Genomic DNA, 57,275 nt, shown 5'->3' with positions numbered 1-57,275 from the left:
CTCACTGCAATATCTGGCGGCCGCCGCGCTGGCGCTCGCTTCCGTCGCTCCAGCGAGCGCCGACCGTTCGGATCCAGCGGTTACGCAAACTGACAAGGCCACGGTCCGCTATCACACCCAACAGATCGACGGCGTCGAGCTGTTCTATCGAGAAGCGGGCCCTAGCAACGCGCCGACGGTGGTGCTCCTCCATGGTTTCCCTACCTCGTCGAACATGTACCGCAACCTCATTCCGGCGCTCGCCACGAAGTATCGAGTCATTGCGCCGGACTACCCCGGCTTCGGTCATAGCGCCGTTCCGCCGCGAAACCAGTTCGAATACAGCTTCGCGCACTACGCGGATTTGATGGACAAACTGCTCACCGAGCTGCGGGCGGACCGATATGCGCTCTATGTGATGGACTACGGTGCGCCGGTCGGATTCCGGCTCGCACTCAAACATCCGGAGCGTGTCACAGCGCTGGTCGTTCAGAACGGCAATGCCTACGCCGAAGGGTTGAAAGAGTTCTGGACCCCGATCAAAGCGTACTGGGCCAGCGGCTCGAAGGCGGATCGTGAAGCATTGCGTGCGGCCACGACACACGCCGCGATTCGGGAGCAATATCTGGATGGCGTAAAGGATCCGACGCGCGTCGATCCCACCACGTGGCTCCTCGATCAGTCACTGCTCGATCGGCCCGGCAATGTGGAGATCCAGCTCGATCTGTTTTACGACTACCGGACCAACGTGGCCCTGTATCCGCAGATCCAGCAGTTCTTTCGTGAGCGTCAGCCGCCGACTCTGATCGTCTGGGGTCGTAACGACAAGATCTTCCCTGCCGAAGGCGCGCGAGCCTATCTGCGTGACTTGCCGCAGGCGGAATTGCATCTGCTCGACTCCGGACATTTCGCGCTGGAGGATCAGGGCGATCGCATCACCGGGCTCATGCTGGATTTCCTGAGCCGCCGGTTACCGAAGTGATGATGGAATAAATTGCCGATGGCATGAATTGCCCGGGCGCTCACGGAAGAGCGCCCGCAGCCGTGACTCCTTTCCGCCACTGGAACTGTCAGGGTTCCGTGCGATTGTAGAGGGACACCGCATCATAGGAGTGACAAATGGCAGATTTTACCGATCGGGTCGCCGTCATCACGGGCGCCGCCACGGGCATCGGCGAAGGCATTGCGCGTCGTTTGTTTGCTGGTGGCGCGAGCATCGTCGTTTCGGGACACAACCGCGAAGGACTCGAAGCGCTACTTCAGGATATCGACCCAAAGCGACAGCGAAGTCGCGCCGTCGAAGCTGATGTTCGCGATCCAGAGGCGATGCGCGCAGTGGTCGAGACTGCGGTGAAAACTTTTGGCGGCTTGCACCTGGCAGTCAACAACGCCGGCATCACCGGACCTCACGACACGCTCATCGAAGATCTGTCCCTCGACGATTGGCGTGCCGTGATCGATACGGACGTGACCGGAATGTTTCTAAGCCTGAAAGCGGAGATCCCCGCAATGAGAAAGAGCGGCGGTGGCGCCATTGTGAATCTGTCGTCGGGGAACGGCATCGTCGGTGTCGCCGGCATCGCCGCCTACACCGCCGCCAAGCACGCCGTCGTCGGCCTTACGAGAAGCGTTGCGCTGGAGAACGCCGACAAAGGCATTCGCGTCAACTGCATCGGTCCAGGTTATGTCGCCACGCCCAGGATCCAGGAGATGCCAGAAGTCGTACGGAACGAATGGGCGCAGCTACACCCGACTCAGAGGCTAGTGACGCGCGAGGAAGTTGCCGAACTGGCCGCGTTCCTGCTGTCGAACCGGGCGCCCTCGTGCACCGGTGGTTTTTATCCCATAGACGGCGGCAGCACCGCGCGTTGACCGGCTTCAGCCAGTGGCTTCGGTGCCGGCCTCGATCAGCTCTACGGGCGCCTTGCTCGTGGTCAGCACCGAAGCGCGATAGGCGCTCGGCGACAAGCCAGTCCGCTTTCGGAACAGCCGCGCGAAATACGATGGATCGTTGAATCCGGCCATGGCGGCGACATCGCTGACCGACACCTGGGCGATGCCCAGCAGCCGCTTCGACTGGACGAGCCGGCAATCGCTCAGATAGTCACGGAACGTAATACCGTGAGCGGCCCGGAACGCCCTGCTGAACTCAAAGGGCGACATTCCGCACTCCCGCGCCATCTCCTGCTCGCAGATAGGTTGGGCATAGTTCTTCTCGATGTAACACAGCACGCCGTCCAGCTTGCCACGCGTATTGCGCTTGGCGCGATAACGCGCCTCATCGGGGATTGCCTCAGCGCCGGTCGCGTTGGACCGCCCCGCCTGCGTCCGCCGCGCCTCGAGCACCGGCGACAGCCGCTGCACACACCTTAAAACGTCCCGGGCAGTCAGCGGCTTGAGCAGCACATCGAATATCCGGGTGCGCAGCGCCCAGAGCACCACGTCGGCCGACTGTTGGGAAAGCAACATAATAATGGGCACCGATGGGAAGCGCGCCTTGGTGTCCGTGACGAACTTCAGACAGCTCATATCCGGATGCTCGAAGTCGAAACAAATCACATCCGCCGGGGTGGCCAGCGACAACGCCGCCCACAAATGCGGCTGATCGGTCGCCCGCACCTCGCAAACGCGCGAAAACTCCGCGGACGATGCCGCGACACGCGCACCGCAACACATATCCACCCATAGCAGCATGGCCTGCCGTGCTCCCGCTCAAACCCTGCAAATTCAGCTGAATCCGAGACTACGCGGCGACAAATGTTCCTTTAGTGATCCGCATCACTTTGTTCTCATCGCCTGCGGTAGGTCACATTAATTCCGCATCCGCCTTAGTTTCGGCACTGTGGTGACCACGTAGATCGATGTGAATCAGGACACACCTTACCGTCACAGCCGCAAAAACGTCCTGCCCTTCCGCAAGAACATCCGCGCAGGGCGCATCGCAATTGCCCGAGAGTCTCTCCACCGCGACTGGCGGTGGATCGAAGGGTTAGCACCCGGCCCATCTCGGGTGGCGAGAAATTGAGGAGTCAACAAATGAGCAATCTGAAGCAGGCTGTGGTGGAGTTCATTCGCGAAGAAGAAGGCTTGACGGTGGTCGAGTATGCGATCGCCGGCGGCCTGGTGGGTCTGGGCGTGATCACTGCGTTCGACAACCTGGGCTTCCAGGTCGATCGAATCATCGACGCGATCGTGACGCTCCTGACGGGCATCCAGCCGTAATGGCGCTCGCTGGAGAGCACCGCCCGCGGGTGCTCTTCGGCCCATCCACCCCGCCACAGGAACTTCGAATGCTCGCGACCCAAGGCCAACTGTACGCCGCCCTGATCCTCTTCGTGGTCGCGGTGGCGATCATCGACTGGCGCACTCATCGCATTCCCAACCTGCTGTGTATGACCGCGACGATCGTCGGGCTGAGCTCGCAGATGTGGCTGCATGGCCAAGACGGATTGCTGGCCGCCCTGGGCGGCGCCGCAGTCGGCTTCGCCATGTTTCTACCTTTTTATGTGCTGCGCGCTTTCGGCGCTGGCGATGTCAAGGCGATGGCCACGGTAGGAATCTTTCTCGGCGTCGAGGCCACTCTGCTAAGCGTCGGCCTGACGCTGATCGCTGGCGCGGTGTTTGGCGCCTTTGTGCTCTTGCTCCGGCCAATGCAGGCGAATGCGACGTTTCAGCGGCTGATGGGCGTGCTCTCGGCGCCGGTCGCGACCATGCGGAGCTCCCGACAGAACCAGGCGCCGGACGCCCGTCAACGCTTTCCGTATGGCGTTGCCATCGCCACCGGCACGGCGATCGCGCTGCTCATCATTACTCATTGAGACACCGACCCGGGACGGCAGAAACTCATGTCCACACCTTCCATCCAAGCCCCGCAGTCTCATCCATACAGCGGCGACGCGAAGCAGATCGCGCCGCGGCCACAAACGCTCGCGGCAACGGGACTGCCACCGGCTTTTCTCGGCGATCTGCTGGAAAAACATTTGTTTGAAGGCGGCGTGCTGTCGATGCGTGAGCTCGTCGCCCGCACCGCGCTGTCGGGCCGTCTGTTGGAGGAGCTGCTCGGTTTCCTCCGCAAGGAAGGTCGGATCGAAGTTCGCGCTCAGCAAGGAGACAACCCGGGGCTGGCGTACGCCCTCACCGAACGAGGTCGCGGCAGCGCCATGGCCTCCTTGATGGCGAGCGGATACGTCGGTCCGACGCCCGTGCCGCTGGAGCATTATGTCGAGACCGTTCGCCAGCAATCCGTCCGCGGACGCCGCGTGACCCGCGAGCGTATGAGCGCAGCGTTCAGCGATACGGTGCTCGATCCGGCGATGCTCGATCGACTGGGTCCAGCGATGAATTCGGGCAAGGCCATCTTCGTGTATGGAGCGCCCGGCACCGGCAAGACCTTCATCAGCCAGCGCCTGGCGCGGTTGTTCGCCGACACCTGCCTGATCCCGCATGCAATCGCCATCGGCGACACGGTCGTGCGCATCTTCGATCCAAGCGTGCACCGCCAGTTTCAGGAGAACTCGCCCGTCGTGATGCTCACTCGAGGGCACGACCCGCGCTACGTGTTGTGCCAGCGGCCGCTGGTAATCACCGGCGGGGAACTCACGATGGACATGCTCGAAGTGCAATTCGATCCAGCGTCACGCCAGTACCGCGCGCCGCTGCAGATGAAAGCAAACGGCGGCATGCTGATCCTCGACGACCTCGGCCGACAGCGCGTCCCGCCCAACGTCGTGCTCAATCGCTGGATTCTGCCGATGGAAGAAGGCGTCGATTACCTGAGCATGAATACGGGGCAGCACTTCAAGACGCCCTTCGATGTGATCCTGGTGTTCTCCACCAATCTGCAGCCCAGCGATCTGGTGGATGACGCGTTCCTGCGCCGCATTGGCTACAAGATCGGTTTTCAGCCGCTGGACCGCAAGCAGTATCACCTAGTCTGGGAACGTATCTGCGAATCCCATGGCGTCCAATACGATCCGGCGATCTGCCAATACATGATCGACGCGCTGTACGCGCCCACCGGCACTCCCCTGCTGCCCTGTCACCCCCGCGATCTGATCGGCATGGCCCTCGATCGCGTCGTCTATCTGGACGCGGGCGACGGCCTGAGCACCGAAGCACTGCATTGGGCTTGGGACAACTATTTCGTAACCACGCCAGCTCATGCGTAACGAACTGGCGTCACCGCGGAGATCGCAAAGATGAAGCGTCGAGGCGTATTGATGGTAATGCTGTCGCTGGTGTTCGGCGCCGGGGCAGCCTGGTCGGCGAAGAACTGGGTCGAGCAACGCACGCGCGCCAGCCAGGTGACAGACGCGGGCTCCACGGTGGTGGTCGCCGCGATGGAAGTTCCTTACGGAACTGCGATGGAGGGGCGCCACGTCAAAGTGATCACGGTGCCCACCGGCACTTCACTCGGCAATCACTTCAGCACGGTCCAGGAGGTCGAGGGGCTGATTGCCACGCAGAAGGTGCTCAATGGTGAAGTCCTATTGAAGGAACGTTTCACCAAGAGCGGCGCGGGCAGCACGCTGGCCGCCCTCATCAAACCTGATATGCGTGCGGTCACGGTGCGCGTCGACGATGTCATCGGCGTGGCGGGATTCCTGCTGCCGGGCAATCGGGTCGATGTGGTGGCGGCGCGGAAGATTCAGGATCGCGCCACGACGGAAACCATCCTCCTGAACATCCACGTGCTCGCGGTCGATCAGACCTCGACACAGGACAAGAACGAGCCGGTGGTGGTGCGGGCGGTCACGCTCGAAATGACGCCGCAAGAAGCTGAAGTTCTGGTGCGCGCGCGTGAGGAAGGTCGCATCCAGCTCACGTTGCGCAATCCAGCCGATGAGTTTCGTCCTCAGCTCGTCGCTACTCCCGAGCCGCCGCCCCCGCCGGTTGCGAAGCCCGTGCGTCGAGCGACGCCGCGGCCGGCCGCGCCCAACGTAACGATCATCCGCGGCACGCTGGTCGACAGCACCGAGAAGAGCTCCTGAAGTTTTAACTCCTGAAACCGGCAAACCATCCATTCCATTTTTCAACGGAATCCCGTAACGGAATCTCTATGCGTTCAACCAGTCCGACATCGAGCCCGATAGCAAGTATGTGTGCAGTGCTGCTTGGCCTGACAAGCGTCGCCGTCGCGCCGCTGGCGCAGGCGCAGGAAGCGGGCGATCAGGTCATTCGCGCCACTCGCAGCACCACCTTCTCCGTGCCGATCTTCAAGAGCCGGATCGTCGATCTGCCGGAACCCGTCAAACGCGTTTCCATCGGCAACCCGGACATCGCCGACGTGCTGCTGCTCGGAGACGATGGACTCTACGTGCTGGGCAAGGACCTGGGCGCGACCAACGTGATGCTGTGGGACCGTGAGGATCGACTGGTCAGCGCGCTCAACATCACCGTCACGCACGATCTGGACAACTTGAAGAAGCAGATCACGACGGTGCTGCCGACAGAAAACATCGAGCTATGGAGCGCCCAACGAAACATCGTGCTGGCCGGCCAGGTCTCCAGCGTCGCTAAGATGGATGCAGCGCTTCAGGTCGCCAAGGGATACCTGGAACAGGCCGCGACCGCCAAGGAAAAGATCATGTTCCGGCAGGAGAGCGGCGGTGGCGAAGCGGCCGACCGCAAATCCGGCGAAGTCATCAACCTCATGACTGTCGGCGGCGCGCATCAGGTGATGCTCCAGGTGAGGATCGCCGAGGTGAATCGCGAGGCCATTAGGAATCTCAATGCACAGCTGAACACCATCGCCCTCAAGGGCAAGTGGACGGGCGGCGGCGTCAACGGTGGCGCGACGTTCCCTGATGTGGTGTTGAGGGATGGTACACGGCCTCCGATCTTCAACGACCCTCGCAACAATCCGCTCGGCCCGGTGTACGACGAGTTCGCGCCGAACGAACCTACCATCACCAGCACCGGTCTGTTCGCCAGCTTCCTGAGCAGCGACTTCCTCGCCAACGTGGTACTCGATGCGTATCAAACACGCGGCCTCGCGAAGATTCTCGCCGAGCCGACGCTCACCACCCTGTCGGGCCAGGATGCGCAATTCCTGTCCGGTGGCAGCTTTCCGATTCCAGTGTCGCAGGAGAACGGCCAAATCGGCATCGAGTTCAAGGACTTCGGCGTGAAGCTGTCGTTCCAGCCGCTGATCCTCGACCCCAAGCGCATCAATCTGAAGCTCAACGTCAGCGTCAGCGAGCTGGCCAACGCCAACTCGGTCTCGCTGCAACCCATCGGCACATCAGCGGTGTTTACGATTCCGTCACTTACCGAACGTCGCGCGGCCTCGACCGTGGAGCTCAGCGATGGTCAGACCATCGGCATCGCCGGCCTGATGAACGAAAACATGCGCTCGGCCGTGAACAAGTTTCCCGGCCTCGGCGACGTTCCGATTCTGGGACACTTGTTTCGCAGTCAGAGTTACCAGAAAGGCGAGACCGAGCTGGTGATCCTGGTCACGCCCAAGCTGGCGAAACCGATCAAGCCAGGCGATATCAGGCTGCCTACGGACGCCATATCCGATCCGAGTGCGGCTGCCTTTTTCCTCGGCGGCAAGATCGAAGGCAAGCCGAAAACTGCTTCGCCGGCCGCCGGCTCGGAAAGCAAATGAACGCGACCATGCACGCCCGCGAGGAATCACACATGAACACTACCCATGCCACTGCGCTCGCCATCGTCGCGCTGCTCACTTCAGGCTGCGCGGACACGCCGCTGGCGGACGCCGACTACGGCAACTCGGTGCGCCAATTGGTTCAAGCGCAGACCTTCGATCCTGCCGCCGCGAGCAATCCGCCCGAGCTGGCGCCCGAGATCACCGATGGCGCACGTCTGCAAGAAGCGCTCGATATCTATCGCAAGGACGTGGCCAAAGGCATCACTGAAGTGAAGCAACCGGTGATCTTCGAGATCGGCACCAAGTAACCAAACCACTCCTCCGCCGCGAGGCTCGCCATGCATTCCCTCAAATCACGCAAATCGCAACGAGGCGCCGTCATCGTCTTGATGGCTATCGCGATGAGCGCGCTGATCCTGATGGCAGGATTGGCGCTCGATTCGGGGCATGCCTTCCTCAACAAAACGCGTCTGCAAAATACCGTCGACGCTGCGGCGCTCGCCGCGGCCAAGACTCTGGATGACACGGGAAATACGCAGCTGGCCACCGACGAGGCGCTGCAAGCATTTGGAAACAACGCGTCGGCAACCGGTAATCATGAGCTCGGCAGCGCGTATGGCTCAGGCAACGGCAGCATCCAGGTGACCGTCGAATATTCGGCGACGCTGCCGCCTTTTACTCCTGGCGCCGCGAACGGGCCCTATGTTCGGGTGCGCGCCACCGGCTTCGTGATGCCCGCATGGCTGGTGCGGGTTGGCGGCATCTTTCAGAAAACAGTTGCAGCGGCTGCCGTTGCCGGTCCGCGCACACTCAATAGCGGCAGTACTGTTTGTAACGTCGCGCCGATGATGGTGTGCGGCGATCCAGCCGCCGGCGCCGGTGGCCACTGGGGCTATGAACCGAATGCGCCTGAGGTGCTGAAGAAGTCTACGCCCGGCGGCCAGTCGGGCGTGGGGCCCGGGAATTTTCAATTGATTCAACTCGGCGGCCCTGGCGCGGCCATCGTGCGTGAAAACATGGCCGGCAGCTACAGCGCGTGCCTGGCCGGCGGCACCACGATTCAGACGCAGACGGGCAACGAAGCGGGACCCGTGGCGCAAGGGCTCAACACACGATTCGGCCAGTACACCGGACCGATGAATGGCGCGCAGTCAACTTATCCCCCCGACGTCATCGTCGACGCCCAATCGCCAGCGTTGAGCGCCGTTGAGAGCGTCCCGGGCGATCCGACTCAGGGTTACGACGTCTACCAAGGCAGTGACCACATCACTGCCGAAACTGTCAGTCAGCTGTACGACTATCAGGACTACATGCGCGATCTGCAGAACCCTGGCACGTACGATTACCAGCCCGTGAGCGAGGGCGGTATTGGCGCTTTCGAGCGTCGCGTGCTGGCGGTTCCGGTCGGCGACTGCACCGGCACGACTAACGGCCAGGGCTCGGTGTCGCTGCTCGGGTTCGCTTGTTTCTTCCTGCTGCAGCCTGCGCAGCAACAAGGCAACGATTCATTCGTCTACGGGCAGTTCGTTACGGACTGCTCCGTCACCGGCACTGCTGGCAACAATCCAGTCGCAGGCAACGGCCCGCACATCATCCAGTTGTATAACGACCCAGCGAGCAACGACTCATGAACATGCCGTCAAACATGCGAGCTCGTTTCAGTCAGCTTCGGCAACGGGGCGTTGCGACGGTCGAATTCGCGATCTGTATTCCGGTCCTGTTACTGCTGATGCTGGCGACTGCCGAGATTGGCCGAATGCTGTTCCAGTACAACACGCTCGCGAAGGCAGTCCGAGACGGGGCGCGCTTTGCCGCCACCAATGCGGCGGTCGGAACCACGCGGATCGTCAACATCATCCCGACGGTCTACAGCGGAACACGCAATCTGGTCGTCACTGGTAACACCGCTGGCACGGGCGCTGCGCTGCTGCCGGGACTGACCGTAAATGACGTCACCGTCAACGATGCGGGTAATGGCTTCGTGCGGGTCGCTGCAACTTACAACTACGTCCCCATGGTTGGCGCGACTTTGCCGAAGTTCGGCCTCGGCGACCCGCTCGATCTCACGGTAACGCTGCCGGCGACCGTCGTAATGAGGGCATTGTGATGCGCAGACGTCAACGCGGTGTGACCTGTGTCGAATTCTCCATCGTGGCCACGGTGCTGTTCATGGTGCTGTTCGGCGTGATCGAATTCGGACGAGCGTTGTTCGTTGCCAATGCTCTGTCGGAAAGCACGCGGCGCGGTGCGCGAGTGGCCGCGGTGTGTCCGGTCGGCGATACACGGCCCGCTCTGATTGCAATCTTCGCCAACGCAGATGGTGTGAGCACCTTAGTCCCGGATCTCAACACTTCGCATGTCGTGGTGTCCTATCTCGACCAGTCGGGTGCGCCGCTCGCCAATCCCACTGCCAACTACGGGGCCATTCAATACGTGCAGGTCCGCATCGTGAACTACACGCAGCGGCTGCTGATCCCGTTCGTCCTGCCGGATCTGCTGATGCCGCCCTTTACTGCGACCTTACCGATCGAAAGCCTCGGCTATTCGCCCACGCAACAGGCGTTTCTTCCTTGCTAGGCGGTGTGAAGCTAATGACTCACTCTCTCAATATTCTTTTGGTGTCGCGTCGCAAGGACGTGCTCGATCATCTCGAGCAAGTGCTGGTCGCGGCAGATTTCGCGCCGTCACGGCAACACAACAGTAACGGTCACGTCGATCCGCTGCATGGCGTAGATCCTATGCCCGACTTGGTCGTGCTGCATCTGAGCCATTTGTGGCGCGAAGAGCTCGAGGCAATGGCCGCGCTGCCGCCCGATCGTCGCCCCGCTTTGATCGTCGTGGGTCCAGCGAGCGATGTAAATGTCATGCGATTGGCGATGCAGGCTGGCGCGCGCGATCTGGTACCCGACACGCAGGTGAAGGCCGACCTGCTGCAAGCCGTTCAACGCACCCACGAAGAGCGCCGCCGCCCGACCAAGACCGCGGCGGGCAGGATTTCGGTGTTCATGAACGCCAAAGGCGGTTGTGGCGCGACGATGCTCGCCTGCAACGTGGCTCATGTGCTCGCCGCCAGATCGAAACAACGCACCGCGCTGCTCGATCTCGATCTGCAATTCGGCGCGGCGCCGCTGTATCTGGACCTGTATCCGAAGCGAGGCATCGCGCAGGCGTTGGAGAATCTGGCGGGGCTCGATGAGGTCGCGCTGGACGGCTACTTCGCCAAGCATGCCTCCGGGTTGAACGTCCTGAGTCATGCCGCCAATGAACCGCTGACCGCCAGCAACATCTCCAGCGCGGCCGTCACCCAATTATTGAACGTTGCTCTGCGCAGCCACGAACACGTCGTGGTCGATATGCCGAGATGCGTGGATCCCATGACGACGGCAGTCATGCAGCGCGCACATCAAGTCGTGCTGGTTCTGCAGCAGTCAGTCACCGCCGTACGCGACGCCACGCGCCTGGTGCAATGGCTACGCGCCGAAGTCGGCGTAGCCAAAGATCAATTGTGTGTGGTCATCAACCGCTTCGAGAAGGGCGCGACTGTCGCGGTGGAAGATATCCAGAATGCGCTCGGCTGCAACGACGCCACACTCGTCCCGAACGACTTCAAATCTGTCTCGGAATGCATCAACAGCGGTACTGCCCTGCTCGACTATGCGGGCAACGCCTCGATCACGCGCGCGGTAATGACACTGGAAACTCGCCTTGGCGGAACCTCCGCCCAGACGCGCTCCAGCATGATCGCGCGCACCATTTCCAGCTTGTTACCAGGGAGAACCCGATGAGCGCGGACCTGAATCTGGCCGTTGCCAAACGCTCTGACGTCATGACCGCAGAAGGCGCCGACGCGGCGGACGATCGCATGCGGCAGCTCTCGCCCGCCGAGCGCGAGTGGAAAGAAACCACTTATCAGCGCTTGCTGAAGGTCCTCGATCTGTCCCTGCTGGCTGGCGCCGACGACAAGGACGCGAGACGGCAGATTCGCGAGGTATGTGAAAACCTCATTGCTGAAGAACGCGCGCCGCTCAGCATCGCTTCACGACAGCGAATCATCCGTCGCATCGAAGATGAAGTGCTCGGACTTGGGCCGCTGGAACCGTTGCTCGCTGACAAGACGGTCTCAGATATTCTGGTCAATGGCGCGCGGCAGGTGTACGTGGAACGGCGCGGCAAGCTGGAGCTTACCAACATCGCCTTCAGCAACGACGCGCATCTGATGAACATCATCGACCGCATTGTGTCCGCGGTCGGTCGTCGCGTCGACGAATCCTCTCCCATGGTGGATGCGCGACTAAAGGATGGTTCGCGTGTCAACGCGATCATTCCGCCGCTCGCGCTCGATGGCCCCGTACTGTCGATCCGGCGCTTCGCCGTCGAACTGCTCACAGTCGACGACCTGATTCGGCTCGGCAGTCTCACATCGGCACTGTCTCAGGTGATGAGCGCCATCGTGAAGACCCGGCTCAACGTGGTGGTGTCCGGCGGCACCGGCGCAGGCAAGACCACGCTGTTGAATCTCATGTCGGGCTTCATTCCGGACACCGACCGCATCGTGACCATCGAGGACTCGGCCGAACTGCAACTGCAGCAGCCACACGTCGTGCGGCTCGAAACTCGACCACCCAACATCGAAGGCCGCGGCGCCATCACGCAGCGAGATCTGGTCCGGAACAGCTTGCGTATGCGGCCGGACCGTATCGTGCTGGGCGAAGTCCGTGGCGGTGAAGCGCTAGATATGTTGCAGGCGATGAACACCGGTCACGATGGATCGTTGACCACCATTCACGCCAACACACCTCGTGACGCGCTCGGCCGCATCGAGAACATGGTGTCGATGACCGGCATCAGCTTTCCCACTAAGGCATTGCGTTCGCAGATCGCCTCGGCCATCGACATCGTCATCCAGGTGGAGCGCATGGAAGATGGGCGGCGCCGCGTGGTCAGTTTGCAGGAGATCAATGGCATGGAGGGCGACACCATTACCTCGACGGAGCTGTTTGCGTTCGAGCGCCTCGGCGTGGACGCCAAGGGAAATGTGCTCGGTGAGTTGAAAGCCACTGGCATCGTCCCGGCCTTCCTGCGGGACGTTCATGCTCGAGGCATCGAACTGCCCATTGAGTTGTTCCGAACCGACGGCGGCTCGCCGTTGCTGCGGAGGTAACGTCATGCCCAACGGGATCTGGTTATTCGCATTGCTGGTGTTCTGCACGGTCGTGCTTTTGCTGCAGGGAACGGTGGTCCCGGTCTTCAGCGACTCGCGCAAGATGAGCAAGCGCATCCAGGAGCGTCTGCAGCGCCTGGCCGATGCGTCGGGCGGTCCGGAGTTCACATCGCTGCTGCGAGAAAAATATCTCCGGGATCTGACCGGTTTCGAGCGCACCCTCGAGTCGTTGCCCGGTATGGAACGGCTCGCACGCATTCTCGAACAGGCGGGTCGGCAGACTCCCGCATACCGGCTAGTCCTGATGTCGGTTGCCCTGTCCTTGGGAGCCGCGATGGCGGGCTGGATCATGTCTCGATGGTGGCCGGTCGCATTGGCAGGAGCACTGATCGGGCTGGTGCTGCCCTACTTCCAGGTACTGCGCGAACGGATGAAGCGGTTCGCGCGCTTCGAGGAACAGATGCCCGACGCGATCGACATGATTCAGCGCGCGCTCAAAGCAGGCCATCCCTTTGGCCATTGTCTCAAGCTGGTTGCCGAAGACATGCACGAGCCCATCTCCCGCGAATTCGAACTTACCTTCGCGGATCTGAGCTACGGCAACGATCCGCGGCGCGCTTTGTTTGGTTTGTTACAGCGCGTGCCCAGCGTCTCGGTCACTGCCTTGATCACCGCGGTGATCGTGCAGCGCGAGACCGGCGGCAATCTGGCCGAGAACCTGGCGAAGATCAGCAGCGTCATCCGCGGCCGGTTTCGTTTCCAACGTCGTGTCAAGACGTTATCCGCTGAGGGCCGCTTGTCTGGCTGGATTCTATCGCTGACGCCCATCGTCCTGTTCGGGATCATGTGGATGATGCACCCCGACTATGTGGCGAAACTCACCGATCATCCGCAGGGACCGACGCTCATCAGCGCCGCCATCGTGATGGGCTCGATCGGCATCCTCTGGATCCGCCGCCTGGTCCGCATTGAAATCTAGGAGCTCCCATGGACGCCGTGCTGATTACTTTGCAGGACTTCATCGGCGATAGCGACGCCGGCCTGATCATGATGCTCGCGGCTGGGGCCGCCTTCGCCCTGACCATGGGATTGACCGGATTCGTGTCCGGATTACTCGATCCGGTGCGTCGACGTCTCGGGCAACTCAGCTCCGACGCGAACGAGCGGCCGTCGACCTCGGCTGCCCTCGCTGAGAGTCTCAACAACATAGCCGCCCTAGTCACACCTCGCTCGGAGCGCGAGCGCCAGCGCGTGGAACGCTTGCTGATCCACGCTGGCTATCGCTCGGCGAATGCACGCAGCCTTTACTATGGAGTAAAAGCGCTGCTGGTCCTCGTTTTGCCGTTGCTAGTGCTGCTCGCTTCCCCACTGCTGCCCAAACTCTCGACCAATCAGTTGATGTTGTGTGCTGCTGGCGCTGGCTACCTTGGGTGGATCGCCAGTTCCATGTGGCTTGACCGGCAGGTGGCCAGTCGCCAGCGCGCGCTGCGCGCTGGATTCCCGGATGCGCTGGATCTGCTCGTGGTCTGCGTCGAATCGGGGTTAGGCCTGGCGCCCGCGTTACAACGCGTGGCCGAAGAACTGGCCGTGAGTCATCCGGCGCTGGCTGACGAACTCGGACTCGTCAACGCTGAAATGCGCGCCGGCGTCGAGCGCGGCGAAGCCTTGAAGAATCTATCCGAACGCACCGGACTGGAAGACATTCGAGGCATGACGGCGCTGCTCGTGCAGACGATGAGATTCGGCACCAGTATCGGCGAGGCCTTGCGCGTGTATTCCGAGGAGTTCCGAGACAAACGCACGCAAGCGGCCGAGGAAAAAGCAGCCATGATCGGCACAAAGATGATTTTCCCGCTGGTGCTGTTCTTGTTTCCTTCGTTCTTCCTGGTCACTATCGGCCCGGCTGTCATCGGATTAGTCGAGGTGTTTTCCAAGATTGCGCATTAGCGCGATGCTTCGGAGGTCTTCAACAGCTCCGGTTGCACCACCTCCTCCCCCGCCAGCGGCACCACCCTCCTAAGCGTCAGCGAAGGCTCCCCGCCTTCGCGACGCTCCGCGCACACCGCAAGCAAATGCTCCTTCGTCGGCCGATACTGCCAAAACCCCCACCGACTCGCCTCATCCCCCAGCTCCGGCTGAATCGCGATGTGCACAGCCCGCTCATGCGGATAATGAAAGCTGAACTGCCCTAACGGAATCGATAACCCCATCCCTCGCGCCTTGATATACGACTCCTTGAACGTCCAGTACTCGAAGAACCGGTCCTGCTGGCGCTCCTTGGGAACCGTCGCCAGCTCCGCCACCTCCGGCGCGGCAAAGAATCGATCGGCGATATCCAGCGATACCTCCCGCGTTTGAACGTTCTCGACATCCACGCCCAACTCCCGCTGATGGGTAACGCCAAGCGCGATCAATCCACGCGTGTGTGAAATGTTGAAGCGCAGCCCGCATTCGGCGCTGCTGAAATTCGCGATCTCCGGCCGGCCATAGCTGTTATTCGAAAACCGCCAGGCCCGAGGATCCACCGCAGGGAGATATCGCGAGAGCACGGTGCGAACCATCGCGCGCGTCACCAGATACCGCCGTTGATCATCCGGGAAATAGAACCGGAACTCCTTACCGCGCTCTTCTTCGGTCAAGAGCGCCCGATAGGCAGCGTGCAAGCCTGGATCGGAGATCTCATTGTAATAAGCCAGCCACACGTCGATGTGCCGATCGCTGGCCGTCAACGTATTTCCTGGGGGCTGTGTCATAGCTGATCGATGCAGAGCAGCCCGCGGGCGGCGATGCGCTCCTCTCCTGGGTAGCCGAAGGCGTTGTTGATGTACGTTACACCGTCCAGCTCGATGCGGCGATTGATATGGCTGTGGCCATATACATGCATGCTCGATCCAAGCTCGCGCAGCTGCCGTTCCAATCTCGTGCTGCCGAGCACAGGATCCAACAGCCGATGACGGCTCGATACATAGCTCGGCAGCAGGTCGATACGAGGCAAGAAGTGAGAGAAGGTGACGATGCGAGTCGCGCCTTGCACAGAGATTGAGCTATTGAGCTTGGTGAAGTGCGCAGACACGTCATCTGGTTGGAATCCCGACGGCCACCGGCACGCGTGGAAGTCCATCCACATGTGGTACAGATCTTCGCTCGGTGCGCCGAATGAGTAATCGTACCAGCCGAGCAAAGGCACGATCAGAACGTCGCCATGCGAATATGGCTGCATGCAAATGCCGCTCTGCTCCGCCACGGCGACCACGTCGGCGAATTTATCCAACGACGTGCGCTCCGGCGCCTCGCCCATCACCCAAAGCTCGTGATTGCCCGGCACGAACAAAACTTTGGCGAAGCGCGTGGCAAACGCGCTCAGACAGGAGGCGAGCTCCGGCACCTTGTGAGTAATGTCACCGGCCAGGATCAGAATATCGTCCCGATAATCCGCTCGCGACAGATCCCGCACCCAGCGCGCGTTCACGTCGTAATCGACGTGAACATCGGACAGCGCGAACAGCCGTGCTGGGCGATCTGACATGCTGCCCATTATGTCCCAGCGGCAGCGGCGTCACTCGCAATACTGCGCCAGATTCTCCAACGACGACGCCAGGCCGACCTGGTGATCTTCCGGTCGGATCCCGGAAGGCACGTTTTCACAGCGGACCATGACGTGCGTCCCTCCCGACACCGGCGTGAACGCCCAGGTGATTTTCATCTCGCCCGCGAACGCCGGGTCGTCGGAGTCGAATTGGACTACCTGCGCGATGAGCTTGTCCTGGATGAGCTCGACGAATCGTCCGGCGACGGTATCGGAGTGCTCCGTCGTCTTGCCCTCCGCCGCGTGCCCTGGCTGCTCGTAGGTCAGCACCATTCGATAAGTGCCGCCGACGCGCGGGTCGAATTCCTCGATGCGCCCTTTCATTCCTTTCGGCGGCAGCCACGACATCAACGCCTGCGGGTCCAGGTGGGCGCGATACAGAGCGGCGGGTGAAGCAGCGATGATTCTGGACGCCGCGTCGACTCTGCTGTTGCTGCGTTCGCCGGCGAGGTCGAACTCATGCATGGAACAGGCGGGTGAGCTGTACTCATGCGGCTCGTCGTCATTCCCGTGCGATGTCATGGTCGCCTCCGCCTGTAGGGATCCGCCGTCGCCACATATGTAAGCATAGGCTCGTGGATGTGGTAATGTTCATTTATATGACGAATTAAGGGAAGCCAAGTCGTCGCCGTGATCGATAACAACCCTTCCGAACTGCGGCTCAACCTGGGCCGGAACCTCACGCATGGCCTGCTCGATGCACTCGGCCGCGCCATTGTCACTGGCCGTTATGACGACGGCCCCTTCCCCACCGAAGCAGAGCTCGCCAAACAACACGGCGTGAGCCGTTCGGTGACGCGCGAAGCGGTGAAGATGCTGACGGCGAAAGGCCTGGTGAGCGCCCGCCCGCGCCAGGGAACCATCGTGCAGCCACGCTCGTCGTGGAATCTGTTCGATACCGACGTGCTGCGCTGGCTGCTGAATCGCAAGTTCTCGCTGGATCTGCTCCGACAATTCAACGAGCTGCGCATCGCCATCGAGCCCGAAGCCGCCGCGCTCGCGGCCGTGCTCGCCGACGAGAGCGAGCTTGCCGCCATCAAAGCCGGTCTGGAACGAATGAGGGCGGCGGAGCGCGGCGCCGATCACATCCTCGAAGCCGATATCGCCTTTCACGTGGCGGTATTGAAAGGCTCGAAAAATCCCTTCTATGCCCAGTTTCAGGACGTGGTGGCGACGGCGCTGCGCAGCTCCATCCAGTTCACCAACCGTATCAAGGGACATTCCGCCAGCATTCCGGACCATGCCGCGGTCGAGCAGGCAATCGTGAAGCGGCAGCCGGAGAAGGCGCGCGCTGCGATGAAGAAGCTCGTCAGCGACGTGCTGGAGCTGATCGATACCTCCCAATCGGAACCGAAGGCCGCGACCAAGGCGAAGCGCAAATAGCTTCGCCTCGATCCAGCCCTTGAAGAAAGCGGCGAACGTCCTGTCCGCCGCCGTCGCGCCTTCTTAGAATCTCGCTCGCAAGCTCACGCCGAACGTGCGCTCGTCGTCGCGCACGTCATGCGGGAACGCTTCCGTCCCGAAGTAGCTGTAGTACTTCGCTTGAGTGAGGTTGGTGCCGTCGACGCTCACCGTCAGGTTCTCGGTGAGGTCGTAGCCCAGCGAGAAGTCCAGGCGGCCGTTGTCACGCACGCCGTTGAACTGCGGGCCGCTCCCGACCGGCGACAGCAAACCAGCGAGCAGAGTCTCGGTGTACTCGGAGCGGTGCGTGTAGATCAGACGGCCGGTGATGCCGGACTGTTCGTAGAGCAGGCCGAGGTTGTAGCTGTACTTCGACACGCCCTGCAGTTCCCTGCCCTCCAGCACGTCGCCAGCGGTGGTGACTTCGCTGTCCGCCAGCGTGAAGTTCGCCATCGCGCCGAAGCCGCTCCAGAAGCCAGGCAGGAAATCGAAGAACGTCTGTCCCGCGATCTCGATGCCCTGCAGCTCCGCACTGCCCACGTTACGCGGACGGGTGATGTTGTAAGTGATGCCGTCGATGGTCTCCGGCTCGATCGCGTCGATGATCCGATCCTGGATGTCGCGATAGTAGAGACCCGCCGACACGTAACTGCTACGCGCGAAGTAGTACTCGAGCGTGAGATCGAACGCCTCGGACTTCTGCGGTTTCAGATCGGGATTGCCGCCAAAGCCGTTGGGACGAATGTTGGCGTTGATCGGCACCTCGTAAGTGAGGCCAGGGTTGAGGTCCTCGAACGCCGGTCGCGCCAGAGTGCGAGCCGCCGTGAAGCGCAGCTGCAGATCGGGCGTGATGCGCAGACGCGCGCTGAAGTTCGGCAGGAAGTCCGTATCGCTCACGTCGGTGGTCACCGGCGTCTGCACCTGATTGACCAGGCCCGTGCCTGACAGCTCGCGGTCGGTCTTGGTCAGGCGACCGCCCAGCAAACCGTCGAGCGACATACCGTTCGCGAAATCGAACTGATACTTGCCCTGCAGATAACCGGCGTAGGTCTTCTCGTTCGCGTCGTAGTTACGAGTCGGCGTGAACGCCGGATCGCCGGCCGGGGCGCCATAGATCGCGCGCAGCGTGTCGGTCTGATCCAGCAGGAAATCGCGGTTCGGCGTCAGCCAGCGTTGGCCGCCGTTGATATAAGAGATGCTCGAGCGTGAGTTCACCAGGAAGTTATCGGGCAGGTCCACCGAGCTCACCAACGTGGCGCGATTGCCGCCAGGCGCGCCGGGGCCGCCGGAGAACGCACGATACTCCGAGTCGCGATCGGCGTAGCGGACGCCGAACTGGATCTGGCTCAGCCAACCGCCCAGATCGTAGGCGCCGTTGCCGGCGAACGCGAGCTGCGTGCCGACCGCGTCGTTGAGATCCTGGAACAGGCTGTTGGCGAACAGGAAGCCGTCAGCCACGCCGAGCGGATTGCCGACCATGTTGGTCGTGCCGTGCTTGCCGGCGTCGACCGTGACGTCGACCGCGCTGGCCTGCTTGCCGATATCGACGATGATGATGCGATTCTCGGTGTGCGAGCGCTGATAGGAAACATCGCCGTCCAGGTGCCAGGAACCCGAGTTCCAGCGCAGGCCGGTGGCGAACAGATATTGATCGGTGCCACTGTCCCGCGCCTGCGTGCTGGTCATGACCGGCACGTTGTTGAAGCGCGCTGAATCGGCAATACACAGACTCTGACGATTGGTGCCGCCGCCGAAACCGGCGGGGTTCACGTCGTAGGCGCCACAGCGATCGGTCGCGCTGACGTTGGTGACGTTCTGCGCGGCGAAGATATCCGAGAAGATGAAGTCCGATTCCCAGCGCGACTCGTATTCGGTGTAGATGCCGTCTGCGTACACCTCCAGCTCATCCGTCGGCCGCCACTGGAAGGCTGCGTTGACCTGCGGACGCTGATAGTCGCCGTACTGGTTCAAGCCACCGACGCACGTCGGCAGCACGACGCCAGCCGCGCCCGGCGGTCCGTTGGTGCCCGAGCGCGGGTCGCAATTGAACGAGATCGGGCGATCGAAGTTGATGTCCGAGTAGGAAACGTTCAACAGCGCACCCATTTCGCCGTCGCCCGCCTGCCAGCGATTGCTGATCAGGCCGCCGATGGTGCCGCTGAACTTATCGACGTTGTCGCCATAGATGCCGCGCGTGTTGAGCGCGCCGCTCAGACCCGGCTCGAAGTCGAACGGCTTGTGCAGGCGCAGATTGATCACGCCCGCCACGCCGCCTTCGATCAGGTTGGCGGTGTTGGACTTGAAAACATCCGCACCGGCCAGCGCCTCGGCCGGCAGATCCTGGAACGCGAAGCCGCGGCCCACGCCGGTGAAGATCTCGCGCCCGTCGAGGGTCGTGAGAATGTCCGGAATGCCGCGGATGATGGGATTGGCGATTTCGTTGTTGTCGTTGACTGTCACCTGCACGCCGGGCACGCGCTGCAGAGCGCCAGCGGTGGTGTTGTCAGGAAACTTGCCGATGTCGTCGGCGACGATGGAATCCACCACCAGGTCGGAATCCTTTTTGATCGCGGCGGCCGCCTCGAGGCTCGCACGCAGACCCACTACGACGACTTCTTCGAGTTGCCCGCTCGAGTCGGTCGGTGGCGGCGAGGTCGACTGGGCGTAAACCGCCGACGTCGACCCCAGCGCCAGCGCTGCCGACCAGCGCAGTATGCTGTTTACAGTTTTCATCACTCTGCCCCCGATGACGAAGATGCGCGCTCGTCGGCGACTACTTTGTCGCCGTCACAAGATCGAACGACGCGTTGGTGAAATGTGCGCGCACGCCCACGGCCCCCGAGCTCCAGGTGCCATCCGTGACGTGGATCTTGGGATTACTCATGTCGCCGACATACACACGAATGTCGCTACCCATGGCCACCACCTTCAGGCGGTACCAGGTATTGGCAGCGATCGACAGCGGCGCCGAAGCGAGCTGGGTCCAGGCGCCGTTCATGCGTCCCAGAATCAGCGTGTCGCCGCTCTCATTGATCCCAGCGTAATAACCATTCATCGCGTCCGCGCCGGCGCCGAGACTGGTGGCGCGGAAAATCAGGCCAGCGTCGCCGCCACCGGATGCGATTCGAACATCGGCCTCTGCTGTGAAATTGCTGGCGGGCGTGACCCACGAGCTCTTGCCCGTGCCGCTGGCATTGTTCAGGTTATAGACGCCGCCCGCGAAGCTGACGCCGCCGCCATAGCGCGTCCAGCCGGTGTCGTTGCCGTCCTGGAAGTCATCGACACTGGTGGAGCGCGTGAAAGTCACATTGTCGAATTGCGCATTCGTGAAATGGCTGCGCACGCCGATCTGTCCCCGACCGAACGAGCTATCGGTGGCGGTGATCTTCGGAGTCACCATGTCACCGACGTAAACGGCCAACGCGGGACCGTCGAAGGTCACTTTGACGTGATGCCAGGCGTTCAGCGGCACTGCCATGGCGGCACTGCCGAGCGTGGTCCAGTTGTTGGCCTGCCTGCCGAGAATGACGTTGCCGACGCTGTCCAGGCCGACGTAATAACCGAAAGCCTCATCCGCGCCATAACCGCCGTTCGTGGTACGGAACATCAGTCCCGCGTTGCCGGCGGTCGACAGATACACATCGCCTTCCAGCGTGCCGCTGGTCCACGCTTCGTCGCCGGCCAGGGCCTTGCTGCTGTTATTGCCGTTGCCCGGCGCGTTGTTGATCAGATAGCGGCCGCCGGAGAACGAGAAGTTGTCGCCATAGCGCGCCCACCCGGCGTCATTGCCGTCGTCGAAGTTGTCGGAAAAATTGCTGGAGTTGTTGGTGGGCGCCGCCAGCGTGCCGAACTTGATCTGGATCGCCGCGCCCGCCGTGAGGTTCATCACGGCGATTTCATTGGCGCCGGTCTGATAGATCGCGGGCCACGAATGACTGAAGCCGATGGGCCACGCAGCCGGATCGTTTTTCATCCAGGCCGCGCCATAATCGTTGCTGTAGGAGACTTCGTTCTGGCACGAAGTGACGATCAGACGTCCGTCCGTGGCAGAGAGGACGTAGGGACCGCAGCGCTGATAACGAATGCCGGTGCCCAGTCCACTCGGCCAAGTGGTGCCGTTGCCGGAAATGGAATAAGACACTTCGCAGTTCGGGCCGAGCCCGCAAATCTCGAACACCAGAATGTAGCGGCCGTCGCCCATGCGCGTCATTACCGGCATCCCCGGACGGGCGTTGCCGCCGCCGCTCTCGGAAACCGCCCACGTCTCGCTGCCCCAGCTCGCACCGTTGTCCGTGGAAATCTTTTGCGAAATGACCTGACTGTAGGCCGGCGAGCTGCCCGCGTACTTTTCGTTTGCATACAGCACCGACAGCGAGCCGTTCGGCAGCAGGTTGAACACCGGCTCCCACAAGCCGCGGTTGGTAAGGCCGCCCGGATTTTCGTTGGCGTCGATCAGGCTCAGGTAGCTGAAGCTCGCGCCGTTGTCGGTGCTCCGATGCACGGTGAGGCGATAGGACTGTGCGTTGATGATGGAGCGCATCGTCAGCAGCACCGTGCCGTTGGGAAGTTGAAACAAATGACCGTTGTCGATGTTGCGCCCAGCCTCCGCGACGGTCGTCACGACCGACCACGTGCGAGCGTTATCGGTGCTGCGCGCGATCTCCAGGACAGTAGGCTGTCCGGCCGGAAATAACGTGTAGACCGCGAGCCAATCGCCATTCGCGAGTTTGGTCATGCGGCCCCAGCCGGCATTGCCCGCCTTGACCGTCGAGGTCGTCGTCCAGGTCAGCGGGCCGGCCGGGCTAGCCCAGCTAGCCGCCGTTGCCAGCATTGCGATCGCAACGAACGCAAGCCACATCGAGCATCGAATTGTTCGTTGGCGAGTCAGCGGGCGCGTGCGAGCGTCGGGTTGTCGGTCGCCACTCACTATTCCGTGCAAGTTCATCGGCTGGTCCCCCGTGCATGTTGGCGCCAGGGAGTCGTTCCCATGGCACGCGGTGTTTTACGCCTCTCGAATAAATCACAAGGCTAGAAGTCCTACAAGTATTATTTGTCTTATAAATCGGGTGACGAAGCCGATCCGTGGCCTCGTCACCTCGCTCCAACTTATGTGTTAAGTGCCGGTCTTTTCTCGCGGCTCGCTGGTGAGCTTCTTGATCAGATCGGTCTCGGCCGCACGGTACGGAGTGCCGTCGGCGCGGAAGATGTCGTGGAACCAGATGGTCGGCTCTTCCAGCGTGTAGGGCTTCTTCCAGGAATCCCACGGCATGCGGGTCTGCGACTTACCGTCGACGAAGCCCCAATTGATCATGCCGACGTTGTAGCGCTTGCCCAGCGGCAGCGAGTTGTCGAAGGTCGAGCCGTTGCCGCGCGCCATGTATTCAGTGCAGATCAGCGGACGGCCATAGGCCTGCAACTGCTTCACGCGACGCTCGAATACTTCCGGCCAGCTGTAGTCGTGGAACGTGATCACGTCGGACTGGGTGATCTGGATCTTTTCGATCGCGTTCAACTTGTCCAGCGACGACCAGTCGTCGTGGTGCCACACGCCGCTCGTCAGCGGCTGCGTCGGGTTCTGAGAGCGCGCCCAGTCGAACACCTGCGGCAGCAGCTTCTCGACGTAGCCCTGCTTGCCCTGATGTTTCTTGTAGTTGCCGCCGCCGTCGTTGTCGGGCTCGTTCCACACGTCCCACGCGAGGACGCGCGGATCTTTGGCGAAGGCGCCCACGACGCCCTTCACGTATTCCTGCAGCTTCGGATAACCGGAGGCGTCTTCGAGACGCGCACGGCCCGGCGCCTGCACCCAGCCCGAGTTGTGCACGCCCGGAATCGGCGGACGCTGCGGCCCCAGCTTCGGCTCCGGATCCCAGCAGCTGTCGAACAGCACGAGCATCGGCTTGATGTTGTGCTTGGCCGCGATGCTCAGAAACTGATCGAGGCGCTGCTTGAAGCCTTTCGCATCCTGCTCCCACAGCAGGTTGTGCAGGTACACGCGCATGGTGTTCATGCCGAGCGAGCGGGCCCAGCCCAGCTCCTTGTCGATGGCGGCGGCGTCGAACGTATCGGCCTGAAACATTTCCAGCTGATTGATGGCGCTGGCGGGCAAGTAATTCGAGCCGACCAGCCACGGCTGGCGGTTGTACCACTCGTGCGCCTTTTCTGCGCTCCAGCGCTCGGCGGCCATCGCTGGCGACAGCAGTACCAGCGCAACCTGTAGCAAGATGGCGGCGGCTAGGGATTTGGTTCTGGTCATGAAGATCTCCTGCAACTGACGGTTGCGCACGCCTCAGCGCGCACGCGCTCCGCTAACAAACAACCGGTAAACAATCACGTTCCGATAAGTCGCGCCGGGATCGAGGCGCGCCGAGCCGAGCTGCGGCTGATTCGGCGCGTCCGGCGATACCTGCGGCTCGAGCACCAGGGCGTCGCCCTGCCGATAGGCCCGGCCAGATTTACCGACGACTGTGCCATCCAGAAAATTACCTGAGTAGAACTGCACCGCCGGCTGGTTGGAGAGCAGTTCGAAGCCACGACCGCTGGTGGGCTCCTCCACTTTCGCCATCAAGCGCGGCTCTTTGGCCACGTCGCGCGCGATCACGAAGTTGTGGTCGTAACCCTTGCCGAACACGATCTGCGGATCACGGGCCTCCCGCACGCGCGCGCCAATCGCAGTCGCCTTTCGGAAATCGAACACGGTATTCGCGACCGGCTGCAACTTGCCCGTCGGAATCAGCACGTCGTTCACCGGTGTGTAGCTTTCCGCCGGAATGGTCAGCACATGTCCCATGGCTCCGGCCGGCGCGCCCTCGCCCGCCAGATTCCAATACGCATGATTGGTGATGTTGGCGATCGTCGGCTTATCGGTCGTCGCCGTGTACTCGATGCGCAATTCGTTGGACTCATTCAGCGAATACGTTGCGAACACGGTGAGCGTGCCGGGATAGCCCTGATCGCCGTCGGGGCTCACGTAGCGAAGACGCACGGACGCGGTATCGCCGCGCTCGACTTTCACGACTTCCCAAAGAACTTTGTCGAAGCCACGCTCACCACCGTGCAACGCTTGGCCGTTGTTATTGCGTGGAGTCTGGTAGCTCTTGCCATCCAGTGTGAAACGCCCGTCCGCCAGGCGATTGGCGAAGCGTCCCACGGTCGAACCGAAGTACTCCGGCTTCTTCAGATAACCATCGAGCGAGGAGTAGCCCAACGCCACGTCGGCAAGCTTGCCATCGCGATCCGGCATCACCAGCGACTGCAGCGCCGCGCCGTACGTCATCACTCCTGCCTTCACACCTTTGGCATTGCTCAGTGTGATGACCTCGACTGCCTTGCCGTCCGGCAGCTTGCCGAACGAGGCGCGCGCATAGTCGGCCGCGTGAGCGAGACCGCCAGCCAGCGACATGGCACAAACCAAACTCAACGACACGACCGACCGTGGCGTGACGTTTACTAACCTTCTCGACATCATTTTCCCCCGTGGAACATCCGACGTGTCTTGCTAGCCGCCGTAGCGGAATGGCGCCAACCCGCGCACGCCCGGATCGATTTCGAACAGACAACCGGCGTGCGGCTCGTTCGGCACGCCGTCGGCGGCCGAAGTCACAAACATTCGATCGAGCTCCGGCCCCGCGAACGCGCAGCTCGTGATCTGGGAAGCCGGCAACTGCACGCTGCGCTCCAGCTTGCCTTGCCGATCGAAACGACTCACGCGACTGCCGCCCCAGTGGGCCACCCAGAGCCCACCTTCGCTGTCCACCGTCATGCCGTCGGGATCGCCCCACCCCGGCGCGAACTCGATGAACACCTCGCGAGCCGACAGCGAGCCATCGTCTTGCATGCGAAATCGATAGATCACACGCGCGTGCGAGTCGGTGTGATACAGAAACTTTCCGTCGAGACTGAGGGCGGGGCCGTTGGCGACGGTGTAACCCTCGTCCACCAGCGTTACCTTGTGAGCGACATCGAGTCGATACAAGTTGCCCGTCGGCTGGTCGGCCTTGAATGGCATGGAGCCGGCCCAGATGCGCCCTCGGGCATCGGCCTTGGCGTCATTGAGACGATTGCTGGCCGGATGCGCCGGCGGCCGGCACAACAGACTCGCGCTGATTCCGCCGCCTTGTGCATCGAGGCTCAGCTCGAAGAAGCCACTTGCGAACCCGGCGATGAAGCCGCGCGCGTTGTCACGTTCGATCAACCAGCCGATCGGCTCCGGCATGGTCCAGCTGCTGACCTGCCGGTTGTGCAGCGACAACCGATGCACCTGGCGGCCGAGAATATCGACCCAGAACAGCGCCTGATCGCGCGAGGACCACAACGGGCCTTCGCCCAACTGGTCTCGCTGCGATCTTGCGACGATCTCGACCGCCATATCCTTTGCCCTAGTGGCTGTCGCGCAGATTGTCGACGGTCTGGGCGAGGCGCTGATACTTCACCGCCATCTCCAGCACCGCGCCGGTTTCGAACTGACCCGTGAGCGAGCGATGAATCTCCTGCCACGGCGTTTGTGAGTTCGGATAAGTCGGGCCCGCGGCCTCGACTTGCTTGCGGCGTTCGGCGAGCGTTGCGTCGTCGACCAGCACGCGCACTTCACGAGCACGCAGATCGATGCGCACGCGATCGCCTGTGCGCAGGAGCGCCAGACCGCCGCCCACCGCGGCTTCCGGCGAAGCATTGAGAATCGATGGGGAGCCGGACGTGCCCGATTGACGACCATCGCCGATACACGGCAGCGCGTCGACGCCAGCGCGAATCAGCGCAGCGGGCGGACGCATGTTCACGACCTCAGCGCCGCCCGGATAACCGATCGGGCCGGTACCGCGGATCACCAGGATCGAACGGTCGTCGATGCCGAGCGATGGATCATCGATGCGCGAGTGATAGTCCTCCGGACCATCGAACACCACGACCTTGCCCTCGAACGCCTCCGGATCTTTCGGATCCGACAAGTAGCGCTGCCGAAACTCCGGCGAGATGACGCTCGTCTTCATGATCGCGGAATCGAACAGGTTGCCCTTGAGCACCGTCAGACCCGCATTCGGCTTCAGCGGCCGCGCATAAGGACGAATGACGTCCTCGTCGAGGCTGCGAGCATTGGCGCAGTTCTCGCCGATCGTTTTGCCATTGACCGTCATTGCGTTCTCGGCGATCAGCCCTTCGCGCATCAACTGACCGACCACCGCGGGCACACCGCCGGCGCGATAGAAGTCCTCGCCCAGGTACTCGCCCGCCGGCTGCAGGTTCACCAGCAGCGGGACATCGCGGCCATGGCGTTCCCAATCATCCAGCGTGAGCTCGACGCCGACGTGACGCGCGATGGCATTGAGATGAATAGGCGCGTTGGTCGAGCCGCCGAGCGCGGAGTTCACGCGAATCGCGTTGAGGAAAGCGTCGCGGGTGAGAATGTCCGATGGCTTGCGATCCGCATTGACCAGATCGACGATGGTCAAGCCAGTGCGGTACGCGCATTCCTGGCGATCGCGATACGGAGCGGGAATCGCGGCCGATCCCGGCAACGACATGCCGAGCGCTTCGGTCAGCGAATTCATCGTGGTGGCCGTGCCCATGGTGTTGCAGAAGCCGGTGGACGGCGCTGCCGACGCGACCAGTCGCACGAAGCCGTGATAATCGATCTCGCCGGCAGCGAGCATGCTGCGCGCTTTCCACACGATGGTGCCCGAGCCGACGCGCTTGCCTTCATAGAAGCCGTTGAGCATCGGACCGACCGACAAGGCGATGGCCGGAAGATTCACGGTCGCCGCCGCCATCAGGCAGGCCGGCGTGGTCTTGTCGCAACCAATGGTCAGTACGACGCCGTCCAGGGGATACCCGAACAGCGTCTCGACCAGGCTCAGGTACGCCAGATTGCGATCCAGGCCCGCGGTCGGCCGCTTGCCGGTTTCCTGAATGGGATGCAGCGGAAATTCCAGCGGAATGCCGCCGGCTTCGCGGATGCCGGCCTTGACGCGCTCGGCGAGCACCAGGTGCTGGCGGTTGCAAGGCGCGAGGTCGCTGCCGGTCTGCGCGATGCCGATGATGGGCCGGTCGCTCTGCAACTCCTCCATGGACAGGCCGTAATTGAGGTACTTCTCGATATAGAGCGCGGTCATGTCCGGATTGGCCGGATTGTCGAACCACTCCCGCGAGCGCAATTTCCGCCGAGCTTCACCACGATCAGTCATGCAAGTCCCCTGTACCCGAAGCGTTCGCCCGGGCGGGGGCCCGGGGCTTGCGACCTCGCCTTGCTATTGGCGATGTCACGGTCTATAAAGCCTATATATCATATAAATCAGCTTTGCCGCGACGAAGATAGCCGCAAGCGTTGCCAAATGCCAGCGCCGCTGCCGGCCGGCTCAGCTACGAGGTGAGAGGACTTACAGGTGGGATCCACTGCGAAACGACTGGCGCTCGTGGGCGTAGGCAAGATCGCGCGCGATCAGCATTTGCCGGCGCTGGCCAAAAGCAATTCCTTCGAACTGGTCGCGGCCGTGAACCGCGACGGCCCGCTCCAGGACGTGTCCACCTTCGCGGACATACCCTCGATGCTGGCATCCGGCATTCAGGTGGATGCGGTCTCGCTCTGCACCCCGCCCTCCTGTCGCTATGACCTGGCCCGGGAGGCCATCGACGCCGGCCTGCACGTCATGCTGGAGAAGCCCCCAGCCGCGACGGTTACCGAAGTCCATGATCTGGAAGCTCGCGCGCGTCAGCGCGGGCGGACCCTTTTCACGACGTGGCATTCACGCGAGGCCAGCGGCGTCGAACCGGCGCGTGCGTGGCTCAGTGAGCGTGTCATCGAGAGCGTCAACATCACCTGGAAGGAAGACATCCGGGTATGGCATCCCGGTCAACACTGGATCCTGCAGTCCGGCGGCATGGGCGTGTTCGATCCGGGCATCAACGCGCTGTCCATCCTGACGCGCATCCTGCCCGGCCGCCTGACGTTACAATCGGCGTCGCTCGAATTTCCAAGCAACTGTCAGTCGCCCATCGCCGCCGAGATGGTGTTGTCGCACGCCGGAACGGCGCACGTGACTGCCTCGTTCGACTTCCTTTATACAGGCACGCCGTGCTGGAACATCGAAGTGCGCACCGACAAGGAAACGTTGCTGCTCGCCGAAGGCGGCCACCGCATGTATCTCGACGATACGCCGCACGTCGCTGGCATGGACCAGGAATATGCGCGGCTCTACCAGCGCTTCTCGGAGCTCATCGCGGCCGGCGCCTGTGACGTGGACTGCAAACCGTTGCAACTGGTCGAGGACGCGCTGATGCTCGGCCGTCGCCAGGAACGCGCCGCTTTCCATTTCTAGGCCCCCAGGCCAGCATAGCCCCTCACTTCCGGACCACGGAAAGAGAACAACAGACATGCAGCTTGCCACGCTCGATCTAGTCATCATCGTCATCTACGCGATCGGCCTGTTCACCCTGGCGCAGTGGATCTCGCGCGAGCGCGAAGGGAAGGAAAAGGATTCCTCCGAATACTTCCTGGCCTCCAAGACCCTGCCCTGGTGGGCCATCGGCGCCTCGCTGATCGCCGCCAACATTTCCGCCGAGCAGATCGTCGGCATGTCGGGCTCGGGCTACGCCATCGGCCTCGCGATCGCCTCGTACGAGTGGATGGCGGCGCTGACGCTGATCATCGTCGGCAAATGGTTCCTGCCGATCTTCCTCAAGAACCAGATCTACACCATGCCGCAATTCCTCGAGCAGCGGTATGGCGCACGCATCCGCACACTCATGGCCATCTTCTGGCTGGGCCTGTATGTGTTCGTGAATCTCACGTCCATCATCTGGCTGGGATCGATCGCGATGGCCAAGGTCGCAGGCGTCGATCAGAACATCGCGCTCGTCGGCCTGGGCGTGTTCGCTCTGGTGTATCAGCTGCGCGGCGGTTTGCGAGCGGTGGCGATGACGGACATCGTGCAGGTGTCGCTGCTGGTGCTCGGTGGATTGATGGTGTCGTGGCTGACCCTGAATGAAATCAGTGGCGGTCACGGCGTAGCCGCCGGTTTTTCTACGCTGCTCGAACGCGCGCCAGGACACTTCCACATGATCCTCGACTCCATGCACCCCTATTACAAGGATCTGCCGGGCCTGTCGGTGCTGATCGGCGGCATGTGGATCGCCAATCTCAGCTACTGGGGCTTCAATCAGTACATCATTCAGCGCGCGCTGGCGGCCAAGAGCCTGGAGGAAGCGCAGAAAGGCGTGATTTTTGCGGCTTATCTGAAGCTGCTGATGCCCGTCATCATCGTGCTGCCCGGCATTGCCGCCGTGATCCTCGCACCGGAGCTGGCCAAGCCCGATGAGGCTTATCCGACCATGATGCGGCTGTTGCCGACGGGCATCGCGGGGCTCGTGTTCGCTGCGCTGATCGCCGCGATCATTGCTTCGACCGCTTCCAAGATCAATTCCATCGCCACCATCTTCACGCTGGATATCTATAACAAGATGGGTCAGCCCAAGCCCGAGGCGCAACTCGTGCGCGTCGGTCGCATCACCGCGGTGGTCTCGATTCTGATGGCGATCGTCACGGCGCGTCCGTTGCTCGGCAGTTTCGACCAGGCCTTCCAGTACATTCAGGAGTACACCGGCTTCTTCACACCGGGCATCGTCGTGATCTTCATGCTCGGTCTGTTCTGGAAGCGCGCCACCGAAGCCGGCGCGCTCGCCGCCACGGTCGGCTCGTTCGTGCTGTCCATCGCGCTCAAGGCGATGTGGCCGTCGCTGCCTTTCATGGATCGCATGGCCGTCGTGTTCCTGCTGGCGCTGGGCCTCGCCGTTCTGTTCTCGCTCATGCAGCCGGCCGCCGCAGGCTCCAATCGGGTCAACACCGGCGATGTGACCTACGGCACCTCGGCGAACTTCAACATGTGCTCGGTCGGCGTCATCGCGATCCTGACGGCGCTCTACACCGTCTGGTGGTGACCACCCGATTCAGTCGTGCGCGCTCGTCGTCGAGCGCCACGACTGCAGGCTAGTCCGCTCGCTTCCGAAATGCGTTTCGGTAGGCTCGTGGGGACGTTCCGACCACGCGAGCAAAGTGCTCCCTCAGCGATGTCGATGAGCTGAATCCGGCGCTCGCCGCCACGCGCTCGATGGAAAGATCCGTGGTCTCCAGCGCCTGCTGAGCACGTCTCACCTTTGCATACAAAATCCATTGCAGTGGACTGACGCCGAGCTGTTCGCGGAATCGGCGGCTCAGCGTTCTGATACTGACCTTCGCCTGCCCCGCCATGCCTTCGAGCGTGAGCGGTCGATCCAGACGTTTCTCGATCCATTGCAACAGCGGCTGCAGAGTGCTGGATGATTGCGGCGGCTCGTGCACGATGAATTGCGCTTGTCCTCCGGCGCGCTCCAGCGGCATCACGGCCAGCCGCGCGGCATCCGCCGCCACGGCGGTACCATGATCGCTTCTGATGAGATGCAGACAGAGGTCCAGACCGGCGGCCGCACCCGCGGAAGTCAAAACCCGTCCGTTGTCGACAAATAGGACATTCGGGTCCACGTTTACCGCGGGATAGCGGGCCGCCAGCAGTGGCGCGGCCAACCAGTGCGTCGTCGCGCTCAGTCCATCGAGCAAACCGCGCTCGGCCAGCACGAAAGCGCCGGTGCAAATCGAAGCAATCCTCGCACCCGCGGCTGCGGCCGCATCGAGTGCATCGAGCACTGGCTGCGGTATGGGCGCTGTCACGTCGTTCATCCCGGGCACGATCACCGTGTCCGCGCTGGCCAGGCGACTCAAATTCCATTTGACGTGAATATCGAATGCACCAGCTCGGATCCTGCGCTGGTGTCCGCAGACGAGCACTTCGTACGGCCGCCGTTCTGGCGGCACTCGGGCTCGCCCGAATACTTCGCAAGGTGTCGACAGATCGAAAGGCACGACACCGTGAAACGCCAAGACGGCGACCTTGTGTGACTCCCGCGTGGACATCGCATGCTCCGCAGCTCTTGCTGACTTCGAAGGCTCACCCGCACCCGTGGCCAGAATCCTTCGAAGGCTGTCATTCTAGCCGATGTCCTGCGCGACGGCGTTCGCTCATGATGAAGCCCACATCACACCCAGGACGAATCCCGGCTGCGCTGGCAGCTGGCGCAGGTTGTTCTACTAACGCATGACCACGGCATCCTCAGAGGCAGCACGCTCTCTGCGTCATCTGCAACTCGCTTCGATCTTCGAAGGCGGCACACTCCTGGCGTTACTCGCCGTGGCCGTGCCGCTCAAACATTTGGCCGGCATACCTCAGGTCGTCTCCGTGGCAGGGCCGGTGCACGGTCTGGCGTTCCTTGTTTATCTGTGGGTGACGATGAACGTCGGCGCCAGCTCCAACTGGAGCGGTCGAGAAGTCGCGCGACTGCTTGGAGCCGCCTTCATACCTTTTGGCTTCATATCGACGTTGCGCTTCATACAAAGACGAAAGGCGACGGGCCAAACGGCGCCATGACTTATCTGCTGATCAAGTCGTTGCATGTCTGGGCGATCATTCTCTGGATGGCCGGCGTGCTGGTTCAATCGTTGCTTCTGCGGCCGAGGCACGCCCCATCGGGCCCGGAGCAGCAAACGTTGCAACTACTGCGCCGCTGGGATCGACTGGCCACGGCGCCCGCCATGTTATTGGTCTGGATCACCGGTCTGTTGCTTGCCGCGCAGGGCGGTTGGTTCGGCAATCGCTGGCTATCCTTGAAACTGGTCATCGTGGTCGCGCTGTCCGCCATGCACGGCGTCCTCGCTGGACACATGCGCGCACTTTCGGAGTCACGATCACCGCGCGGCGCGCTGCAGCCGCAAATCCTCTTATTTTCTTTATTCACCATGATCGCGGCCATCGTCTCGCTGGTCATCGTAAAGCCCTTCTAATCGCCCCAGGAACTTCGGGCGGCCTGCTTCGTTCATCGCGAGCGAAGCCTGGAGTCTCCAATGTGAAAACGTCGACCTGGATTGCGTTGTGCGTGACGGCTTTCGGTACATGTACAGCGATGAGCGCCGCGGTCGCGCAGGACAGTCGCTGGAGCGTCGGCGTCACCGGCGGCACGCTTGGCGTCGGGCCGCAAGTGATGTTCCGGCCCAATGAGCATCTCGGGATCCGAGCTAACGCGGGCTTCCTGTCTGTGTCGCGCGACGAAGAAGTCGACGACATCGACTACGACGGCGATCTCGAGCTGAGCTCCTTCGGCGCCATGCTGGACTGGTACCCACTCGGCGGCGGCTTTCGAATTTCCGTGGGTGGACGGGCGAACAATAACGAGATCGGTCTGAAGGGCCAGCCGACGACGAACGTCACCATCGGCGATACGACTTACACGCCTCAACAAGTCGGCGCGCTGTCCGGCACCGTGACCACCGATGATTTCACACCGGCACTGACCCTCGGATACGGCGGTACGCTCGCCAAGGGCTTCACGTTCGGCGCGGAGATCGGCTTGCTTTGGCAAGGCGAACCGAGCATCGAGAACCTGCGCGGCACCGGCCTGCTCGCCAACGCATCACAATTCCAAGCCGACATCGAGCGCGAGGAACGACGCATCGAAGAGGAGCTCGATGACTACGAGCTCTGGCCCATTCTTCAGATCGAAGTGTCCTATCGGTTCTGAACCCACTGTCCGACGTGACGTGCAGCAGTGACAGGCCCCTGCTGCACTCGTATAGTGCGCGGCCGTTTGTCCCTCAGACTCGCCGGTACTTGTGCAGCCTCTCGATCCGACGCGTGTAGACGCGACCTCTCCCCGCTCGACCTGGCGCGATAGCTTTCTGACCTGGCTCAAGGGATTCCGGCCCGCCCCATTCGCGGTGAACGCCTCCGAGCGGTGGCGATCGGTCGTTGGCGCCCTGCTGGGCATCTTGATCACGGCCCTGTTGTGTCGACTCTTCGCCAGCGCCCCTGGCGTCGCATGGCTGATCGCGCCGCTCGGCGCCAGCGCCGTGCTCGCTTTTGTCGTGCCAGCGAGTCCGCTCGCTCAGCCGTGGTCCGTGGTTGGCGGCAACACGCTATCGGCCCTGATCGGTGTGTTGTCCGTCCAGCTGATCGACGATCCGGCCACCGCCGGCGCAGTCGCGGTCGGGGCGGCAATCGCGGCGATGTTCGCGCTTCGCTGTCTGCATCCGCCCGGCGGCGCCGTCGCGCTGCTGGCCACGCTCACTCACGCCAGCTCGTTCGAGTTCGTGCTGTTCCCAGTACTGCTCAACAGCCTGCTGCTGGTCATGGTCGCGATCGTTTACAACACCGCGACGGGCCGACCCTATCCTCATACCCAGGTGATCGAGCGCGACAACACACGCTCACGCAGCCGGTTCAGCTCAGAAGATCTGGATGCAGTCCTGAAACGCTACAACCAGGTGCTCGACGTGAGCCGGGATGAGCTGGAAAACATTCTGCACATGGCCGAAATGAACGCCATGGAGCGACGGCTCGGCGAACTACGTTGCGAAGACATCATGACTCGCAACGTCCACACCGTGGAGTACGGCGCCGATCTCGAGGACGCCTGGCAACTCATGCGCCGCCATCGCATCAAGGCGCTGCCCGTCGTGGACCGTCACCGCCGCATTCTAGGCATCATTTCGCTGGCGGATTTCATGCGGCACGCGGATCAGGAACGCAATGGCGCGATCCGCGAGCGGCTGAATCAACTGATCAAACGCAGCGGCAACTCACATACCACCAAGCCGGAAGCTGTCGGTCAGATCATGTGCTCCAAGGTGCGAGTGGTGAGCGCGGATCGATCGGTCGCGGAGCTGCTGCCGATTTTCACCGAGGACGGCCATCACCACATTCCGGTCATCGGCGAGGACAATCGCCTGGTCGGCATCATCACCGAGTCCGATTTCGTCCGCGCGCTCTACCGCTCGGGCGGCGGCCCCCGCGGGACCGGGCCGGTGGCTTAGCCGCCCGCCCCCGATTAAGATGTCGCCCCATTCCGGTGCGACCGCGCCGCCGACTTGACGGAGTCTCCCTTGTTCGAGAGTTTGCAAGCGCTTCCCGAGGACCCGATCCTGGGTTTGATGGCGGCCTTCCGCGCCGACACGGCATCCCGAAAAATCGACCTCGGCGTCGGTGTTTACAAGGATGAGCACGGCAAAACGCCGGTGCTGGCCGCGGTCCGCGCCGCCGAGCAGGCAGTACTCGCCGATCAGCAGACCAAGACCTACGTGGGTCCTGCGGGCAATGAGCAATTCAACGCCCTGATGACGGAGCTCATCCTCGGCAATAAACACACTGCTCTGACCAGCCGCCGCGTCCGTGCGGTGCAGGCCCCGGGAGGCTGCGGAGCGCTGCGCTTGGGTGCGGAGTTGCTGATCGCGACGGGCTCGCGCCCCACCGTTCATGTGAGCGATCCGACCTGGGCGAATCACGTGCCGCTGTTGAGCAACGCGGGCCTGAAACTGGAGCCCTATCCCTATTTCGATGCGCGCACTGGCACGGTCCGCTTCGATGCCATGCTGGAGCGACTCAATGCGCTGCCCGCGGGCGATGTCGTGCTACTGCACGGCTGCTGTCACAACCCGACCGGCGCCGACTTGTCGCTCGATCAGTGGCGCAAGGTGGCGGACGTCGTGCTGGCACGTCGCCTCATTCCATATGTCGATATCGCCTACCAGGGCCTCGGTGAAGGCATCGAAGCCGATGCCGAAGGCGCGCGTTTGATCGCCGCGACCGTGCCCGAAGCGCTCGTGGCGGTGTCGTGCTCGAAGAACTTCGGCCTGTATCGCGAACGAGTCGGTTTGTTGATGGTGCTCACGGAGACCGAGACTCAGGCCACCGCTTCCGCCAGCCATCTTCGCAAAATCGCTCGCGGGATTTATTCCATGCCGCCCGATCACGGCGCGGCGATCGTCGCCCGCATTTTGAGCGACGCCAAATTGAACGCCGATTGGCGCAACGAGCTGGACGCCATGCGCAATCGCATGCTCAAGCTGCGCCACACGTTCGCGGCGGCACTGTCGAAGACTTGTAACGCCGAAGTCGGCAATGCGATCGACAAACAGCGCGGCATGTTCTCGATGCTGCCGCTGAAGCCCGAGGCCGTCGACACCCTGCGCGAGCAGAATCACATTTATATGACTCGCGACGGTCGCATCAACATTGCTGGCATCAGCCTGGAATCGATCGACTATCTCGCCGAAGCCGTCGGCTCCGTGTTCGGTCGCTGATCCTGCCTATCGCCCTGCGCTCCTCGTGTTCGAGGAGCGCAGCGCCGATCTCACATCAATCCAGATATTGTTCCTGCCCGGCAAAGCCGATGCGCTGAATGCCGCTGCGCTGAGCCATCCCGAGCACGTGGGCGACGTGATCGTATTTCGCGCGCTTGTCGGGACGGACGTGCAATTCGGGTTGTTCGGACTTGGCGGCCTCGGCGCGGAAGTACTGTTCCAGCTGCGCCAGACTCTCGACGGTCGTGCCGTTCCAAACGATCGCGCCGTCGTAATCGATAATCAGATTGATCGCCTCGCGCTTGGTGTCGGGTCCGGGCCTCGTGGGCAGGTCCAGATTGATGTTGTTCGTCATCACCGGCAGCGTGATGATGAACATAATCAGCAGCACCAGCATGACGTCGATCAGCGGCGTGGTATTCATATCGACCATCGGTTCGCCGCTGCCGCTCGCAGAAACACTCATCGCCATGGACGTAACTCCTTCTTTGAGAGCTATCGACTAAAGCCGAGGGTTCGTTGTCTGCCTCGACGGTAGCGCAACAAACGATGGCGTCAAGCTCAGTACAAGCCACTCACGGCGGCGCTGAACTTTCAAACGTACTGCGTGTCTCTAATTGTTCTCACTATCTGCATGCTGCCTTCACCAGCCAGCAGGCCATGGTGAATCGCGCCATTCCGTTCTGAATGTATGACCCGAATGCCTCGTGCACCACTTTCGTGACACGGGCGCGAGTTCCTTCATCCGCTTCTCTCAGCGCAACGCCGACCGGGCCCAGCTTGGTGACATAGGCGAGCAAGTCTTTCTCGGCAATAACGCCCTGCACATCCACCGGGCTCACGGTGATGTCATTCCAGCCGCTGCGATCCAGGATCTGTCGGACACGATCGCCGTCCGCGAACGCGAATTGGCCCGGCGCTGCTGGATCCGGCGTTGGCAGATTAGACAGGATTGGCTCGGCGGCTCGACGCGCCGTGGTCATGAATGGATTCTCGGCGGGACTGCGCCAGGCGACGAAGGCGAGCTTCCCGGAGTTTGTAACAGCGCGACGAATGTTGGCGAACGCTGCCTCGGAGTCATCGAAGAACATGACGCCGAATCGCGAGATCACCGCATCGAAGCTGCTTGGTTCGAAGGCGTAGGTTTGTGCATCCGCCTGGATGAACGTCGCCGTGCTGATTTGCTTGGCAGCGGCGCTCGCAGTCGCGGCTGTGAGCAATGGCCCGGAGATATCGACGCCGACACATCGGCCAGTCGGACCAAGACGCTTGGCCATAGCGAGCGTCGTGGATCCAGCGCCGCAGCCGATATCGAGCACGCGGCCGCCCTCTCCTGGGAACCCTTCATCGACGACCAGCGCCCCAAACGGTTCGAGCAGCTGGTCCAGCACTCCTTGCAGTTCGACCCAACTCCGCCCCGACGCTTCATTCCATAGCGCGACCTGATCCCGATTCGCTCCGCCCGTGCTGCTCATGTCCGGCCTCCATCGGCGTACTGTCGACGCCAAGGTTGGACTTTACAAGCTCAAGTCGACTTGAGGTCAAGTCGTCCTGCGGCTCGCCGCGAAACGAAGGGATCGGGTCGCTCGCGGGAAACGATTGTTCCAGCGCCGAGTCGAGCCACTCGTCCAGCCGCTCTTTGTTGACAGATTTGTGACTAAGGGCGTCCATCTGGATTCCTCCAAAGACATCGAACCCTACGCTTCCGTTGAAATGTCTCCTAGAACCGACGTGCTGCATGAACCCGTTCCCCGCAGGAACTCGCTGGGCGACATGCCTTCGATGCGCCGAAACGTTTTCGAGAAATGGCTTTGATCGCAGAAGCCCAGCACCGCGGCCACACTGGAAATCGAGGGCGCATCGCTCAGGAGCATGGCCTTGCTGCGCTCGATACGCTGGCGCATCAGGTACTCCATCGGGCTGTGCCCGGTGGCGATCCGAAACATGCGCGCGAAATGAAACCGGCTCACGCCCGCTTCGGCCGCTAGCGACTGGAGCGAGAAGCGCTCGCCCAGATTGGCCTCCATGAAAGCAAGCGCGCGTTTGAGCGGGCCGCGAGCGAGGCCATAGGCCTTCGATGCGTGCACGACACGCTGGGATTCGGTCGGTTCGGTGGGGTTGGCGTCGGTACTCATGATCTCTCCACGACAGCACGGTCGCTTGCGACCGGCCCGGGCAGACTAGCCCGGCGCGTCGTGGAGAGCCCGTTAGGAGCTGTAACTTTGTGTGAAACGTTGTAAGTGCTTGTAGACTTGGCCGCGCTCCCCTCAGGGATGACGTTCATGACGCTTTGGACTCGAACCTACACCCCCGCCGAGCTCGACCAGATGCAAGGCGCGTCGGCCGCGGGCATCCTCGGCATGTCGTTCACCGCCATCGGTCCGAACTGGGTGAAGGCTAAGCTGCCCCTGAATGCCAAGACCATCGACGAGCACGGCAACGTGCATGGCGGAGCACTGTCGATTCTTGCCGAGACCGTGGGTAGCACGGCCGCGACCATGGCCATCGACACGACCGTGAGCCACGTCGTCGGTCAGACGCTCAGCGTCTACCACGCGCATCGATCATCGTCCGGCCCGATGGTCGCCCGGTGCCACAATGTTTCGATCAACGAGCGCTCGCACGTGTGGCGCATCGACATTCATGACACGGATCATCACCTGGTCAGCTTCGCCGTGCTGACCATGGCCATCATCCAGGGAGCCGTCCCGCCCCGTTAGGATGATTTCTTCGGCGGGTTACGCTCTTGCTCCAGGCGCTTGTCGAAGTACTTCCTGGCGTCTGCGGCCTGACGCTTGCAGGTCGAGGGATCGATCAATCGATTGCGATCGCCTTTGCCCTGTGCGTCGAAAATCGTCCACAGGTTGGTTCGCTCGGGATGGGCTCCGATCATGATGTCGCATGGGGTAGCGGCGATGGCGTCCATGCTGGCGAGCAGGTCCGCCTTGGCAGTCGGATAACGCGGATCGCCGCTGAACTTGAACGAGTCGTCCGACACGGCCGTCAAGCTGTCGCCGTAGACCATATTCAAGCAACGCCCCGCCTCGCATGACTGCCAGCGCCACGATGTGCCGCCCGGCGTGTGGCCTGGCGTATGGATCACACTCAGACGCAGGCCGCCGACCTCGATCGACGGTCGTGATTCCAAGGGTTCTACATTGCTCGCACCGGGATAGCGCATCTCGATCTCGGCCTGCGGATCGCTGGGATCGAGCTTGCCGGTGCGCAACGCGTTCGCCGCCTTGTCGCTGGCGATCACCTTGGCGCCGCTCAGCTTCTGCAGCTCGGCGATGCCGCCGGCATGATCGTAATGCACGTGTGAATTCAGGATGACTTTCACATCCGTCATCTTGAAGCCGAGTTGCTCCACATGCTGGGCGATCAGCGGCGCGGACTGAGGCAAAGCGCCATCGATGAGCACGTGTCCGCCCGCCGTGGTGATCAACACCGAGCTCAGGCCGCGCGTGCCCACGTAATAGGTGTTGCCATAAATCTGAAATGGCGCTTGATCGCGATTCCATTCGTCACACCGCGAACAATCGATCGACGCCGCTCCCGCGGTTTGACCCAACGACAGCAACGACGCGACCCACAGTACCCGGCGACCCTGCATGACGTTCCTCCAAATGCCGGCAGCATAGCCGTGCGGTTTGCGGAACATCATGATCAATTGTGGCAAGCTTGCAGGAGGCCGACTGTAAGCGAACTGCGACAGGCCGACGAACACACCTCATGTGTGCATACTGTCACGTTTTCCCGTACCGCTGCGAATGAAAGTTCAAGAAGCTCAATACGTTCCGGGACTGGACCTGCTGCGATTCTTCGCCGCCTGCATCGTGATGATTTTCCATCTCGTGTTCTGGTCGTGGGCGTTCCCCGGCGGCCAGGTCGCGATCGCCTCGCACGGCGTGGCGAATTTCCAGAACTGGACTGCGTTCGCGCCGTTCGGCTGGGCCGGCGTGCAGATCTTTTTCGTGATCTCCGGGTTCGTCATCGTCGTCTCGGCGGAGCGAAGCAACCCGTTTAAGTTCTTCGTGAGTCGGTTCACGCGACTGGTGCCGGCGGTGTGGGTGTGCGCGACCATCACGTTGCTCGCCTGGATTCTCATCGACGCCGGCACCCGTCCGCTTTCGCTGTTCGCCATGTACGTGCGCAGCGTCGCGTTCTTCCCGAAAGGCGCATGGATCGACAGCGTCTACTGGACGCTGGGCGTCGAGATCTGCTTTTACCTGTTGGTCTTCGTGCTCTTGATGGCCGAGCGGCGGCGCTGGATTCAACCCATCATGTGCGGCATTGGACTTGCGAGCACGCTGTTCTGGGTCGGCTTCACCCTCGCCGCGACCGATAGAAACAGCGCCGCGTTCGAGCTGTTCAGTCAGGTGCAATGGTCCCGGCTGTCGCAGCTGAGCTTGCTCCAGCACGGCGTGTTCTTTGCCTTCGGCGTATTGCTCTGGTCCCTCCGCTCGAAGCAGCCGTCGCGTGGCCTGACGACATGGCTGGTGCTGTTCGCCGTCGGCGGCTGTTTGCAGATCGCGGGCGAGAATGCATTGAAGCTGGAGAAGACGGGCTTCGAGTTTTCGCCGCTCATTCCGTGCGCGATCTGGCTCGGCGCCATGGCGTTCTTCTGGCTCGCCGTATCGAACAACTCACGGGTCCAGCAGTTGCCGCTGTGGTGCTTGCAGCTGTTGCGCCGGCTCGGATTGATGACCTACCCGCTCTACCTGTTGCACAACGTGACCGGCGGCGCACTGATGGGCGCGTTCGTCGACTGGGGCGCATCGACGCCCAGCGCTCTCTGCATGGCAGTGGCGGTAGTGATGCTACTGAGCTGGTGGATCTCCAAAGTGCCCGAACCGGCCCTCCAGAAATCCACCCGGGCGCTGTTCGATGCCCTGCAAGCCCGCTGGCAAGCGTCCGGCCGCCGTGTTGGAGCGCGCGACACAGGTTGACGATCGATCGTTACGCCTGCCGCGTGCGCCAGCCCTGGTGATAGCCCTCGCGCGCATCTTTGGCGTAAGGCGTGGGCGCAACTTTCACGCGAACTTCCGTTTGCGTGTGACGCTCGACGGTGGATTTGTCCGTCCCGCCGTTCTCCTCACCCCACAGCAGGGTCAGCACCTCGCCAATCTGGACATCCGGGTCAACCACGCCGAGTGACAGCACGCGCCGCTCGTTGAAGCTGCAGCCGCCGAACATCGAATAGCCCACCACCCTGCCGCCTTTCAGCACGGCGTCATACGACGAAGAGCCGTAGTTGAAGTTGGGAATATCCATATACTTATAGTTCGGCAGCGCCGGGTCGAACAAAGAGTGATAGATGCGCGCGACATCTTCCGCATTCCACTCGAACGTCACTTTCTTTCGCTGCGGCTGGTGAGCGAGCTTCTCCAGCGCGTCGCGACCGATGAACTCGTGATCGAATTTCACGAACGGGCCGTAGCCCAGCGCGTGAGGCGTGAGATAGTAGTCTTCGATGTTGCCCGAGACGAAGCTGCCACCGATAGACCCCGTCGCCTCGTAACCGGTCGCCGGCAACCATTCGCGGTACGGACGCATCTTCTCGCCGCTGTACACAGCGGGCAGCGGCGAAGGAATCCAACCCGACTCCAGCGTGTTGGTCGAGTACGCGCGCGCTCCCACTTGCACCAGACCGAACTCCGCGCCGGCCGCCAGGATGATCTCCCGAATCTCGTCATATTGTTCGTAAGGTCCCCAGATCTCCAAGCCCGGCTCGCCCGCCATGCCATGCCGCAGACAGCGCACCGGACGGCCGCCGATGTTGATGCGATCCATGGTGAAGAACTTCACGTCCGGCAACGGCCCGCCGTTGAGCTTGGCGAGAAGCTGCGCCGCCTTCGGGCCTTGGATTTGATAACGGTAATGTCGCCGCGTGACCGGCTTGCCGCGGGGGTGCGACGGCGAGCGATCGTCACGAATGACATCCACCTTGTAGCCACCCGTTTCGGCATGAAACTGGATCCAGTTCACCGTGGGCGCACGGCCGACGAACAGCAGCTCATCGCGATCGAGATAGAACAGGATGCCGTCGCCGATCACGTAGCCGTCGTAGCTGCAGGGGACCATCTGCTTGGCGCGATCGGGCTGGAAATTGGCGAAGCTGTTGATGGTGAGATACGAGCAGAGCTTGAGTGCATCGGGGCCTTTGACGGTAATCTCGGCCATGTGATGCGACTGATCGAACAGCACCGCCGTTTCGCGCCAGCCGCGTTGCTCGTCGCGCCAGTTGGTGAACTCGTTGGGCACCACGGGGTACACGTAAGCGCCGATCTTCGAGTTGCGAAGCATGCGCACCGCGTTGCCCGCCTCTTTCAACACTGCTTCCAGGTTCTTGGCCGTCATCGCTTCGCTCTCCGCACGTGAGTACTAAGTCGCGTTCTTCATCTCGTCGCCGACCGCTCGCAAATGGCGCATCAGCGCGTCCAGGCCGACGGAACGTTTGGCGTCGGCTCGGGTCGTGATGCCGATCGGGCGCTCGCTGCCGCGCATGTCGATGGGCAACACCGACAACATGCCGTGCAGCTCTTCGTAGTGAATCTGGTTGCGCGACAGGATGGAGAGCCGATCGCTCTCGATCAGCAAGGCGCGCAAGGCGACCAGGGCGTTGGATTCGATCGCGTTCTTCGGTAACGGCAGGCCCGCGGCATGCATGACCTGCTCGAACGCCTTGCGCGAAGGCGCACCCTTGTACGGCAGCACCCATTGGGAGTCGATCACGTCGGCCAATCGCAATGACTTGGCCGCGGCAAAGGGATGATCCTTGCGTCCGACCACCGACAGCAGATCCTCGAACAGTTTTTCCTGCACGATGTCGCTGCAGGGAATGGGATAACGCAGCACGCCGACCAGCAGGTCGACATCGCCACAGCGCAGGCTGTCCAGCAACGATTCGTAGGTTCCTTCGAGGATCGTCACCAGCAGATCCGGATATTCTTCTTTCAAGCGCGTGACGGCTCGTGGCACCAGCAACGTGCTCGCCAGCGGCAACGCGCCGACCACGATGCGACCCGTGATGTTGCCGAGCTGCGCGGCGATATCGTCGCGAGCCAGTTGCCACTCGTGGAGCATCAGCTTGGTCCGTCGCACCATCACTTCGCCAGCACGCGTCAGAAGCATGCCGCGCGCCGTGCGCAGAAACAGATCGGCCTCGACGATGCGTTCCATCTCGCGCAATGCCTGGGTCACTGACGGTTGCGATACATCCAGCTCCACGGCTGCCGCTGTCTCGGTCTGATGCTTTTCGATCGCGACCAGCACGCGTAAGTGTCGATGAGTGACCTTGGCGCCGATGCTGGCGGCAGACCGACGCGACAGGCCCATTTCAGCCAGCTCATGTTCGGCGTGCGTGAGTTGCGCGAGCGCGCGCTGAGTTCGCTCGACGAGGATTGAGCCAACGGCCGTCGCGACCATTCCTTTCGCTGTGCGCTCGAAGAGGTCGAGCCCGAGCGACTGCTCGAACTCATGAATCGCACGCGTCACTGCCGGCTGCGTTACATGCAAAATGGACGCGGCCTTGTGCACCGACCCGCCTTGCGATACCGCGACCAGCGCTCGCAGCTGGCGCATGTTCATTTCCAAGCGAGCCGGCAGTGCGCGGGCGGGCGTCACGCGTTCACGCGTCGCATTCGGATGCAGCAGGATCGAGGCCGTTCGCTCTGGCATCAGGTTGCGTCCTTGCGTTCGCTCTCCCACTGTGCGAACGACTCACCTTGTCGCGCCAGTCGCTCGATGAGCGCCGCTGGCGTCCAATAGTCGTCGCCCAGTCGCAAACGATAGTACTCGATGCGCTGGCGCACGTGCGCCAGCCCGAGCGTATCGGCATAAAACATCGGCCCACCCACGTGGCGGGGAAATCCATAGCCTTGCACCCAGACCACGTCGATGTCCGCGGCTCGCAAGGCGATGCCTGCATCGAGGACCTGCGCTCCCACGTTGATCAACTGAAGCATGCAGCGTTCGACGATCTCTGCCGGCTCGATGCGCCGACGTTTGATGCCCCGGTCCGCGGCAAGCTTCTCGATGAGGTTGGTCACGGCCTCATCCGGCAGCGCCTTGCGATTGCCTGGCTCATAGCGATAGAAGCCCGCGTTGGTCTTCTGCCCGAGGCGATTCTGAGCCGTCAGCGCATCGGCGATCACGAAGTAAGGATCGGGACGCGACTCGCGCTTGAACAATTCGATGCGCGTCTTGGTGCCGACATCCGTTCCGCCGAGATCGTTGACCCGCGCCGGGCCCATCGCGAATCCAAACGATTCCATCGCACTGTCGACCTGCTCAGGCGTCGCACCTTCCAGCATCAACAACTCGGCCTCGCGCCAGTAGCCGTCCAGCATCATCTTGTTACCGATGAATCCGAAGGCATCACCCGCCACGACACCGATCTTGCGCAACAACTTCGCAACCGCAAGCGCCTGGTTCAGCGAGGCGGCATCGGTCGCGGACGTGCGCACGATCTCGAGCAGCCGCATGACATGCGCAGGGCTGAAGAAATGCAGGCCGACCACGCGCTGCGGATCGCGACATACGCTCGCCAGCGCGGCAATGGATAACGTGGAGGTGTTCGATGAAATCAATGTGGAAGCCGGCGTCAGCGCCGCGACTTGCGCGAGGATCCGCTGTTTCAGTGCCAGGTCTTCGAACACCGCTTCGATGACCACGTCGGCGTTGGCCGCGGACTTCAGATCGAGAGAGTCAGTGATGCGAGCACGGCGTCGCGCCGCCTCCTCTGCTGTCATCCGCCCTCGCGACACACTCGAATCGTAGTTCGACGCGATCAGTGAGAACCCGCGCTCCAATGCTTCGGCAGTCGAATCGATCAGAGTAACTGCGACCCCTGCATCGGCGCAGGCGGTGGCGATGCCACTGCCCATGGTTCCCGCGCCGATGATCGCCACATGCTTGATGGGTGTCTTTGGCGCGTCGGCGGGCAATCCAGGCACTCGTGACGCTTGCCGTTCGGCAAAGAACAGATGCCTCAGCGCCCTGCTCTCCGTTGTCGTGAGCGAGTAGTCGGCAAGCCGCCGTTCCATGACGAGCCCGGCGTCGAAGTTCGGTTGTGCGGCGGCTGAGACGGCTTCGATGATCAGCTGCTGAGTCGAGCGACCCTTCAGCGCCCGCGCATGTTTTTCGAGAACGGCTGCGACGCCGGGAGGATTGAAGCCGGTGACATCGACGGATCGATCTCGCGTCGGCCGCGGGCCTGCGCCCCGCTCGATCAATTGTTCGCAGAACTGCTGCGCTCCTTGCAGCAGGTCGCCTTCGATCAGTGCATCGACCAGGGCGAGGTGTCGGGCTGTCGTTGCGTCCACTGGCGTGCCGCCGACGATCATATCGAACGCCGCCAACGCTCCGATGATTCGCGGCAGTCGTTGCGTGCCGCCGGCGCCTGGAATCACACCCAACGTGATCTCGGGCAAGCCGAGCTTTGCATCTTTCGCCGCCACTCGATAGTGACATGCAAGCGCCAGCTCCAGGCCGCCGCCAAGCGCCGTTCCGTGCATCGCTGCGACGACAGGTTTGTTAGCAGCCTCGATCGCTGCGAACACCTCCTGCAGCGTCGGCTCGCTCATCGGCGCATCGAACTCGGTGATATCGGCGCCTGCGGAAAAAGTCCTGCCTGCGCAAGCGATGACGATGGCCTGTACAGCGTCGTCCGCAAGTGCAACCTGCAGAGCTTGTGCGAGGCCCGTGCGCACCGCCGCGCCGAGCACGTTCACTGGCGGATAACCGATCAGCAGGAAGCCGACGTGATGCTTGCGGTGATAGCCGACGGCCCCAGACTGCATCGAATCCCCTCGTACTACTTATCTAGAACTTATAGCCCACCGTCGCGCCATACGTGCGTGGTGGCAGATACGTACCAGTGATGGTGCGCGCGGTCGACGTGACGTACACGCCCGACACGACCATCTCGTCCGACAGATTCTTCCCCCAGAGGTTGAGCGTGAGCTTGCCGCCAGGCGCGGTGTAGAGCAAGTTGGCGTCGTACAGGGTGTAGTCGTCCTGACCGGTGATCTCGTCGTTGAACTCGGTGTAGTACTGCTTGTCGCGGGCTGCGGCCGCCGCGGTCAAGGCCAGCGACGCGCCACTGGTGAGTGGCCACTCGTACGTCGCGGACAACTCGGCCGTCCAATCCGGCGTGTTACGCGGACTGTTGCCGGCAAGATCCTCCGGCGGCAGGCTCGACCCGCCCGGCCCGAACAGCGCCGGATTGATCGGGTTCTGCGACAGGAACCGATCGAAGCGGATGTGATAGTAGGTGCCGGTGAGCGACAGCCGGAACCGGTCGGTCGCGAGCCAACTGGTCTCCAACTCCATGCCGCGGCCGTCGGTCGTGGCGGCGTTCTCGAGGCGCGCTGCATAGAACGGTGGCACAGTGATGGCGTAAGTGCGGTCGTACTGCGCATCCTCGACCTTGTACTTGAACGCGGCGAGATTCAGCAGCAACGTGTCGCGCAGCAGGCGACTCTTGATGCCCGCTTCGTAATTTTCGATGGTTTCGGGATTCACCAGGTTCGGCACGCGCTCGCCGAGATTGGCCGTGCCGCTCTTGAAGCCCTCCGAGTACGTCGCATACAACATGATGTCCGCATTCGGCCGCAGCTCTATGCCGATTTCTGGCGAGAAGTCCGAGTAGTCGCGCGACGCGCGCCGGACAGGATCGAACACCGCCGCCGGATCCACCGGGCTGGCGACACCGAAGTGATTCTCCACCGTTCGCTCTTCGGCGCTGTAACGCGCGCCCGCCTTCAACGAGAACAGATCGTTGAACGCATAGGTGAAGTTGGCGAACACCGCCCATGCGTCTACGTCGAGCGTCGCCGGCACGACCACGCGTGAGCGCTCGGGGAAATTGACTGGATCCCGGCCGAGCAGCACCAGACTGTCGATGCTCTCTTGCAAGTAATAGGCGGCGGCGATGCCGCGCAGCTTGTTGCCTTCGTAGATGAACTGCAGTTCCTCCGAGAACTGCTCGTCCCCGATGGCCTGCAGTTGCATGGTCGAGGTCGCGGCCGGCGGGAATCCGCCATTGACCGTGTCCGAAACATCGAAGTCCTGCACCAGCTGATCGTCGAACTCTCGATAGTTGGTCAGCGACTTCAACGAAACGCTATCGCTGAGTTGCCAGGTGAGCGTGGCGGTGCTCGACCAGGTCTCGCTTTCGAACGATGGCCGGAAATCTCCGCCTACATTGCGCGAGTTCACCAGCACGTTCGGCAACCCGAGTGCCCGCAGATTTGGCTGCGGAGGCACAGGAAACATCGGCGCGATGAAGTGCACCGACTTGCTGTGATCGTCTTCCTTGGCGTATTCCCCGCTCAACAGCAGATCGACGTCCTCGCTGAACTTGAACTGCAGATGCGCGCGCGTCGCGATCACGTTCAAGTCGTCGATGTCCTTGCCGGAGCCGGTGTGGATGCCGTAACCGTCATGGTGCTGATAGTGAACGGCGACGCGGCCTAACGTTGAATCGGTCAGCGGCCCGCTGAGCGCCGAGTCCAGCCCGTAGCTCAAGTCACTGCCGCCGATGGACAGATTGGTGTAGCCGCTGAAGTTCTGCGTCGGCTTGGCCGTGATGAGATTGATGGAGCCGCCGGTGGCGTTGCGCCCGTACAGAGTTCCCTGCGGTCCGCGCAGAGCTTCCACGCGCTCCAGATCGAACAGCGATGCGAACTGCGCCGACGCCTGCGCGACGACAGCGCCGTCGACGTGCAGAGCGACGGAAGGATCGATGCCGGCGAACGAACTGTTCAGGCCGACGCCGCGGATGAACAGCTTCGCGAAGCTGAAATCGTTGCCGAAAGTCACGCCCGGCACGCGGGTCTGCAGATCTTCGATGCTCTTGATATTACCGCGGAGCAGATCTTCGGCGCCGACTGCAGTGACGGCCACGCTCACGTCCTGCAACGATTGTTCGCGCTTTTGCGCGGTGACGATGACTTCTTCCAACTCGGCCGTGTAGGCCGTCGGCACGGACAGCGTCAATGTCAATGCCACCATCGTCGGGTAACGCTTGAATGACAACACCACAGCCCCCTGTCGTGTCAGAGATATAGTTTTATCTTCTCAGCGGGTCCTCGGCATCGAAGTATGGAACCGGCCGCTCGGCGGGAACCAATACCGTTCATGCCGCAAGCGATACGAATTGCTGATAGCGCTCACGAACCCCGAGCAGCCGCCCGTGACGGCGCGGCGAGCATCGATCCCTGCAACAACCAGATAGCCAATCCGGCGAGCGCCGCGCCGAGCGCCATGATGCCGGCCACACTGGGCCGACTGGTCCCCGCCGCCATCAACCAGCCGCCCAACATCGGCCCGAGCATGCCGCCGAAGCGTCCTAAACCAATCGCCAGCCCGGTGCCGGTGGCGCGCACATGCGTAGGAAACACGCGCACGAACGTCGCGTAAAAGCCAACGGCAGACGAGTACAGGAAGAATCCGAGCACGAAGGCGACCGCCCTGAGCGCCACCAGATCCGGTTCCGTGCGTCCAAACAGAGTCAGTGCAAGCGCCGTCGCAATCATCGCCCCGCTCGCGAGCGCCTTCAGGCCGACATGCCGGGCCAGATAGCCGAGCAGCGCGCCGCCGATGATGCCGCCCAGGTTGGTCCATACGGACACTTCAGCGCCGACGCTCGGTGTGAACCCCAGAGCAGCGACGATCGATGGAATCCAGCCCAACGCGTAATAACAAGTCAGCATGTATAAGAAGTACGCGGTGCATATCAGCACCGTGCGCGATGCGAGCGTGCTATCGAATGCCTTCCACACGCTGATGTGCTCTTGTCGCGCGCGGAACGGCATTTCCACGATCGGGGCGCGGTTCATGCGTCGAAAGATCGCGTTGATCCGATCCAATGCATCGGGGGACCGCTTGAACACCAGGAATTCGATGGACTCCGGCAGGCGCCACCAGACCACCGCCAGGATGAAAATAGAAACGACGCCGCCGAAAATGAACACGGCCCGCCAGTCGAAATGCGCCAGCAGCAAGGCCGCCGCCATCCCGCCGAGCATGCCGCCGAGTGGATAGCCGATGGTCATGAGACTCACGCAGAAATCCCGGCGCGCATCGTTGGAATATTCCGCCACCATCGCATTGATCGACGCGAGCATTCCACCGATGCCGATTCCGGTGATCACTCGCCATACTGCCAACGCCATGACGCTGTCCGCCGTCGCAGAGAGCAACATCCCAAGCGTCATCAGGATGAGGCAGAGCAGAATGATCGGGCGGCGGCCGCGCGTGTCCGCGAGCGGCGCGATCAACAACGAGCCGACCGACATTCCCACCAGGCCGATCGAGATCACGACGCCGAGCCCGCCGGGTCCCAGCCCCCATTCCCGCATGGTTCCAGGGCCGGCGAAGGTGATCGCGAGGATGTCGAACCCGTCCAACGCGTTCAGCGCCACGCAGATCGCGACCGCCACGATCTGGAATGCGCTCATCGGCTCGCGGCGCAGTTGGACGCTGGGATCCAGCTGAGTCATTTGGCTCGCCCATCCGTGTCGATCGCCATGCGCCGCTCACTGCCCACCGTGGCCTCCTCCTCGTTGAGCCATTCAGCCAGCGCCGCTGTCACGGCCGCCGGTTGTTCCAGGGTGCTCATGTGACCGCATTCCTCGATGACACGCAATCGCGCGCCGCGGATGATCGCGGTCATCTGCAGATGTTGTGACAAACTGCTCCAGCTGTCCTGCCGGCCGCACAATACGAGCACCGGACATTCGAGTGCGAGCAACTGAGGACTCGCATCGGGACGGGCCAGCAGCGCACGGATCTGGGCGGCAAAAATGTCCGGCGTCTTGCGCTCGATCATGGCGACGATGGCTTCGAACACCGGCGTGTCGATGCGGCTCGGATGCACCATGCCACTCGCCCACTGCCGGCCCATGGTTCGCATGCCGTGCTGAAAGGCGGTGTCCAACAATGCCAGGCGCGAGGCCCGCTCTTCCTCACCCTGCGCTCCTGCCTGCCGCGGCAGCCAACCTGTGTCGAGCAAAGCGAGGCGCTGAACACGATGGGGCGCGAGCCGGAACACTTCGAGGGCGACCCGTCCGCCCATGGAATGACCCGCCAATGCGAACTGCTCTGCGGGCGCATCTCGCAAGATGGCTGCGGCCATGTCCGTCAGCGAATCTAATGAGCCATGATTTGCCACCCACACTTGCACGTGAGACGACAGCGCACGGCGCTGCTCTGACCACACGAATTCATCGCAAAGCAGGCCTGGCACCAGAACCAGCGTGGCAGTCATGACAACGTCACCACGCTGGAATTTGCGCCGGGCGAATACAACAGCTCGACCGCGGCTTGCCGGCGTTGAATGACGGCCCGCTGATTGATCGTGCCTTTATCGGTGATCTCGCCCGCGACCACCGATGGCGGTCGATCCAGGATCATTGCGCGCACGATACGTTGCGAGCCGCCGCCAGCGCGCTTCGCCAGCCGCTCCAGCAGGTCTCGCAGCCATGCCTGCACATCGGCCGCAGACATCCGATCGGCGACGGCGCTGAGAAACACCAACATTCCCAACTCATCGCGATCGTGTCCGACGAACACGACATCGTGCAGATACGGCGCGCCGGCAGCGAGCACGGCAGCTCGCATTGCGCCGACGTTCACCCAAGTGCCGCTGGACAGTTTGAAGTCCTCGGCGATGCGACCGTCGAAGCGCAGCCCCAACTCAGGATGCGCAGGATCGATGAACGTCGCCGCGTCACCGCTGCAAAAATAACCTTGGTCGTCGAAGGCTTGGGCGTTCAGCTCCGGCTGTCGCCAGTAGCCCGGTGTGATGCTCGGGCCGCGATAGCGAACTTCGAGCTTGTCACCGACGGGCTCGAGCTTCACTTCCACTCCGGGCGCCGGCAGGCCGATGACTCCGGCCTGCCAGGCTGGAACATGAGCGGAGATGGCGAACGGCGCGGTCTCCGTCATTCCCAAGCCCATGGTCATCGGGGTCTTGGTCCCGCGCACCTGCATCGACATTTCATCGACGGCGTCCTGCACCGGGCGCGGTAAAGCCGCGCCGGCGGGAAATATCAGACGCAGTCGGCTGAAGAAACGTTCGCGGAAGGACGCGTCCTGACGCATTTCCTCGATGAGCATTTCCAGTCCCTTCGGGACCGTGTAGTAAACCGTCGGCGCGACTTCTCGAAGGTTCGCGACGGTTTGCGCAATGCCGGCCGGGGTGGGTTTGCCTGCGTCGATATAGAGTGTTCCGCCATTCGCGAGCACGGTGCCCATGTTGGCGTTGCCACCTGCGGTGTGATGCCACGGCAGCCAGTCGACCAGTACCGGCGGTTCTTCTTCGAGAAATGGATAGCACTGGGCGTACATCCGCTGATTGCACGAGAGCATGCGATGCGTGTTGATCACCGCCTTCGGCATTCGTGTCGAACCGGACGTGAACAGGAACTTAGCGATGCTGTCGCCTGTCACGGCCTGGTGAGCACGCTCGACGCCCGGGCTGTTCTCCCCCAACAGCGATTCGAACGCTGTGTGCGGACGAGAAGAGAACCACCCTTGCAACGTCACGACTTCAGTTTGCGCGGGCACGGCTTGGTTGATGGCCGTTTCAAATGCGCGAGCGTCCTCCGCATACACCAGGCCCGGCGTCAGCAGCGAAACTGCGTGACCCACTCGTGAGGTTTCGGGGTCGAGCAGCGAATACGCAGGCGAGATCGGTGCGACGGGCACGCCGATGTGCATGGCTGCGAAGGTGAGCAAGGCGTGCTCGATGCTGTTGCCGGACAGAATCATGAGCGGACGTTCGTCGCTCAATCCACGCTGCAGCAGTGCGGTCGCGATGCGCTGGACTTGGTTATAAGCCGCGGCGTACGTGAGTTTGCGCCATTCGTCGTTCGCGTCACGCTGGGCTAGCCATATAGCATTCGGCCGTCGATTCGCCCAACGAGTGAGATATTCCGTGAAGCGTTCCGGGTAATCCCCCAGCGGCTGGAGAGACTGCAGAATCCAACAGCCATCGGGACGGTGTTCGGCTGCGCCAGCGTATGGGCCCAGAGTCAGTGCTCTGCTATTGCCACTGCTGGTCGCGAGGATGGTCAAGGAATGCGCCCGTCAATGTCTCATTGCTCTCCGGGCAGGAATTATTGAGACGCTGGCAGCGGGCGTGCCAATGCCGTTGGGCGGTCGAGCGATAAACTTTGCTGATAGCGTTGCGTCAGACCACGAAGCCGCGCTGATCGTCGAGCTTGAAATTGCCCTCGCTTACGCGCTTCAGCCATTCACAGGTGCGAAGGAAACCGCCGAAGCAGAACAGGTGGACGCCGTCGAACAGCCCTTCTTGATTTGCTCGTGCGTCGGCCAGATCGAGCATTACGTGCTCGGGGCCGTGGTCGCCGATCAGCTTTACCAGGGACGATGGTCTCGCGCCCAGCGCGCGAATGGATGGGCCTACTCCGCAGCGAATCGCGTATCTAAATAACGTCGCAATACTCGCCGGCCCGGCCAGCCCGGCCACGAGCCGCGCTCTCACACCGTCGGCCCGCAACTCGCGGGCCCAGTCGAGGAAGGGCTGCGCTTCGAAGAAGAACTGAGTCAGGAATGTCGTTTCCAGCCCCGCTTCCTGCGCGAGCTGCGCCTTCTCGCGCTCCGCCCTTCTGATTTCGGCCACCGCGACTCTCGGATGTCCTTCCGGATGGCCCGCAAGTGATATCCGCCGCAGGCCGTTCGCACCGAGCGTGCCGGTTCGTAACACATCGGCAACTGTCGAATACGGACCCGCCGGGTGCGGATAATCGCCGGCGATCAGCAGTACCTCTCGTACACCCGACTCGTTTACCGCCTTCGCCAGAAACTCATCTAGCGTCCGCTCGTTTTCCAGCAGCCGAACCGGCACATGCGGCACCGACTCGAACCCCGCCTCCGCAACCTCACGGCACGCCTCTAACGTTTGCCGCCATGTTTGCTTGGGAAGATGGCTGACATACACCTTCTTGCCGGGCGGCAAGAACTTCCGACTCGCATCGAGATCGCGCACGTCTTGCACATTCATCTCGATGGAGCACTCACGCGCCAGCTGCGCGATCGCCGCAGGATCGATCTGCACCGCCGGTTTTACGTGTCGTTGTGTCATCCGCGCTCGTTCCCAATGAGGCAACGCCATGGTCGGAGGCTTTGTCACATCGGGCAAGGGGATGCGCTGTATTTTCTGTATTCGCTAAACGGATACGGCTCATCACCGCAGCCGCCTCTCTCCGCGACCTGGGCTGCCACAGCGAAGCTGTAGGCAGCGCCACCGACGCCTCTTATTGCTAGGCCGCGAGTGTCTCTTCGCGACGCTCGTGTGAAAGCAACTTTGCCTTTGTTTCGAGGCCACCCGCAAAACCTGTGAGCTTTCCATTCGACCCCAACACTCGATGACACGGAGCGATGATCGAAAGCGGGTTCCGACCATTCGCGGCGCCGACGGCGCGGACTGCGGAGGGGCAGCCGATCTGTCGGGCGATTTGCGAGTATGAGCGAGTTTCTCCAAAGGGAATCGTGAGCAACGCGTTCCAGACGCGGCGCTGAAACTCCGTGCCACGGAAATCCAGCGGCAAGTCGAATACTTCGCGATGGCCGGCGAAGTACTCCCGGAGCTGACGTTCGGCCTCGATCAACACGGGATGGTCGTCACATTCGACGACATCGCCCAGAGGCACGCGACGAGGATCGTCGTTCCCCCACAGAATGGCAGTCAGACCGCGCTCGGTGGCGACGAGTTTGAGTAGCCCGACGGGCGAGTCGATGACCTTGCCGACGTAGCGTTGCATGAGAGCGTTGGGTAGCTTTGGCATGCGGCCATACTAGCCGGATCCGGCCCTGGCGCTGGCCATTTTCGGACGCCATCCTGCCGGCAGGGTGATGTCCGAAAACGGCTATCGGAGCGCCGCCCAGCGCCCTATAGTTCCCGCCATGGCACAGGATCACAAGACCTTATACCGAGCGCTCTCAGCTCGCGACCGGCGTTTCGACGGCGTGTTCTATGTCGGCGTGACATCCACCGGCATCTATTGCCGTCCCATCTGCAGCGTGCGGACGCCAAAGCAGGCGAACTGCCTGTTCTTCGACAGCGCGCAGGAAGCAGAACAGGCTCGCTTCCGCCCGTGCCTGCGTTGCCGGCCGGAGCTGGCGCCCGGCAATGCCCCCGTGGATGACTCCCAGCGAATCGCGCAGCTCATCGTCGAACGACTCGAAGACGGATCGATCAGCAACGACTCGGGCCTGGAAGCAATCGCCGACCAGTTCCAGCTGAGCTCGCGACAGATTCGCCGCATCGTTCACAAGGAACTGGGCGTCGCGCCCGTGCAGTTACTGCTGACTCGCCGTCTGCTGCTAGCCAAGCGGTTGCTCACCGAGACATCCCTGCCCGTGACCGAGATCGCCTTCGCCAGCGGCTTCTCCAGCCTCAGACGTTTCAACGACGCGTTCAATTCACGTTATGGCCTCGCCCCCTCGCGCCTGCGCAAGAAGCCCAACAGCGCGAACGGTGCAGAAACACGCGGCGACACCTCGACATTACAACTCGCCTATCGCCCACCCTATGACTGGAAAGGCGTGCTCGACTTCCTGGCCGGTCGCGAGCTCAAAGGCGTCGAGTGGGTGACGGACGATTTCTACGCCCGCACCGTCCAGCTGGGAACGGCGAAGGGTTGGATCCGCGTGTTCCAAGGCAAGCAACAGAACACCTTGAGCCTCGAGTTCAGTCACACCCTGACAAACGTCCTGCCCACGCTGCTAACGCGCGTGCGCGCCCTGTTCGATCTGAACGCGCGCATGGACGTCATCTCTCGCCACTTGAGCAAAGATCCACGCTTGGCGCCGCTCGTAAAGCGCACCGCTGGCATCCGCGTGCCGGGCGCCTTCAACGGCTTCGAACTGGGCCTGCGCGCCATCCTCGGTCAGCAAGTCACAGTGAAGGCGGCGACCACGCTCGGCTGCAGATTCGTCGAAGCGTTCGGCGAGCCCATCGCGACACCCTACCCAGAGCTCCACCGCCTCACCCCCGCCCCAGCTCGGGTGGCGACCGCGACCATCGACGATATCTCCAAGCTGGGCATCGTGAGCATGCGTTCACGCAGCATAATCGCGCTGGCGCAAGCGCAGGTTTCCGGCGCGTTGGCGCTCGACGGCGGTGTGATCTACAAACCTGAAGACGCGATAAGGCAGCTCGCCGAACTGCCCGGCATCGGCCCATGGACGGCGCACTACGTCGCCATGCGCGCCTTCAGCTGGCCCGACGCCTTTCCGAAGGAAGACATCGCCATTCGCAACGCGCTCGGCCGCGTTTCCGCGAAAGAAGCCGAAGCGCTGTCACAAAGCTGGCGTCCCTGGCGGAGCTACGCAGTGATGCATCTGTGGCGCTCGCTCGGCATGAAAGAAGAGCCGGCCTAGCGCCGCTATTTGCCGCAAATGGCCAGGAAGCCCCCGGCCATGAACCGGGCCATGCGCTGCTTGACCGCCTCGAAATCTTCCGACTGACAGAGGCCGCCGGACAATTTATCGATGCGCCCGGTGCGCGCGAGCGTGAGCAGCAGTGCACCGGTCACGAAGTGATAACCCCAGAAGATATCTTCGTCGGCGCAATTCGGAAGCGCGCGCTTCAACAGAGCGATCAGCCGCAGCACCACCGGGTCGAAGTGCTTGTCCATCAGCTCCGCGCCCCACTCCGGCGTGTTGGCGACCTGCGCGCCAAGCGCGCCGTAGTTTTTCCAACGCTCCCCACCCTGGATATAAAGATCGAGGTCGGTATCGAGGAAGGCGCGCAATGCCCCTTCGACCGTCGGCTTGCCCTTGGTGGCCGCGTCGTAGGCTTCCAGTGCTTCGATCCGACGCGTGCTGGTCACCACGGCGCGGCGGCCGAACACCTGGTCGAACAGCTTTTTCTTGTCCTGGAAGTAATAGTTCATGAGCGTGTGATGCACGCCCACCTGCTTGGCCACGTCCTTCAGCGTGACGCCGTACAGGCCGTGTTTTGAGAACAGATCCTCGGCCACGTCCAGGATCTGCTCCATCATCTCGGCGCGCTGCTCCGCCTTGGTCGGGCGCTTGCCGCGGGCCTTGCTGGATTTCGCAGAGGACTGCTTCGCCTTGCTCGCCCGCTTGCGGCGGGGTTTCACATCTAAGGGCACGTCTGGTCTCCGTCGTCTGCCGCGCGGCCGGGCCGAAGGCCGCGCAGGACGCTTCGACTCAACCGCCGCCGTATTCTAATCTGAGACGCAGCTTGTCGATCTTCCCTGTCGACGCCAGCGGCATGCTCGGCAGGCGGAGCACCGCGTCGGGGATCCACCACGGCGCCACCTGCCCGCGCAGCGCCGAGAGCAGCGCCTCGTCGGTCATTGTCCGCTGCTCACGCATTTCCACCAAGAGGATGGGCCGCTCGCCCCACTTGGGATCGGCGCGGCCGATCACCGCCGCCAGCGACACCTCCGGCAGGCGGCCGATGATGGCTTCGATCTCGGCGGGATTGATCCACTCGCCGCCCGACTTGATCAAGTCCTTCGAGCGCCCGGTGATGATCACCTGACCGTCGTTGTCGATGCGCGCGAGGTCGCCCGTGCTGAACCAGCCATTCGCGTCGGTCGCGGCGCGGTCCTCACCGAAGTAGCGATCGATGACGCTGCAGCCACGCACGCGCAGGTGCCCTTCCACGCCGCGCTGCTCGGGCAAAGGCTGCCCATCCGCATCGGTCAGCAGCAGATCCACACCGACCGCCGGACGGCCTGAAGTCGCCGCGGATCGCTTCGGATCATGCGGCGGCGTCATCGTGCCGGACGGCGACAACTCGGTCATGCCCCAGCTCGTCTGCACCGAGACACGCAGCCGTCGCTCGATGCGTTCCATCAGCGCCGGCGGTAGCGGCGCACCGCCGACGATGATTCGTTTGAGCGACGGCAGCTCACCGCCCGTTGCATCGAGATGCTCGACGAGGCCGAGCCACACGGTGGGTACGCCCACCGCAATCGTGACACCTTCGGCTGCGATGAGCCGCGCCAGGCTCGCGCCATCGGCATGACGCCCGGGTAGAACCAGCTTCGCTCCCGCGGCCGGCACGGCGAACGGCAAGCCCCAGGCGCTCGCATGAAACATCGGCACTACCGTGAGCACACTATCGGCCGCGGAAATGCCCATTACGTCCGCCTGCAACAACTTCAGCGTGTGCAGATAGCTCGAGCGATGCGTGTACGTGACGCCTTTGGGAGCGCCCGTCGTTCCAGAAGTGAAGCACAAGCCTGATGGCGATCGCTCGTCGAATCCGCCCCAGACTGCGGGCGCGCGATCCTCCACGATCGCGTGATCGAGCGAAACGGCTGTCGGACCATGGCGCTCACCCTGCCATGCAGTCACTGGTCCATCGATGATC

The 57,275-nt window shown here is 62.3% G+C and carries 52 protein-coding genes (2 of these 52 cut by a window edge); 26 read left to right on the top strand and 26 right to left on the bottom strand.

From position 1 onward, the window contains the following. Together VGD45_RS24265 and VGD45_RS24260 are read left to right on the top strand one after the other, a co-directional pair. Positions 1-961 carry the 3' portion of an alpha/beta hydrolase gene (locus VGD45_RS24265; protein ID WP_331157954.1) on the top strand. 20 nt of this gene lie to the left of the window's left edge, so only the last 961 of its 981 coding nucleotides appear in the window; its start codon lies beyond the left edge, outside the window; the stop codon is at positions 959-961. 137 nt (positions 962-1,098) lie between these two features. Beyond that, the gene (locus VGD45_RS24260) at positions 1,099-1,851 is read left to right on the top strand and encodes an SDR family NAD(P)-dependent oxidoreductase (protein ID WP_331157953.1); all 753 of its coding nucleotides are present in this window, start codon (positions 1,099-1,101) and stop codon (positions 1,849-1,851) included. Between the two features lie 6 nt (positions 1,852-1,857). On the opposite strand, the gene VGD45_RS24255 is transcribed toward VGD45_RS24260, so the two are convergent. Then, complete coding sequence (locus VGD45_RS24255; protein ID WP_331157952.1) at positions 1,858-2,673, bottom strand: response regulator transcription factor; 816 nt, start codon at positions 2,671-2,673, stop codon at positions 1,858-1,860. A 342-nt stretch (positions 2,674-3,015) separates the two neighbouring features. On the opposite strand from VGD45_RS24255, the gene VGD45_RS24250 reads away from it, so the two are divergent. The 13 genes from VGD45_RS24250 (at position 3,016) to VGD45_RS24190 (ending at position 14,702) form a co-directional block, all read left to right on the top strand. Then, complete coding sequence (locus VGD45_RS24250) at positions 3,016-3,201, top strand: hypothetical protein (protein ID WP_331157951.1); 186 nt, start codon at positions 3,016-3,018, stop codon at positions 3,199-3,201. A 68-nt stretch (positions 3,202-3,269) separates the two neighbouring features. Continuing rightward, positions 3,270-3,797 (top strand): A24 family peptidase, encoded by a 528-nt coding sequence (locus tag VGD45_RS24245; protein WP_331157950.1) that lies wholly within the window; start codon positions 3,270-3,272, stop codon positions 3,795-3,797. 27 nt (positions 3,798-3,824) lie between these two features. Next, positions 3,825-5,147: a hypothetical protein gene (locus VGD45_RS24240; RefSeq protein ID WP_331157949.1), complete on the top strand. Its 1,323-nt coding sequence runs from the start codon at positions 3,825-3,827 to the stop codon at positions 5,145-5,147. Between the two features lie 30 nt (positions 5,148-5,177). Next, complete coding sequence (gene cpaB, locus VGD45_RS24235) at positions 5,178-5,969, top strand: Flp pilus assembly protein CpaB (protein ID WP_331157948.1); 792 nt, start codon at positions 5,178-5,180, stop codon at positions 5,967-5,969. Between the two features lie 107 nt (positions 5,970-6,076). Continuing rightward, complete coding sequence (locus VGD45_RS24230) at positions 6,077-7,591, top strand: type II and III secretion system protein family protein (RefSeq protein ID WP_331157947.1); 1,515 nt, start codon at positions 6,077-6,079, stop codon at positions 7,589-7,591. 32 nt (positions 7,592-7,623) lie between these two features. Continuing rightward, positions 7,624-7,902 (top strand): hypothetical protein, encoded by a 279-nt coding sequence (locus VGD45_RS24225; RefSeq protein WP_331157946.1) that lies wholly within the window; start codon positions 7,624-7,626, stop codon positions 7,900-7,902. Positions 7,903-7,932: 30 nt separating this feature from the next. Continuing rightward, the gene (locus VGD45_RS24220) at positions 7,933-9,225 is read left to right on the top strand and encodes a Tad domain-containing protein (RefSeq protein ID WP_331157945.1); all 1,293 of its coding nucleotides are present in this window, start codon (positions 7,933-7,935) and stop codon (positions 9,223-9,225) included. Next, on the top strand, positions 9,222-9,701 hold the full coding sequence (locus VGD45_RS24215; protein ID WP_331157944.1) for a TadE/TadG family type IV pilus assembly protein: 480 nt from the start codon (positions 9,222-9,224) through the stop codon (positions 9,699-9,701). Before VGD45_RS24220 ends, VGD45_RS24215 begins: the two co-directional genes overlap by 4 nt. Continuing rightward, on the top strand, positions 9,701-10,171 hold the full coding sequence (locus VGD45_RS24210) for a TadE/TadG family type IV pilus assembly protein (RefSeq protein ID WP_331157943.1): 471 nt from the start codon (positions 9,701-9,703) through the stop codon (positions 10,169-10,171). Before VGD45_RS24215 ends, VGD45_RS24210 begins: the two co-directional genes overlap by 1 nt. A 14-nt stretch (positions 10,172-10,185) precedes the next feature. After that, entirely contained in the window at positions 10,186-11,379 is a 1,194-nt protein-coding gene (locus tag VGD45_RS24205; protein WP_331157942.1) for an AAA family ATPase, read from the top strand. Positions 11,380-11,420: 41 nt separating this feature from the next. After that, positions 11,421-12,755: a CpaF family protein gene (locus VGD45_RS24200; protein ID WP_414717606.1), complete on the top strand. Its 1,335-nt coding sequence runs from the start codon at positions 11,421-11,423 to the stop codon at positions 12,753-12,755. 4 nt (positions 12,756-12,759) lie between these two features. After that, entirely contained in the window at positions 12,760-13,734 is a 975-nt protein-coding gene (locus tag VGD45_RS24195; RefSeq protein ID WP_331157940.1) for a type II secretion system F family protein, read from the top strand. A gap of 8 nt (positions 13,735-13,742) precedes the next feature. Further along, entirely contained in the window at positions 13,743-14,702 is a 960-nt protein-coding gene (locus VGD45_RS24190) for a type II secretion system F family protein (RefSeq protein WP_331157939.1), read from the top strand. Here the strand turns inward: VGD45_RS24190 and VGD45_RS24185 are convergent. The 3 genes from VGD45_RS24185 to VGD45_RS24175 are packed head-to-tail and all read right to left on the bottom strand — an operon-like array spanning position 14,699 to position 16,863. Beyond that, positions 14,699-15,508, bottom strand: a complete 810-nt coding sequence (locus VGD45_RS24185; RefSeq protein WP_331157938.1) for a 4'-phosphopantetheinyl transferase family protein — start codon at positions 15,506-15,508, stop codon at positions 14,699-14,701. The two genes, VGD45_RS24190 and VGD45_RS24185, sit on opposite strands and share 4 nt — an antisense overlap. Next, on the bottom strand, positions 15,505-16,281 hold the full coding sequence (locus VGD45_RS24180; protein WP_331157937.1) for a metallophosphoesterase family protein: 777 nt from the start codon (positions 16,279-16,281) through the stop codon (positions 15,505-15,507). The genes VGD45_RS24185 and VGD45_RS24180 overlap by 4 nt, the downstream gene beginning before the upstream one ends. A gap of 30 nt (positions 16,282-16,311) precedes the next feature. Further along, on the bottom strand, positions 16,312-16,863 hold the full coding sequence (locus VGD45_RS24175; protein ID WP_331157936.1) for an SRPBCC family protein: 552 nt from the start codon (positions 16,861-16,863) through the stop codon (positions 16,312-16,314). Positions 16,864-16,971: 108 nt separating this feature from the next. Here VGD45_RS24175 and VGD45_RS24170 point away from each other — a divergent pair, with 108 nt between their 5' ends. Next, complete coding sequence (locus VGD45_RS24170) at positions 16,972-17,724, top strand: FadR/GntR family transcriptional regulator (RefSeq protein WP_331157935.1); 753 nt, start codon at positions 16,972-16,974, stop codon at positions 17,722-17,724. Positions 17,725-17,787: 63 nt separating this feature from the next. Here the strand turns inward: VGD45_RS24170 and VGD45_RS24165 are convergent, their stop codons facing one another. From VGD45_RS24165 to VGD45_RS24140, 6 genes are all read right to left on the bottom strand, one after another. Continuing rightward, positions 17,788-20,475 carry a TonB-dependent receptor gene (locus VGD45_RS24165; RefSeq protein ID WP_331157934.1) on the bottom strand — a complete coding sequence of 896 codons (2,688 nt, stop codon included), beginning with the start codon at positions 20,473-20,475 and terminating at the stop codon, positions 17,788-17,790. 40 nt (positions 20,476-20,515) lie between these two features. Continuing rightward, a complete protein-coding gene (locus VGD45_RS24160; protein WP_331157933.1) occupies positions 20,516-22,600 on the bottom strand; it encodes a family 16 glycoside hydrolase in 2,085 nt (694 codons plus the stop codon). A 255-nt stretch (positions 22,601-22,855) separates the two neighbouring features. Beyond that, positions 22,856-23,995, bottom strand: coding sequence for an endo-1,4-beta-xylanase (locus VGD45_RS24155; protein WP_331157932.1), 1,140 nt, complete (start codon positions 23,993-23,995; stop codon positions 22,856-22,858). Between the two features lie 33 nt (positions 23,996-24,028). Continuing rightward, positions 24,029-25,141, bottom strand: a complete 1,113-nt coding sequence (locus VGD45_RS24150) for an aldose epimerase family protein (protein WP_331157931.1) — start codon at positions 25,139-25,141, stop codon at positions 24,029-24,031. 96 nt (positions 25,142-25,237) lie between these two features. Next, on the bottom strand, positions 25,238-26,107 hold the full coding sequence (locus tag VGD45_RS24145) for an SMP-30/gluconolactonase/LRE family protein (RefSeq protein ID WP_331157930.1): 870 nt from the start codon (positions 26,105-26,107) through the stop codon (positions 25,238-25,240). Between the two features lie 10 nt (positions 26,108-26,117). Further along, positions 26,118-27,917: an IlvD/Edd family dehydratase gene (locus VGD45_RS24140; RefSeq protein ID WP_331157929.1), complete on the bottom strand. Its 1,800-nt coding sequence runs from the start codon at positions 27,915-27,917 to the stop codon at positions 26,118-26,120. A 198-nt stretch (positions 27,918-28,115) separates the two neighbouring features. Here VGD45_RS24140 and VGD45_RS24135 point away from each other — a divergent pair, with 198 nt between their 5' ends. Then, positions 28,116-29,048: a Gfo/Idh/MocA family oxidoreductase gene (locus VGD45_RS24135; protein WP_331157928.1), complete on the top strand. Its 933-nt coding sequence runs from the start codon at positions 28,116-28,118 to the stop codon at positions 29,046-29,048. A gap of 55 nt (positions 29,049-29,103) precedes the next feature. Continuing rightward, complete coding sequence (locus VGD45_RS24130; RefSeq protein WP_331157927.1) at positions 29,104-30,666, top strand: sodium/sugar symporter; 1,563 nt, start codon at positions 29,104-29,106, stop codon at positions 30,664-30,666. Positions 30,667-30,715: 49 nt separating this feature from the next. On the opposite strand, the gene VGD45_RS24125 is transcribed toward VGD45_RS24130, so the two are convergent. Then, entirely contained in the window at positions 30,716-31,675 is a 960-nt protein-coding gene (locus VGD45_RS24125; RefSeq protein ID WP_331157926.1) for a GlxA family transcriptional regulator, read from the bottom strand. Between the two features lie 181 nt (positions 31,676-31,856). Between VGD45_RS24125 and VGD45_RS24120 the strand changes: the two genes are divergently transcribed. From VGD45_RS24120 to VGD45_RS24100, 5 genes are all read left to right on the top strand, one after another. Continuing rightward, positions 31,857-32,186, top strand: coding sequence for a DUF3817 domain-containing protein (locus tag VGD45_RS24120; RefSeq protein ID WP_331157925.1), 330 nt, complete (start codon positions 31,857-31,859; stop codon positions 32,184-32,186). Beyond that, positions 32,183-32,599: a CopD family protein gene (locus VGD45_RS24115; RefSeq protein ID WP_331157924.1), complete on the top strand. Its 417-nt coding sequence runs from the start codon at positions 32,183-32,185 to the stop codon at positions 32,597-32,599. The genes VGD45_RS24120 and VGD45_RS24115 overlap by 4 nt, the downstream gene beginning before the upstream one ends. Positions 32,600-32,718: 119 nt before the next feature. Continuing rightward, positions 32,719-33,333: a hypothetical protein gene (locus tag VGD45_RS24110; RefSeq protein ID WP_331157923.1), complete on the top strand. Its 615-nt coding sequence runs from the start codon at positions 32,719-32,721 to the stop codon at positions 33,331-33,333. A 157-nt stretch (positions 33,334-33,490) separates the two neighbouring features. Then, on the top strand, positions 33,491-34,624 hold the full coding sequence (locus VGD45_RS24105; protein WP_349263352.1) for an HPP family protein: 1,134 nt from the start codon (positions 33,491-33,493) through the stop codon (positions 34,622-34,624). 69 nt (positions 34,625-34,693) lie between these two features. Then, entirely contained in the window at positions 34,694-35,890 is a 1,197-nt protein-coding gene (locus VGD45_RS24100; protein ID WP_331157921.1) for an amino acid aminotransferase, read from the top strand. Positions 35,891-35,945: 55 nt separating this feature from the next. Here VGD45_RS24100 and VGD45_RS24095 read toward each other — a convergent pair whose 3' ends face one another. The 3 genes from VGD45_RS24095 to VGD45_RS24085 all read right to left on the bottom strand — a co-directional run bounded on the left by VGD45_RS24095 (position 35,946) and on the right by VGD45_RS24085 (position 38,025). Then, entirely contained in the window at positions 35,946-36,362 is a 417-nt protein-coding gene (locus VGD45_RS24095) for a biopolymer transporter ExbD (RefSeq protein ID WP_331157920.1), read from the bottom strand. A 154-nt stretch (positions 36,363-36,516) separates the two neighbouring features. Then, complete coding sequence (locus VGD45_RS24090) at positions 36,517-37,365, bottom strand: class I SAM-dependent methyltransferase (RefSeq protein WP_331157919.1); 849 nt, start codon at positions 37,363-37,365, stop codon at positions 36,517-36,519. A 222-nt stretch (positions 37,366-37,587) separates the two neighbouring features. Beyond that, positions 37,588-38,025: an AraC family transcriptional regulator gene (locus VGD45_RS24085; protein WP_331157918.1), complete on the bottom strand. Its 438-nt coding sequence runs from the start codon at positions 38,023-38,025 to the stop codon at positions 37,588-37,590. Between the two features lie 147 nt (positions 38,026-38,172). Here VGD45_RS24085 and VGD45_RS24080 point away from each other — a divergent pair, with 147 nt between their 5' ends. Further along, the gene (locus VGD45_RS24080) at positions 38,173-38,610 is read left to right on the top strand and encodes a PaaI family thioesterase (protein ID WP_331157917.1); all 438 of its coding nucleotides are present in this window, start codon (positions 38,173-38,175) and stop codon (positions 38,608-38,610) included. On the opposite strand, the gene bla is transcribed toward VGD45_RS24080, so the two are convergent. After that, entirely contained in the window at positions 38,607-39,503 is an 897-nt protein-coding gene (gene bla, locus VGD45_RS24075; protein ID WP_331157916.1) for a subclass B3 metallo-beta-lactamase, read from the bottom strand. The genes VGD45_RS24080 and bla overlap by 4 nt on opposite strands. Before the next feature lie 157 nt (positions 39,504-39,660). On the opposite strand from bla, the gene VGD45_RS24070 reads away from it, so the two are divergent. Further along, positions 39,661-40,839 (top strand): acyltransferase, encoded by a 1,179-nt coding sequence (locus tag VGD45_RS24070; protein ID WP_331157915.1) that lies wholly within the window; start codon positions 39,661-39,663, stop codon positions 40,837-40,839. A 10-nt stretch (positions 40,840-40,849) separates the two neighbouring features. Here VGD45_RS24070 and ligM read toward each other — a convergent pair whose 3' ends face one another. The 9 genes from ligM to VGD45_RS24025 form a co-directional block, all read right to left on the bottom strand. Then, a complete protein-coding gene (gene ligM / locus VGD45_RS24065; protein ID WP_331157914.1) occupies positions 40,850-42,250 on the bottom strand; it encodes a vanillate/3-O-methylgallate O-demethylase in 1,401 nt (466 codons plus the stop codon). Between the two features lie 24 nt (positions 42,251-42,274). Further along, the gene (locus VGD45_RS24060; RefSeq protein WP_331157913.1) at positions 42,275-43,570 is read right to left on the bottom strand and encodes a LysR family transcriptional regulator; all 1,296 of its coding nucleotides are present in this window, start codon (positions 43,568-43,570) and stop codon (positions 42,275-42,277) included. Beyond that, complete coding sequence (locus VGD45_RS24055) at positions 43,570-45,693, bottom strand: 3-hydroxyacyl-CoA dehydrogenase NAD-binding domain-containing protein (RefSeq protein WP_331157912.1); 2,124 nt, start codon at positions 45,691-45,693, stop codon at positions 43,570-43,572. The genes VGD45_RS24060 and VGD45_RS24055 overlap by 1 nt, the downstream gene beginning before the upstream one ends. Positions 45,694-45,715: 22 nt before the next feature. Continuing rightward, positions 45,716-47,935: a TonB-dependent receptor gene (locus tag VGD45_RS24050; protein ID WP_331157911.1), complete on the bottom strand. Its 2,220-nt coding sequence runs from the start codon at positions 47,933-47,935 to the stop codon at positions 45,716-45,718. 131 nt (positions 47,936-48,066) lie between these two features. Then, the gene (locus tag VGD45_RS24045) at positions 48,067-49,398 is read right to left on the bottom strand and encodes an MFS transporter (RefSeq protein ID WP_331157910.1); all 1,332 of its coding nucleotides are present in this window, start codon (positions 49,396-49,398) and stop codon (positions 48,067-48,069) included. Continuing rightward, a complete protein-coding gene (locus VGD45_RS24040) occupies positions 49,395-50,165 on the bottom strand; it encodes an alpha/beta hydrolase (RefSeq protein WP_331157909.1) in 771 nt (256 codons plus the stop codon). The genes VGD45_RS24045 and VGD45_RS24040 overlap by 4 nt, the downstream gene beginning before the upstream one ends. Further along, entirely contained in the window at positions 50,162-51,976 is a 1,815-nt protein-coding gene (locus VGD45_RS24035) for a feruloyl-CoA synthase (RefSeq protein ID WP_331157908.1), read from the bottom strand. Before VGD45_RS24035 ends, VGD45_RS24040 begins: the two co-directional genes overlap by 4 nt. Positions 51,977-52,091: 115 nt before the next feature. Further along, positions 52,092-53,006 carry a methylenetetrahydrofolate reductase gene (locus tag VGD45_RS24030; protein ID WP_331157907.1) on the bottom strand — a complete coding sequence of 305 codons (915 nt, stop codon included), beginning with the start codon at positions 53,004-53,006 and terminating at the stop codon, positions 52,092-52,094. Positions 53,007-53,184: 178 nt separating this feature from the next. Continuing rightward, complete coding sequence (locus tag VGD45_RS24025; protein ID WP_331157906.1) at positions 53,185-53,709, bottom strand: methylated-DNA--[protein]-cysteine S-methyltransferase; 525 nt, start codon at positions 53,707-53,709, stop codon at positions 53,185-53,187. A gap of 118 nt (positions 53,710-53,827) precedes the next feature. On the opposite strand from VGD45_RS24025, the gene VGD45_RS24020 reads away from it, so the two are divergent. After that, positions 53,828-55,306 carry an AlkA N-terminal domain-containing protein gene (locus tag VGD45_RS24020; protein ID WP_331157905.1) on the top strand — a complete coding sequence of 493 codons (1,479 nt, stop codon included), beginning with the start codon at positions 53,828-53,830 and terminating at the stop codon, positions 55,304-55,306. Between the two features lie 5 nt (positions 55,307-55,311). On the opposite strand, the gene VGD45_RS24015 is transcribed toward VGD45_RS24020, so the two are convergent. Beyond that, entirely contained in the window at positions 55,312-55,929 is a 618-nt protein-coding gene (locus VGD45_RS24015; RefSeq protein ID WP_349263351.1) for a TetR/AcrR family transcriptional regulator, read from the bottom strand. 172 nt (positions 55,930-56,101) lie between these two features. Further along, positions 56,102-57,275, bottom strand: partial view of an AMP-binding protein gene (locus VGD45_RS24010; RefSeq protein ID WP_331157903.1) — the 3' portion only. 419 nt of this gene lie beyond the right edge of the window; 1,174 of the gene's 1,593 nt are visible here — the last part of the coding sequence; the start codon falls outside the window, past its right edge; it ends in the stop codon at positions 56,102-56,104.

The sequence above is a fragment of the Steroidobacter sp. genome, from assembly GCF_036402275.1.
Taxonomy (GTDB): domain Bacteria; phylum Pseudomonadota; class Gammaproteobacteria; order Steroidobacterales; family Steroidobacteraceae; genus Steroidobacter.
This window is presented reverse-complemented; position numbering and strand designations above follow the sequence as displayed.

What these genes read in the sequence shown, in the direction of transcription:
- VGD45_RS24015 (WP_349263351.1), bottom strand. Translation starts at nt 55,929, where the DNA reads ATGATGGAGCAGATCCTGGACGTGGCCGAGGATCTGTTCTCAAAACAC.
- VGD45_RS24040 (WP_331157909.1), bottom strand. Translation starts at nt 50,165, where the DNA reads ATGACTGCCACGCTGGTTCTGGTGCCAGGCCTGCTTTGCGATGAATTC.
- VGD45_RS24145 (WP_331157930.1), bottom strand. Translation starts at nt 26,107, where the DNA reads ATGGCGGTCGAGATCGTCGCAAGATCGCAGCGAGACCAGTTGGGCGAA.
- VGD45_RS24215 (WP_331157944.1), top strand. Translation starts at nt 9,222, where the DNA reads ATGAACATGCCGTCAAACATGCGAGCTCGTTTCAGTCAGCTTCGGCAA.
- VGD45_RS24165 (WP_331157934.1), bottom strand. Translation starts at nt 20,475, where the DNA reads ATGAAAACTGTAAACAGCATACTGCGCTGGTCGGCAGCGCTGGCGCTG.
- VGD45_RS24115 (WP_331157924.1), top strand. Translation starts at nt 32,183, where the DNA reads ATGACTTATCTGCTGATCAAGTCGTTGCATGTCTGGGCGATCATTCTC.
- bla (WP_331157916.1), bottom strand. Translation starts at nt 39,503, where the DNA reads ATGCAGGGTCGCCGGGTACTGTGGGTCGCGTCGTTGCTGTCGTTGGGT.
- VGD45_RS24150 (WP_331157931.1), bottom strand. Translation starts at nt 25,141, where the DNA reads ATGTCGCTGGCTGGCGGTCTCGCTCACGCGGCCGACTATGCGCGCGCC.
- VGD45_RS24020 (WP_331157905.1), top strand. Translation starts at nt 53,828, where the DNA reads ATGGCACAGGATCACAAGACCTTATACCGAGCGCTCTCAGCTCGCGAC.
- VGD45_RS24175 (WP_331157936.1), bottom strand. Translation starts at nt 16,863, where the DNA reads ATGACATCGCACGGGAATGACGACGAGCCGCATGAGTACAGCTCACCC.
- VGD45_RS24030 (WP_331157907.1), bottom strand. Translation starts at nt 53,006, where the DNA reads ATGACACAACGACACGTAAAACCGGCGGTGCAGATCGATCCTGCGGCG.
- VGD45_RS24195 (WP_331157940.1), top strand. Translation starts at nt 12,760, where the DNA reads ATGCCCAACGGGATCTGGTTATTCGCATTGCTGGTGTTCTGCACGGTC.
- VGD45_RS24185 (WP_331157938.1), bottom strand. Translation starts at nt 15,508, where the DNA reads ATGACACAGCCCCCAGGAAATACGTTGACGGCCAGCGATCGGCACATC.
- VGD45_RS24155 (WP_331157932.1), bottom strand. Translation starts at nt 23,995, where the DNA reads ATGACCAGAACCAAATCCCTAGCCGCCGCCATCTTGCTACAGGTTGCG.
- VGD45_RS24220 (WP_331157945.1), top strand. Translation starts at nt 7,933, where the DNA reads ATGCATTCCCTCAAATCACGCAAATCGCAACGAGGCGCCGTCATCGTC.
- VGD45_RS24080 (WP_331157917.1), top strand. Translation starts at nt 38,173, where the DNA reads ATGACGCTTTGGACTCGAACCTACACCCCCGCCGAGCTCGACCAGATG.
- VGD45_RS24095 (WP_331157920.1), bottom strand. Translation starts at nt 36,362, where the DNA reads ATGGCGATGAGTGTTTCTGCGAGCGGCAGCGGCGAACCGATGGTCGAT.
- VGD45_RS24060 (WP_331157913.1), bottom strand. Translation starts at nt 43,570, where the DNA reads ATGCCAGAGCGAACGGCCTCGATCCTGCTGCATCCGAATGCGACGCGT.
- VGD45_RS24245 (WP_331157950.1), top strand. Translation starts at nt 3,270, where the DNA reads ATGCTCGCGACCCAAGGCCAACTGTACGCCGCCCTGATCCTCTTCGTG.
- VGD45_RS24045 (WP_331157910.1), bottom strand. Translation starts at nt 49,398, where the DNA reads ATGACTCAGCTGGATCCCAGCGTCCAACTGCGCCGCGAGCCGATGAGC.
- VGD45_RS24110 (WP_331157923.1), top strand. Translation starts at nt 32,719, where the DNA reads ATGAGCGCCGCGGTCGCGCAGGACAGTCGCTGGAGCGTCGGCGTCACC.
- VGD45_RS24190 (WP_331157939.1), top strand. Translation starts at nt 13,743, where the DNA reads ATGGACGCCGTGCTGATTACTTTGCAGGACTTCATCGGCGATAGCGAC.
- VGD45_RS24260 (WP_331157953.1), top strand. Translation starts at nt 1,099, where the DNA reads ATGGCAGATTTTACCGATCGGGTCGCCGTCATCACGGGCGCCGCCACG.
- VGD45_RS24130 (WP_331157927.1), top strand. Translation starts at nt 29,104, where the DNA reads ATGCAGCTTGCCACGCTCGATCTAGTCATCATCGTCATCTACGCGATC.
- VGD45_RS24090 (WP_331157919.1), bottom strand. Translation starts at nt 37,365, where the DNA reads ATGAGCAGCACGGGCGGAGCGAATCGGGATCAGGTCGCGCTATGGAAT.
- VGD45_RS24240 (WP_331157949.1), top strand. Translation starts at nt 3,825, where the DNA reads ATGTCCACACCTTCCATCCAAGCCCCGCAGTCTCATCCATACAGCGGC.
- VGD45_RS24025 (WP_331157906.1), bottom strand. Translation starts at nt 53,709, where the DNA reads ATGCCAAAGCTACCCAACGCTCTCATGCAACGCTACGTCGGCAAGGTC.
- VGD45_RS24070 (WP_331157915.1), top strand. Translation starts at nt 39,661, where the DNA reads ATGAAAGTTCAAGAAGCTCAATACGTTCCGGGACTGGACCTGCTGCGA.
- ligM (WP_331157914.1), bottom strand. Translation starts at nt 42,250, where the DNA reads ATGACGGCCAAGAACCTGGAAGCAGTGTTGAAAGAGGCGGGCAACGCG.
- VGD45_RS24210 (WP_331157943.1), top strand. Translation starts at nt 9,701, where the DNA reads ATGCGCAGACGTCAACGCGGTGTGACCTGTGTCGAATTCTCCATCGTG.
- VGD45_RS24180 (WP_331157937.1), bottom strand. Translation starts at nt 16,281, where the DNA reads ATGTCAGATCGCCCAGCACGGCTGTTCGCGCTGTCCGATGTTCACGTC.
- VGD45_RS24225 (WP_331157946.1), top strand. Translation starts at nt 7,624, where the DNA reads ATGAACACTACCCATGCCACTGCGCTCGCCATCGTCGCGCTGCTCACT.
- VGD45_RS24200 (WP_414717606.1), top strand. Translation starts at nt 11,421, where the DNA reads ATGACCGCAGAAGGCGCCGACGCGGCGGACGATCGCATGCGGCAGCTC.
- VGD45_RS24055 (WP_331157912.1), bottom strand. Translation starts at nt 45,693, where the DNA reads ATGCAGTCTGGGGCCGTCGGCTATCACCGCAAGCATCACGTCGGCTTC.
- VGD45_RS24205 (WP_331157942.1), top strand. Translation starts at nt 10,186, where the DNA reads ATGACTCACTCTCTCAATATTCTTTTGGTGTCGCGTCGCAAGGACGTG.
- VGD45_RS24085 (WP_331157918.1), bottom strand. Translation starts at nt 38,025, where the DNA reads ATGAGTACCGACGCCAACCCCACCGAACCGACCGAATCCCAGCGTGTC.
- VGD45_RS24125 (WP_331157926.1), bottom strand. Translation starts at nt 31,675, where the DNA reads ATGTCCACGCGGGAGTCACACAAGGTCGCCGTCTTGGCGTTTCACGGT.
- cpaB (WP_331157948.1), top strand. Translation starts at nt 5,178, where the DNA reads ATGAAGCGTCGAGGCGTATTGATGGTAATGCTGTCGCTGGTGTTCGGC.
- VGD45_RS24250 (WP_331157951.1), top strand. Translation starts at nt 3,016, where the DNA reads ATGAGCAATCTGAAGCAGGCTGTGGTGGAGTTCATTCGCGAAGAAGAA.
- VGD45_RS24160 (WP_331157933.1), bottom strand. Translation starts at nt 22,600, where the DNA reads ATGTGGCTTGCGTTCGTTGCGATCGCAATGCTGGCAACGGCGGCTAGC.
- VGD45_RS24120 (WP_331157925.1), top strand. Translation starts at nt 31,857, where the DNA reads ATGACCACGGCATCCTCAGAGGCAGCACGCTCTCTGCGTCATCTGCAA.
- VGD45_RS24255 (WP_331157952.1), bottom strand. Translation starts at nt 2,673, where the DNA reads ATGCTGCTATGGGTGGATATGTGTTGCGGTGCGCGTGTCGCGGCATCG.
- VGD45_RS24230 (WP_331157947.1), top strand. Translation starts at nt 6,077, where the DNA reads ATGTGTGCAGTGCTGCTTGGCCTGACAAGCGTCGCCGTCGCGCCGCTG.
- VGD45_RS24140 (WP_331157929.1), bottom strand. Translation starts at nt 27,917, where the DNA reads ATGACTGATCGTGGTGAAGCTCGGCGGAAATTGCGCTCGCGGGAGTGG.